Origin of the sequence: uncultured Arthrobacter sp. (genome assembly GCF_902805515.1) — a bacterium.
GTDB lineage: Bacteria > Actinomycetota > Actinomycetes > Actinomycetales > Micrococcaceae > Arthrobacter_D.
Window position 1 is genome coordinate 1 of record NZ_CADCTE010000067.1, and the last position, 48,834, is coordinate 48,834.

Annotated in this window: 52 protein-coding genes, 1 tRNA gene and 1 pseudogene; 30 read left to right on the plus strand and 24 right to left on the minus strand. The window is 69.1% G+C overall.

The annotated features are described in order from the left end of the window. Positions 1-20: 20 nt before the first annotated feature. The 6 genes from QZX79_RS05715 to QZX79_RS05740 all read right to left on the minus strand — a co-directional run bounded on the left by QZX79_RS05715 (position 21) and on the right by QZX79_RS05740 (position 6,754). Positions 21-575 carry a dihydrofolate reductase gene (locus QZX79_RS05715; RefSeq protein WP_294565873.1) on the minus strand — a complete coding sequence of 185 codons (555 nt, stop codon included), beginning with the start codon at positions 573-575 and terminating at the stop codon, positions 21-23. After that, entirely contained in the window at positions 572-1,396 is an 825-nt protein-coding gene (locus QZX79_RS05720; protein ID WP_294565875.1) for a thymidylate synthase, read from the minus strand. The genes QZX79_RS05715 and QZX79_RS05720 overlap by 4 nt, the downstream gene beginning before the upstream one ends. Before the next feature lie 72 nt (positions 1,397-1,468). Further along, entirely contained in the window at positions 1,469-2,440 is a 972-nt protein-coding gene (locus QZX79_RS05725) for an NUDIX hydrolase (protein WP_294565878.1), read from the minus strand. Further along, entirely contained in the window at positions 2,440-4,662 is a 2,223-nt protein-coding gene (locus tag QZX79_RS05730; protein WP_294565880.1) for an RNA degradosome polyphosphate kinase, read from the minus strand. Before QZX79_RS05730 ends, QZX79_RS05725 begins: the two co-directional genes overlap by 1 nt. 70 nt (positions 4,663-4,732) lie before the next feature. After that, positions 4,733-5,773, minus strand: a complete 1,041-nt coding sequence (mshD, locus tag QZX79_RS05735) for a mycothiol synthase (RefSeq protein ID WP_294565882.1) — start codon at positions 5,771-5,773, stop codon at positions 4,733-4,735. 270 nt (positions 5,774-6,043) lie between these two features. Further along, a complete protein-coding gene (locus QZX79_RS05740; protein WP_294565884.1) occupies positions 6,044-6,754 on the minus strand; it encodes a response regulator transcription factor in 711 nt (236 codons plus the stop codon). A gap of 210 nt (positions 6,755-6,964) precedes the next feature. Between QZX79_RS05740 and QZX79_RS05745 the strand changes: the two genes are divergently transcribed. From QZX79_RS05745 to QZX79_RS05760, 4 genes are all read left to right on the plus strand, one after another. Beyond that, complete coding sequence (locus QZX79_RS05745; protein WP_294565888.1) at positions 6,965-7,708, plus strand: hypothetical protein; 744 nt, start codon at positions 6,965-6,967, stop codon at positions 7,706-7,708. Between the two features lie 286 nt (positions 7,709-7,994). After that, positions 7,995-8,594, plus strand: coding sequence for an FABP family protein (locus QZX79_RS05750; protein WP_294565891.1), 600 nt, complete (start codon positions 7,995-7,997; stop codon positions 8,592-8,594). A gap of 63 nt (positions 8,595-8,657) precedes the next feature. Then, the gene (locus tag QZX79_RS05755) at positions 8,658-9,743 is read left to right on the plus strand and encodes a folate-binding protein YgfZ (protein WP_294565894.1); all 1,086 of its coding nucleotides are present in this window, start codon (positions 8,658-8,660) and stop codon (positions 9,741-9,743) included. After that, positions 9,740-10,144 carry an ankyrin repeat domain-containing protein gene (locus QZX79_RS05760; protein ID WP_294565897.1) on the plus strand — a complete coding sequence of 135 codons (405 nt, stop codon included), beginning with the start codon at positions 9,740-9,742 and terminating at the stop codon, positions 10,142-10,144. Before QZX79_RS05755 ends, QZX79_RS05760 begins: the two co-directional genes overlap by 4 nt. A gap of 22 nt (positions 10,145-10,166) precedes the next feature. Here QZX79_RS05760 and QZX79_RS05765 read toward each other — a convergent pair whose 3' ends face one another. Next, positions 10,167-10,880: a GNAT family N-acetyltransferase gene (locus QZX79_RS05765; RefSeq protein ID WP_294565900.1), complete on the minus strand. Its 714-nt coding sequence runs from the start codon at positions 10,878-10,880 to the stop codon at positions 10,167-10,169. Between the two features lie 62 nt (positions 10,881-10,942). Continuing rightward, the gene (locus QZX79_RS05770) at positions 10,943-11,968 is read right to left on the minus strand and encodes a 6-phosphofructokinase (RefSeq protein ID WP_120164666.1); all 1,026 of its coding nucleotides are present in this window, start codon (positions 11,966-11,968) and stop codon (positions 10,943-10,945) included. 227 nt (positions 11,969-12,195) lie between these two features. On the opposite strand from QZX79_RS05770, the gene QZX79_RS05775 reads away from it, so the two are divergent. Both QZX79_RS05775 and QZX79_RS05780 read left to right on the plus strand, forming a co-directional pair. Then, the gene (locus QZX79_RS05775; protein ID WP_294565905.1) at positions 12,196-13,062 is read left to right on the plus strand and encodes a UbiA family prenyltransferase; all 867 of its coding nucleotides are present in this window, start codon (positions 12,196-12,198) and stop codon (positions 13,060-13,062) included. Next, on the plus strand, positions 13,059-14,492 hold the full coding sequence (locus QZX79_RS05780; protein ID WP_294565908.1) for an NAD(P)/FAD-dependent oxidoreductase: 1,434 nt from the start codon (positions 13,059-13,061) through the stop codon (positions 14,490-14,492). The genes QZX79_RS05775 and QZX79_RS05780 overlap by 4 nt, the downstream gene beginning before the upstream one ends. Positions 14,493-14,504: 12 nt before the next feature. Here QZX79_RS05780 and QZX79_RS05785 read toward each other — a convergent pair whose 3' ends face one another. From QZX79_RS05785 to QZX79_RS05805, 5 genes are all read right to left on the minus strand, one after another. Continuing rightward, a complete protein-coding gene (locus tag QZX79_RS05785; RefSeq protein WP_294565910.1) occupies positions 14,505-15,287 on the minus strand; it encodes a carotenoid biosynthesis protein in 783 nt (260 codons plus the stop codon). Positions 15,288-15,395: 108 nt separating this feature from the next. Further along, positions 15,396-15,518 carry a ribosomal protein bL36 gene (locus tag QZX79_RS05790; RefSeq protein WP_120164674.1) on the minus strand — a complete coding sequence of 41 codons (123 nt, stop codon included), beginning with the start codon at positions 15,516-15,518 and terminating at the stop codon, positions 15,396-15,398. A 61-nt stretch (positions 15,519-15,579) separates the two neighbouring features. After that, on the minus strand, positions 15,580-15,885 hold the full coding sequence (locus QZX79_RS05795; protein WP_294565914.1) for a DUF4193 domain-containing protein: 306 nt from the start codon (positions 15,883-15,885) through the stop codon (positions 15,580-15,582). Between the two features lie 75 nt (positions 15,886-15,960). Beyond that, positions 15,961-16,533, minus strand: a complete 573-nt coding sequence (locus tag QZX79_RS05800; RefSeq protein ID WP_294565915.1) for a GNAT family N-acetyltransferase — start codon at positions 16,531-16,533, stop codon at positions 15,961-15,963. Further along, a complete protein-coding gene (locus tag QZX79_RS05805; RefSeq protein ID WP_294565917.1) occupies positions 16,530-17,138 on the minus strand; it encodes a TetR/AcrR family transcriptional regulator in 609 nt (202 codons plus the stop codon). Before QZX79_RS05805 ends, QZX79_RS05800 begins: the two co-directional genes overlap by 4 nt. A gap of 75 nt (positions 17,139-17,213) precedes the next feature. Between QZX79_RS05805 and QZX79_RS05810 the strand changes: the two genes are divergently transcribed. Further along, positions 17,214-17,921, plus strand: a complete 708-nt coding sequence (locus tag QZX79_RS05810) for an SDR family NAD(P)-dependent oxidoreductase (protein WP_294565919.1) — start codon at positions 17,214-17,216, stop codon at positions 17,919-17,921. A gap of 81 nt (positions 17,922-18,002) precedes the next feature. After that, positions 18,003-18,410, plus strand: coding sequence for an SgcJ/EcaC family oxidoreductase (locus QZX79_RS05815; protein ID WP_294565929.1), 408 nt, complete (start codon positions 18,003-18,005; stop codon positions 18,408-18,410). Positions 18,411-18,425: 15 nt separating this feature from the next. Here QZX79_RS05815 and QZX79_RS05820 read toward each other — a convergent pair whose 3' ends face one another. Further along, positions 18,426-19,484 (minus strand): nitronate monooxygenase family protein, encoded by a 1,059-nt coding sequence (locus tag QZX79_RS05820; protein WP_294565933.1) that lies wholly within the window; start codon positions 19,482-19,484, stop codon positions 18,426-18,428. A 123-nt stretch (positions 19,485-19,607) separates the two neighbouring features. Here QZX79_RS05820 and QZX79_RS05825 point away from each other — a divergent pair, with 123 nt between their 5' ends. From QZX79_RS05825 to QZX79_RS05840, 4 genes are all read left to right on the plus strand, one after another. Then, on the plus strand, positions 19,608-20,603 hold the full coding sequence (locus tag QZX79_RS05825; protein WP_294565935.1) for an MBL fold metallo-hydrolase: 996 nt from the start codon (positions 19,608-19,610) through the stop codon (positions 20,601-20,603). 519 nt (positions 20,604-21,122) lie between these two features. After that, positions 21,123-21,569 (plus strand): VOC family protein, encoded by a 447-nt coding sequence (locus QZX79_RS05830; protein WP_120164689.1) that lies wholly within the window; start codon positions 21,123-21,125, stop codon positions 21,567-21,569. A gap of 156 nt (positions 21,570-21,725) precedes the next feature. Then, positions 21,726-23,162: an NAD(P)/FAD-dependent oxidoreductase gene (locus tag QZX79_RS05835; protein WP_294565938.1), complete on the plus strand. Its 1,437-nt coding sequence runs from the start codon at positions 21,726-21,728 to the stop codon at positions 23,160-23,162. Positions 23,163-23,344: 182 nt separating this feature from the next. After that, complete coding sequence (locus QZX79_RS05840) at positions 23,345-23,653, plus strand: DUF3040 domain-containing protein (RefSeq protein ID WP_294565941.1); 309 nt, start codon at positions 23,345-23,347, stop codon at positions 23,651-23,653. Between the two features lie 41 nt (positions 23,654-23,694). On the opposite strand, the gene QZX79_RS05845 is transcribed toward QZX79_RS05840, so the two are convergent. Then, a complete protein-coding gene (locus QZX79_RS05845; protein WP_366484732.1) occupies positions 23,695-24,732 on the minus strand; it encodes a nitronate monooxygenase in 1,038 nt (345 codons plus the stop codon). Positions 24,733-24,940: 208 nt separating this feature from the next. Here QZX79_RS05845 and QZX79_RS05850 point away from each other — a divergent pair, with 208 nt between their 5' ends. Beyond that, entirely contained in the window at positions 24,941-26,179 is a 1,239-nt protein-coding gene (locus tag QZX79_RS05850) for an MFS transporter (protein WP_294565944.1), read from the plus strand. Between the two features lie 148 nt (positions 26,180-26,327). On the opposite strand, the gene QZX79_RS05855 is transcribed toward QZX79_RS05850, so the two are convergent. Continuing rightward, positions 26,328-27,377, minus strand: a complete 1,050-nt coding sequence (locus QZX79_RS05855; protein ID WP_294565947.1) for a redoxin domain-containing protein — start codon at positions 27,375-27,377, stop codon at positions 26,328-26,330. A gap of 359 nt (positions 27,378-27,736) precedes the next feature. On the opposite strand from QZX79_RS05855, the gene QZX79_RS05860 reads away from it, so the two are divergent. Together QZX79_RS05860 and QZX79_RS05865 are read left to right on the plus strand one after the other, a co-directional pair. Further along, positions 27,737-28,843 (plus strand): calcium:proton antiporter, encoded by a 1,107-nt coding sequence (locus tag QZX79_RS05860; protein WP_294566005.1) that lies wholly within the window; start codon positions 27,737-27,739, stop codon positions 28,841-28,843. Positions 28,844-28,921: 78 nt separating this feature from the next. Continuing rightward, the gene (locus QZX79_RS05865; RefSeq protein WP_294565949.1) at positions 28,922-29,647 is read left to right on the plus strand and encodes an SDR family oxidoreductase; all 726 of its coding nucleotides are present in this window, start codon (positions 28,922-28,924) and stop codon (positions 29,645-29,647) included. A 91-nt stretch (positions 29,648-29,738) separates the two neighbouring features. Here the strand turns inward: QZX79_RS05865 and QZX79_RS05870 are convergent, their stop codons facing one another. The 5 genes from QZX79_RS05870 to QZX79_RS05890 all read right to left on the minus strand — a co-directional run bounded on the left by QZX79_RS05870 (position 29,739) and on the right by QZX79_RS05890 (position 33,210). Further along, the gene (locus QZX79_RS05870; RefSeq protein ID WP_294565952.1) at positions 29,739-30,347 is read right to left on the minus strand and encodes a GNAT family N-acetyltransferase; all 609 of its coding nucleotides are present in this window, start codon (positions 30,345-30,347) and stop codon (positions 29,739-29,741) included. Beyond that, entirely contained in the window at positions 30,344-31,015 is a 672-nt protein-coding gene (locus tag QZX79_RS05875) for a hypothetical protein (protein WP_294565955.1), read from the minus strand. Before QZX79_RS05875 ends, QZX79_RS05870 begins: the two co-directional genes overlap by 4 nt. Before the next feature lie 90 nt (positions 31,016-31,105). Then, positions 31,106-31,357, minus strand: a complete 252-nt coding sequence (locus QZX79_RS05880; protein ID WP_294565958.1) for a PspC domain-containing protein — start codon at positions 31,355-31,357, stop codon at positions 31,106-31,108. A gap of 27 nt (positions 31,358-31,384) precedes the next feature. Beyond that, complete coding sequence (locus tag QZX79_RS05885) at positions 31,385-31,654, minus strand: hypothetical protein (protein ID WP_120164702.1); 270 nt, start codon at positions 31,652-31,654, stop codon at positions 31,385-31,387. Continuing rightward, positions 31,651-33,210 (minus strand): PspC domain-containing protein, encoded by a 1,560-nt coding sequence (locus tag QZX79_RS05890; protein WP_294565963.1) that lies wholly within the window; start codon positions 33,208-33,210, stop codon positions 31,651-31,653. Before QZX79_RS05890 ends, QZX79_RS05885 begins: the two co-directional genes overlap by 4 nt. 125 nt (positions 33,211-33,335) lie before the next feature. On the opposite strand from QZX79_RS05890, the gene QZX79_RS18555 reads away from it, so the two are divergent. From QZX79_RS18555 to QZX79_RS05900, 3 genes are all read left to right on the plus strand, one after another. Next, entirely contained in the window at positions 33,336-33,515 is a 180-nt protein-coding gene (locus QZX79_RS18555) for a PspC domain-containing protein (RefSeq protein WP_366484736.1), read from the plus strand. 159 nt (positions 33,516-33,674) lie between these two features. After that, positions 33,675-34,616, plus strand: a complete 942-nt coding sequence (locus QZX79_RS05895) for an ATP-binding protein (RefSeq protein ID WP_366484737.1) — start codon at positions 33,675-33,677, stop codon at positions 34,614-34,616. 4 nt (positions 34,617-34,620) lie between these two features. Further along, the gene (locus tag QZX79_RS05900; RefSeq protein WP_294565966.1) at positions 34,621-35,283 is read left to right on the plus strand and encodes a response regulator transcription factor; all 663 of its coding nucleotides are present in this window, start codon (positions 34,621-34,623) and stop codon (positions 35,281-35,283) included. Between the two features lie 48 nt (positions 35,284-35,331). On the opposite strand, the gene QZX79_RS05905 is transcribed toward QZX79_RS05900, so the two are convergent. Then, entirely contained in the window at positions 35,332-36,558 is a 1,227-nt protein-coding gene (locus QZX79_RS05905) for a pyridoxal phosphate-dependent aminotransferase (RefSeq protein WP_294565969.1), read from the minus strand. A 236-nt stretch (positions 36,559-36,794) separates the two neighbouring features. On the opposite strand from QZX79_RS05905, the gene QZX79_RS05910 reads away from it, so the two are divergent. From QZX79_RS05910 to rplL, 8 genes are all read left to right on the plus strand, one after another. Further along, positions 36,795-36,867: transfer RNA gene (locus tag QZX79_RS05910), tRNA-Trp, on the plus strand. 153 nt (positions 36,868-37,020) lie between these two features. Beyond that, a complete protein-coding gene (secE, locus tag QZX79_RS05915) occupies positions 37,021-37,284 on the plus strand; it encodes a preprotein translocase subunit SecE (protein ID WP_294565972.1) in 264 nt (87 codons plus the stop codon). A gap of 72 nt (positions 37,285-37,356) precedes the next feature. Then, positions 37,357-38,211, plus strand: a complete 855-nt coding sequence (gene nusG / locus QZX79_RS05920; protein WP_294565974.1) for a transcription termination/antitermination protein NusG — start codon at positions 37,357-37,359, stop codon at positions 38,209-38,211. A 133-nt stretch (positions 38,212-38,344) separates the two neighbouring features. Beyond that, the gene (gene rplK, locus QZX79_RS05925) at positions 38,345-38,776 is read left to right on the plus strand and encodes a 50S ribosomal protein L11 (protein ID WP_120164714.1); all 432 of its coding nucleotides are present in this window, start codon (positions 38,345-38,347) and stop codon (positions 38,774-38,776) included. Between the two features lie 142 nt (positions 38,777-38,918). Beyond that, complete coding sequence (gene rplA / locus QZX79_RS05930) at positions 38,919-39,626, plus strand: 50S ribosomal protein L1 (protein WP_294565979.1); 708 nt, start codon at positions 38,919-38,921, stop codon at positions 39,624-39,626. Between the two features lie 434 nt (positions 39,627-40,060). Continuing rightward, on the plus strand, positions 40,061-41,185 hold the full coding sequence (locus tag QZX79_RS05935) for a GNAT family N-acetyltransferase (protein ID WP_294565982.1): 1,125 nt from the start codon (positions 40,061-40,063) through the stop codon (positions 41,183-41,185). A 269-nt stretch (positions 41,186-41,454) separates the two neighbouring features. Beyond that, positions 41,455-42,039: a 50S ribosomal protein L10 gene (gene rplJ / locus QZX79_RS05940; protein WP_120164719.1), complete on the plus strand. Its 585-nt coding sequence runs from the start codon at positions 41,455-41,457 to the stop codon at positions 42,037-42,039. 57 nt (positions 42,040-42,096) lie between these two features. Further along, the gene (gene rplL / locus QZX79_RS05945) at positions 42,097-42,477 is read left to right on the plus strand and encodes a 50S ribosomal protein L7/L12 (RefSeq protein ID WP_159617675.1); all 381 of its coding nucleotides are present in this window, start codon (positions 42,097-42,099) and stop codon (positions 42,475-42,477) included. Positions 42,478-42,586: 109 nt separating this feature from the next. On the opposite strand, the gene QZX79_RS05950 is transcribed toward rplL, so the two are convergent. Together QZX79_RS05950 and idi are read right to left on the minus strand one after the other, a co-directional pair. Next, entirely contained in the window at positions 42,587-43,789 is a 1,203-nt protein-coding gene (locus tag QZX79_RS05950; protein WP_294565987.1) for an acetyl-CoA C-acetyltransferase, read from the minus strand. 71 nt (positions 43,790-43,860) lie between these two features. After that, positions 43,861-44,430, minus strand: coding sequence for an isopentenyl-diphosphate Delta-isomerase (gene idi, locus QZX79_RS05955; RefSeq protein WP_294565990.1), 570 nt, complete (start codon positions 44,428-44,430; stop codon positions 43,861-43,863). Between the two features lie 107 nt (positions 44,431-44,537). Here idi and QZX79_RS05960 point away from each other — a divergent pair, with 107 nt between their 5' ends. From QZX79_RS05960 to QZX79_RS05975, 4 genes and pseudogenes are all read left to right on the plus strand, one after another. After that, entirely contained in the window at positions 44,538-45,620 is a 1,083-nt protein-coding gene (locus tag QZX79_RS05960; protein ID WP_294565993.1) for a polyprenyl synthetase family protein, read from the plus strand. Between the two features lie 2 nt (positions 45,621-45,622). After that, positions 45,623-46,522 carry a phytoene/squalene synthase family protein gene (locus QZX79_RS05965; RefSeq protein WP_294565996.1) on the plus strand — a complete coding sequence of 300 codons (900 nt, stop codon included), beginning with the start codon at positions 45,623-45,625 and terminating at the stop codon, positions 46,520-46,522. Further along, on the plus strand, positions 46,519-48,177 hold the full coding sequence (gene crtI / locus QZX79_RS05970; protein WP_294565999.1) for a phytoene desaturase family protein: 1,659 nt from the start codon (positions 46,519-46,521) through the stop codon (positions 48,175-48,177). Before QZX79_RS05965 ends, crtI begins: the two co-directional genes overlap by 4 nt. A gap of 332 nt (positions 48,178-48,509) precedes the next feature. Further along, positions 48,510-48,834 (plus strand): annotated as a pseudogene (locus QZX79_RS05975) (hypothetical protein); the annotation flags it as partial.

Genomic DNA, 48,834 nt, shown 5'->3' on the forward strand with positions numbered 1-48,834 from the left:
TGCCGGTTACGGCCGGCGGCTTAGGCCTGTGCCGCCCGCGCCCAGAGGCTGAGCCGGTACCGTGTGCCGTTCCTGCTGGTCAGCCACCCGCCGGCGGGGCTGACGCCCTTCAGATCCCATTCCGGGCCGAGGACCGGGGCCTGCGTGTCGCCGTCGGTCGAGGATTCGATGACGGTGACCACCGCGGCGTTCGCCACGGCGACGGCCGAGGCGTAGAGCCTGGCGCCGCCGATGATCCAGATCTGCTCGGCGCCGGGTGCGCGCCGGGCCTCCGCCAGGGCGTCTTCCAGGGACCTGGCGACGACGGCGCCCTCGAACGGGCCGGAGGAGCTCACGACGATGTTCGTGCGCCCCGGCAGCGGCCGGTACTGCTCCGGGAAGGATTCCCAGGTGCGCCGTCCCATGATGACGGGGTGGCCCGCGGTCGTCGCCTTGAAGTGCGCGAGGTCCTCGGGGACGTCCCACGGCATGCCGCCGTCCTTGCCGAAGACGCCGTCCTCCGTCTGGGCCCAGATCATGCCGATGACCGGTTCCCCGTTCACGGCTCCCGACACCGTGACGCTGTCGAAGCTCATACGGCGATCGGTGCCTTGATCGTGGGGTGGTGCTTGTAGTCGAGCACTTCGAAGTCCTCCAGCGTGTAGTCGGAAATGCTTTCCGGCGTGCGGCGAATCCGCAGCCGGGGGTAGGCGTAGGGCTCCCGGGAGAGCTGCTCGGAGACCTGCTCCACGTGGTTGTCATAGATGTGCACGTCGCCGCCGGTCCAGATGAACTCGCCGGGCTCCAGCCCCGCCTGCTGCGCAACCATGAGCGTCAGCAGCGCATAGGAGGCGATGTTGAAGGGTACCCCCAGGAAGGTGTCGGCCGAGCGCTGGTACAGCTGGCAGGAAAGCCGGCCGGGGCCCTCCTCCGAGGGCTCCACATAGAACTGGAACAGGGCGTGGCACGGCGGCAGCGCCATATTGGAGATCTCCGAGACGTTCCACGCGGAGACGATGTGGCGCCGTGAGTCGGGGTTGGCCTTCAGGCCTTCGATGAGCCGGGCTATCTGGTCGATCGAGCCGCCGTCCGGCGTGGGCCAGGAACGCCACTGGACGCCGTAGACCGGTCCCAGCTCGCCGTCGGCGTCGGCCCACTCGTCCCAGATCGTCACACCCTGCTCCTGCAGCCAGCGGACGTTTGACTCCCCGCGCAGGAACCAGAGCAGCTCGAGGGCGACGGACTTGAAGTGCACGCGCTTGGTGGTGATCAGGGGAAACGAGTCGCGCAGGTCGAAGCGGAGCTGGCGCCCGAAGACACTTCGGGTCCCGGTACCGGTGCGGTCCGGTTTGGGGGTGCCGTTGGCCATCACATCGCGCAGCAGGTCTTCGTACGGGGTCATCAGGGGTGTGCTCACGGTTCCAGTCTATCGAGGAGGCGCCGGGCACCCGACGGCCGGTTGCGTGCAGGGCGGCGCCCGGCCCCCGGGTCAGTCATCGTATGCACGGTACTGCTCCACGGAGACGATCCGCCCGTGGTTGACGGCGCTGACCTGGCAGATGATGGCCTCGCCCGGCGCCAGGTAAGGGTCGTCGGTCGGGAGCAGGGCCGGGAGGTGCGCGGGCATGTGGGAGCGCAGGATGTCGAGCACGAGGGGCAGGACCGGGCGGTGGGTGCAGACGGCGACCGGCTGGCGTTTGTCGAAGATCTTCTCCACGGCGCTGCGTGCGCGCCCGGGCTTGCGGGCTGCATTGTGTTCGGTGAGGGCATCCACGAGCTTCAGCTTCGCCTCGGCCCGGGTGACGTAGGGGGAGACGGTCTGCACGCACCGCACCCAGGGGCTGCTGATCACCCGCTGGGGCCGCCAGGCCTGCAGGAGCCTGCTCACGGCCACGGCCTGCCGCCGGCCGGTGGCGGCCAGCGGCCTTTCGCCCTCCGCGCGGCTCCACGAGGAGCGGGGCTTCGCCTTGGCGTGGCGGACGACGATCAGCGGCCAGGTGCCCAGGTCCCGGCGGGCGTGGGCCGCTTCGAGGGCGTCAAGCGGTTCGACGTCGGACGGGTTGGTGAGCAGGTCCCGTGCCTTGTCGGGGGTGGACCACAGGTACGCGTCGACTTCCTTGCCGTCCGGGACGGGCTTCAGCTTCTCCACCTTCGCGGCCCAGTAATGGACCACCTTCCTGCCCGACGCGACGTCGTAGTAGATCGAGGGGAGCGGGATGCCAAGCTGGACCCTGAGCCCGATCTCCTCGTGGGTCTCGCGCACGGCGCACTCGGGGGTCGTCTCGCCGTCGTCGAGCTTGCCCTTGGGCCAGGACCAGTCGTCGTACTGCGGGCGGTGGATCAGCAGCACCTCGAGGCGCCCTTTTTCGGTGCGCCAGCACAGCGTGCCCGCGGCGGTCACCGCGATGTCCGCGGTGCCCGCGGGGACGCTCGGGGCGGGGCTTTGGAGGTTGGCGGACATCAGCGGCGGACGGCGGCGCGCTGACGGGCACGCGAGGCAAGGAGCCAGGACTGGATGTCGCCGAGGTCCTCGCCGTCTTCGTTCTTGTGGTGGCGGGTCCAGCCGCCTTCCTCGTCAAGGTGCCAGCTGGCGGTCCGCGGGTCCATATAGCGGTCAAGGAGCGTCATGAGGTACTCGATGTCATCCGGGGCGCTCAGCTGCACGAGGGTTTCCACCCGGCGGTCGAGGTTGCGGTGCATCATGTCGGCCGAACCCATGAACACCGCCGGATCGCCGCCGTTGGCGAACGCGAAGACGCGCGAGTGCTCAAGGAAGCGGCCCAGCACGGAGCGCACCGTGACGTTCTCGCTCAGGCCCGGCACCCCGGGCCGCACCGAGCAGATGCCGCGGACGATGACGTCGACCTTCACCCCGGCCTGGGAGGCCCGGTAGAGGGCGTCGATGATGGCCTCGTCGACCATTGAGTTGACCTTGATCACCACGCGGGCCGCCCGGCCCGCGTTCTTGTTGGCGATCTCCCGCTCGATCCTGTCGATCAGGCCCGAACGCACCGACCGCGGAGCGACGAGGAGGCGCTTGAACGTCGACTTGGGGGCGTACCCGGAGAGCTGGTTGAACAGCCGGGAGAGGTCCTCACCCACCTGGTCGTTGGAGGTGAGCAGGCCAAGGTCCTCGTAGTAGCGGGCGGTGCGGGGGTGGTAGTTGCCGGTGCCGATATGGCAGTAACGGCGCAGCCCGTCGATCTCCTGCCGAACCACCAGCGAGAGCTTGCAGTGGGTCTTCAGGCCCACGATGCCGTACACGACGTGCACGCCGGCCTGCTCGAGCTTCCGCGCCCAGGAGATATTGGCCTGCTCGTCGAAGCGCGCCTTGATCTCCACCAGGGCGAGCACCTGCTTGCCGGCCTCGGCGGCGTCGATCAGGGCGTCGACGATCGGGGAGTCCCCGGAGGTGCGGTAGAGGGTCTGCTTGATCGCCTGCACCTTCGGGTCGGCGGCCGCCTGCTCGAGGAAGGCCTGCACCGAGGTGGAGAAGGAGTCGTACGGGTGGTGCAGCAGGATGTCCCGGCGTCGCATCGCGGCAAACACGTTGGCCGCCTTCGAGGTCTCGCTCTCGTTGAGGTGCCGGCTCGTGTGGGGTACGTGCTTGGGGTAGTGGAGCTCCCCGCGGTCGATCTTGCCGATGACGCTGAGCCCGCGCAGGTCAAGCGGCGCGGGGAGGGTGAAGACCTCGTCCTCCTCGATGCCCAGCTCGCGCGAGAGCAGCGCCCGGATGCTGGGGTTGATGTCGGTGGCCACCTCGAGGCGGACGGGCGGGCCGAACCGGCGGCGCAGCAGCTCCTTCTCGAGGGCCTGGAGCAGGTTCTCCGCGTCGTCTTCCTCGACCTCGAGGTCCTCGTTGCGGGTCACCCGGAACGTGTGGTGTTCGAGCACCTCCATGCCGGGGAACAGCTGGTCGAGGTGGACGGCGATGACGTCCTCAAGCGCGATGAAGCGGGCGGTGCGTCCCGAGATGCTGCCCGCGCGGGGCCCGTCGACGGAGATCAGCCGGGGCAGCTGGTCCGGGACCTTGACGCGGGCGAACAGCTCCTTCTCGCTGATGGGGTTGCGCACCACGACGGCGAGATTGAGGGAGAGCCCGGAGATGTAGGGGAAGGGGTGCGCCGGGTCGACCGCCAGCGGCGTGAGGATCGGGAACACCTTCTCGGTGAACAGCTTGTGCAGTTCGAGCCGGGCGGGCTCGTCGAGTTCCTCCCAGGTGGTGAGGTGGATGTTCTCCCTCGCCAGGGCGGGGCGGATCTGCTCGGCGAAGACGGCGGCATGGCGCTGCTGGAGGCGGTAGCCGTCCCCCATGATCTTCTCGAGCTGCTCGATGGGGCTCAGCCCGGCAGCCGAGGGGACAGCGAGGCCGGTGGCGATGCGCCGCTTGAGCCCGGCCACGCGGACCATGAAGAACTCATCGAGGTTCGAGGCGAAGATCGAAAGGAACCCGACCCGCTCCAGCAGGTAGAGATCGGGGTCCTCGGCGAGCTCGAGGACACGCGCATTGAAGTCGAGCCAGCTGATTTCGCGGTCAAGGAACCGGTCGGGCCGGATGTCTCCGGTCGGCAGCAGGCTGGGCGCGAAGTCGGGGATGTCGATGCGGTCCTGGGTTGCCCGGGCAGGGGCGGTTTCCGAGGAACCGTAACGGGATGGGACTCGGGCGGCTGTTTCAGATGCCATGGTGTCTCCTGCGGCGTTCAATGGTGTCTCGGGGCGCGCGTAGAAGCGGGCACTGTGCTGGAATCCAACCTTACAAGCTGGGCGGATCTTCTCCACCTGCATACATGACATCCACGTCCCAGCGCGTGAAGCCCAGCCGGCGGTAGAGTGCCACCGCCGCGGTGTTGTCGGCGTCGACATAGAGCATGATGGCCTGCAGCCCGCGCCGGTGCAGGTACTCGATGCCGGCCACGGTGAGGGCCTTGCCCAGGCCGCGGCCCTGCGCCTCCGGGGTCACCCCGACGACGTACACCTCACCGAGCGGCGGGTGGGCGCCCGCGCCGGCGTGGACCTTGGTCCAGTGGAAGCCGAGCAGTCGGGAGGTCTCGGTGTCCTCGGCCAGGAAGAAGCCCTCGGGGTCGAACCAGTCCTCGGCCATGCGGGCCTGCAGGTCGGCGAGGGTCGTGGACCCCTGCTCGGGGTGGTGGGCGAACGCGGACCGGTTGGCATCGAGCCACAGCTGTTCGTCCTGTCCGGGGACGAAGGTCCGAAGCCGGACCTTGTCGGGCAGGGCGGGGGAGGGCGCAAGTTCGGCGGCCGCGGCCCGGGTCTGGCGCATGCGCCACAGCTCCCGGACGGGCCGGAAGCCGTGCCGGGCGGCGAGGGCGGCCGCGGCGGCATGGTTGCCGTGCGACCAGGCGCGGAGCCCGGGAATGTCCTCGGCGGCGACCGCAGCCGCCAGGGCGGATCCGGCCCCCTCGGCGCGGGCGTCAGGCGCCACGACGAGTTCGAGGACGGCGGCCTCCTGGCCTGCGTCCGGCACGCCGTTCGCCGGCAGGCTGACGACGGCGACGCCGGCCAGCTCCCCGGCGTCCCCGGCATCTCCGGCATCTCCGGCATCACCGGCATCACCGCCGGAACCGGTCCCCGGCCGCGCGGTGAAAAGCAGGACCCGCGCCGCGTCGGGCGCGGAGGAACGCAGGTTCACCAGGGTCTGCTCGGACAGGGGAGGGTTGCCGTCGGCCTCGGCCGCACGAGCGGCGAGTTCGCGGATTTCCGCCAGCAGGGGGGCCTGCGGGGTGCCGGAGGTCCGGGTGATCGTCCAGGGGGAAAGCTGCGCATCGGCCGTCATGGGCCCAGCCTAGTGCCCCGGCGCCCGCCGGGACCGGCCGCCGGCCAAGGTTCAGGCCGCCGGTTTGGCGGGACGCCTTGGTCTGGGGTAGCGTGGGAAACCGTTCAGGGGGGATGCACCACTGGGGTGCCCGCGATACGTTCGACCCGTATGTCCTCCACTTTGGGCCCCGCCCACGAAAAACCCCCATCCGCAGGGATGGGGGTTTTCGCGTTAAGGCCCTGCCCCGCCGGTGGGCGCCGGCGCCGGACCGGTCACGCGTCGGTGGAGTCACGCATCCTGGACGACGTCGGCCCCGGTCTCCTCGGGCATCCGCGTCAGCGTGAACCGGTAGCCGACGTTGCGCACCGTGGCGATGAGCTGTTCGTGGTCGGTGCCGAGCTTCGCCCGCAGCCGCCGCACGTGCACATCGACAGTGCGGGTGCCCCCGTAGTAGTCGTAGCCCCACACCTCATGCAGCAGCTGGTCCCGGGTGAAGACCCGTCCGGGATGCTGGGCCAGGTATTTGAGCAGCTCGAACTCCTTGTAGGTGAGGTTCAGTGGCACCCCGCCGACCCGGGCGGTGTAGCTCGCCTCGTCGATCACCACGCCCGAGGCCCGGATCTCGGAGCTGGTTTCCTCCCCGGCTGCCTGGGCCCGGGCGATGACCAGCCGCAGCCGTGCCTCGACCTCGGCGGGACCGGCCGACTCCAGCAGGACGTCATCGGCCAGCCAGGCGGCGGTCACGGCCGTCATGCCGCCCTCGGTCAGCACGAGCATCAACGGCGCGCTGAGCCCGGTGGCCTTCAGGAGCTGGGTGAGGGAGCGCGCCCCTACGAGGTCACGCCGGGCGTCGACCAGGACGACGTCGCAGGGTTCGGTCTCCAGCAGGGCGGTGGGTTCGGCGGGGAGGATATGCACCTTGTGGCTGAGCAGTTCAAGGGCCGGGAGGATATCCACTGAGGACCCCGCACTGTTGGTAAGCAGCAGGATGTGCGGCATGTGTCCTCCACGGGTCGGGACGCGCATCATCGGGCGGGCGGACCGGAGCTGAACCGGAGAACCGGAAGCCGCCGGCGGTACAGATTTGGACAAGTATAACCGCACGGCGGGCGCCGCGCCCGAGGCGGCAGTCCGGCCCTGCTTCCGCCCTCTGCAGACCGCGGGCCCGGAGTTTCCCAGACCTTGGAGGCATAGGGCAGTATTGCTCGGGTGAGATTCTGGATAGTGGCCGCGGCAGCCGCCGCCTCGGTGGCGGGCCTGGTCGGCGCATCCTTCGTCTCACCGCTGGCCGTCGCCGCCGTCACCGCGCTCCTGTGCGCCGTTGCCGCCATCGGCTGGCCCCATCTGCTGGGCGTCCCCGCCCGCAAGAGCCAGTCCACGGCCATCGGACTCAGCGCGATCGGCGCGACCGCCGCCGCCGCCTTCACCCCGGGCCCGGGTTTCATGGTCTGGTTCCCCGGCGCGGTCGCCCTTGGCGTGAGTGCCGTTTTCCTGATCCAGCTGCTCCGGGGGACCGGTCAGAGCCACCGCCTCGAATCGACCCTCGGGGCCAGCTCGGGCGTCTTCGCCGTCGCCCTCGGCTCCGGGTGGGCCGCCGCCGACCGGCTGCCGGTCAACGCCGCCGGGACGTCGATGATGCTCGTGACCGGGATCAGCGTCCTGGCCGGCCTTGCGGGCCTGCTGCCGCGGTGGCCCGACCGGGTGGCCGCTCCGCTGGGACTGGTCCTCGCCGCTGCCGCCGGATGGGCCGGCGCGCTCCTGCTTCCCGGCGTCGCCGTCCTGCCCGCCGTCCTCGTCGGCCTCGTCAGCGGCGCGGTGCTCGTGAGCGGCCGGCGCCTGCTCACCTCCCGGGAGGCACCGCTGAACGCCGCGGCGGCGCTCTCCGCCGGGATCACCCCGGTCCTTGCCATCGGTGCCTTCGTCTATTTCCTGGACACCCTGCTGCTCTCCTGAACGCGCCGGCTCCGGGGACAGGGCCCGTCGGTGCCGCCCGCTCCGCCGGCCGCGTCGCCGGTTCCTCCAGCGGTTCATTGGTCCACCCGTGCCCGCCCGGAGGCACGCCCGCGATGATGTACTGCGGGCCGGAAGGGCGCGTTAGGATGGAAATATGTCGATCCTCGCACTGGAAATCTTTTTCATCTGCCTGCTCGTTGTCGCCGGCCTCGCCATGGCGGGCTTCGCCGCGCTCGTGGTCGCCCGCCTGTACAAGGGCCAGAAGTAGCGGTTAGGCAACCCGGCAATGTCAATCGAACTTCCCACCGACCTCACCCCTGAGCTGGTTCCGCTCTCCTGGCTGCTTGGCACCTGGGAAGGGACCGGGCGCCTCGGTGAGGGCGACGCGGACTCGGAGCACTTCGGGCAGCGGATGACGTTCGAACAGCACGGGCTGCCGTACCTGCAGTACACCGCCGAGAGCTGGCTCACCGATGAGCAGGGCTCCCGGCTGCGGCCGCTGTCGGTCGAAACCGGGTTCTGGGCGCTTGACCGCAAGCTCAACGACGCCGACGTCGGGCCGGGGCTCTCCCCGGCGGACATCGTGCCGGCGCTGAAGACCGCCGACGAGGTGGAGCACTTCCGCAACGAAGCGGGCGGGTTCGACATCACCGCCACCATCGTCCACCCCGGCAGCATCGCCGAGCTCTACTACGGCACCATCAAGGGTCCGCAGATCCAGCTTTCAACCGACGTGGTGATGCGGGGGCAGCACTCCAAGGAGTACGCGGCCGCCACCCGTCTGTTCGGGCTGGTCGGCGGCGACCTGTACTGGCGCTGGGATGTCGCCGCGTCCGGAAACGCGCTGCAGGCCCACGCCTCGGCGATCCTCAAAAAGCTTTCCTGACCCCGGTCCGGTGCCGTCCGGCCGGGCGGGGGAATAGCACCGCCTGAAAGGCGTTACATCCACATGACCTACACCAGCCCGCTCCTCAGCCTGCCCGGAGCCGTCCCGGGCGGTGCCCCCGACGAGGCCGTCGCCGCCCACTACGGGGATCCCTTCCGCGAGCAGCGCCTCCTCGCCGGCGGTCAGGCCGTCGTCGACCTCTCCCACCGGGGCGTCGTGACCGTCACCGGACCCGACCGGTTGAGCTGGCTCAATACGCTCTCCTCCCAGCTCCTGCTCAAGCTGCAGCCCGGGGAGGCCTCCGAGACCCTGCTGCTGAGCGTCCAGGGGCGCATCGACTACAGTGCGCGCATCGTCGATGACGGCGCCACCGCCTGGCTGATCGTCGAGGGCGCCGAGGCGCCCGGGCTCACCGAGTGGCTCCAGCGGATGAAGTTCATGCTGCGCGTGGAGATCGCCGACGTCTCGGCGGACTGGGCCGTGGTGGGCTCGGTGGCTCGAATCGACGCCTTCGAAGGGCGCACCGTCTGGGCCGACCCCTGGCCGGGCATCGGGGCCGGAGGGTTCGCCTACTCCGCCGTGGAATCCCACCCGGGCCTGGAACGGCCCTGGTTCGAATACCTGATCCCGCAGGCCTCGCTCCTCGAGGCGGTCACCGGGCTCGAGGGCTACACGCCGGCCGGAATGATGGCGGCGGAGGCGCTGCGCATCGCCGCCTGGCGCCCGCGCGTCGGGTTCGAGACCGACGACAAGACGATCCCGCACGAACTGGACCTGATGCGCACCGCCGTGCACCTGGCCAAGGGCTGCTACAAGGGCCAGGAAACCGTGGCGCGGGTTCACAACCTCGGGCATCCGCCGCGCCGGCTGGTCTTCCTCCACCTCGACGGCAGCCAGCACACGCTTCCCGCGCGCGGCAGCGGCATCGTCGCCGAGGGCCGCACGGTCGGGCGGATCACCTCCGTGGCGCACCACTGGGAGATGGGCCCCATCGCCCTCGCGGTGGTGAAGCGCTCGGTCGACCCGTCCGCCCGGCTCCTGGTGCAGGACGCCGACGAGCAGTACGCCGCCGCCCAGGAGGTCATTGTTCCCCCCGATGCCGGCCAGGTCGTGGGCCGGGCCACCGGCTTCCTGAAGGGCCCGCGGTGACCGGCCGGGACGCCGGCGGAGATACCGGCGCCGAGGCGGCGTTCGCCCTCGCCGGCCGGCTCTTCGACGCGGCGCGCCACGGCGACGCCGCCACCCTGGTCCGCTACCTCGACGCCGGGGTTCCGCCGGACCTGACCAATTCGGCGGGGGACTCCCTGCTGATGCTCGCCTCCTACAACGGCCACCCGGCCATCGTGAGAGACCTCGTGGGGCGCGGAGCCGACGTCAACAAGGCCAATGACCGCGGCCAGACCCCGCTGGCCGGTGCGGTGTTCAAGGGCCACACCTCGACCGCCCAGCTGCTCTATGAGGCGGGGGCAGACCCCGACGCGGGCACCCCGAGTGCGCGCGACGCCGCGACGATGTTCGAGCGGACGGACCTGACAGAGCTGTTCGGCTGACCGCCGCGCCCGGGTCGGCAGCTCAGCCGAGGGCCACGCTGGTCTGCGTGCCGCCGTAGGCGAATCCGGCGCGGCGCGCGGCCCGCTGGGAGGCAGTGTTGTCGACGCGGGCGCGCCACTGTGGCACATATCCGGCGGCCATGGCTTCCTCGACGGCGACGGCGGCGATCCGGCCGGCCAGGCCCCGGCCGCGGTGCTGGGGGGCGGTCAGCACCCGAAGGTGGGCGAGGATTCCCGCCCACGGCTCGTAGCCCGCTCCCGCCAGCGGGGCCGGGTCCTCGGGGCTCCGGTCGTCGACGAGGATGAACCGGTGGTCGAGGCTGCCCAGCCCCGCCTCGGACACGTCGTCCGGCGGGCACATCCGCTCCAGCCCGTCGACGAACTCCTGGTCGCTCGACACCGCGGTGCTTCGAAGGGCCTCAAGGTTGGGCAGGGTGTCGCTGAAGTACAGCTGGGCCTCGCCCAGGGACCTGCCTCCGTGTTTCCGGCTCAGCTCCACCAGGGTGCTCTGCTGCCGCAGCTGGGCACCCGGAAGGCGACGGGCGGCCTCAACCGCCCACTCCGGGCCCACCAGCGCCTCCTTGCCAAAAAGGGTCACGAAGGTGAGCCGGCCCGAGGCCTCATCGACGCTCACGATCCGTTCGGCGGGATCACCGGCCAACGCCGCGTCCTCGAGCCGGAGCAGCCTCGACCAGGCCAGCTGGATGATGGCCGCCGTTCCCGGATCAAATTCCATGACGGCAAACTAACACGGGCGGACGACGCCGCCGGCCCCCTGCGGCGCCGATGGGAGGAAGATCACCCGAACAGGATGGCGGCCTCGTCGTAGCGGTGCTGCGGAACCCGCTTGAGCTTGCCGAGGGCGTCCTCGAACCCGACGTGGGCGATCTCGGTTCCGTGGAGGGAGACCATGGTGCCCCAGAGGCCGTCCGCCACGGAATCGACGGCGGCCATGCCCAGGCGGGTCGCGAGGACTCGGTCGAAGGAGGAGGGAACCCCGCCGCGCTGGATGTGCCCCAGGATCGTGGCCCGGGTCTCGATGCCGGTGCGGGCTTCGATCTCCGGTGCCAGCTGGTCGGCGATGCCGCCCAGGCGGGGGCGGCCGAAGGTATCGAGGCCGCGCTCCGAGTGGGGCTGTTCCATGTGGGAGGGCACGAAGCCTTCGGCAACCACGACCAGCGGCGCCCGGCCGCGTGCGTTGGCCTCGCTGACCCACCGGGCGATCTGTTCGATGCTTGTCTGCTGTTCGGGGATGAGGATGGCGTGGGCCCCGGAGGCCATGCCGGCGTGCAGGGCGATCCAGCCCACATGGCGGCCCATGACCTCGGCGATCATGCACCGGCTGTGGGATTCCCCGGTGGTGCGCAGCCGGTCGATGGCCTCGGTGGCGATCTGCACCGCGGTGTCAAAGCCGAACGTGTAGTCGGTGGCGTCGAGGTCGTTGTCGACGGTCTTGGGGACACCGACAATCTTGAGTCCGGCGTCGGTGAGGCGCTTGGCGGCGGCGAGCGTGCCCTCGCCGCCGATGGCGACCATGGCGTCGATGCCCAGGCGGTCCATCGTGGCCTTGATCGCGTCCGCCCCGCCCTTGCCGTCGAAGGGATTTGTGCGTGAGGTGCCCAGGATGGTGCCGCCCTGCTTGGAGATGCCCCGGACGGCGTGGCGCTGCAGTTCCACGGCGTCCCCCTCGACGACGCCGCGCCAGCCGTCGCGGAAGCCGACGAACTCCTGGCCGTGTACCTTGATTCCCTTGAGGACCGCCCCCCGGATCACAGCGTTCAGGCCGGGGCAGTCGCCGCCACTCGTGAGCATTCCGATTTTCATAGGGGTGTGTTCCTTCAGCTGGGTTGACGGTTCATCGCAGAGCGCGCCGTCGAGCTCAACTATGATTCTAGACACACGGGAACGGACACCGGCACTCTTCGGCTGTGGTGGGCCCGTAGTGTTGGGAAAGCGCCAGGGGCCGCGCGGCCGCACGCGCGGCCGCACGCGCGGCCGGGCGAGGTCCGGCCCGGCGGTTTCAGCCCGAATTCGAGCCAAGGAGGACCCGCGTGCCCCGATCAGGGTTGCTCGCCGCACCGTCCAGGATGGTTGCCATCTCGCGGCCCGTGCTGTGGATCAACACGCTGGGCACCGGCGCGGTGGGCATGTGGCTCGCCGGCGAGCTGTGGGATCCGGGGGCGCTGGCGCTGCTGATCTGGCTGACCCTGCCCTTCAATCTGCTGATCTACGGCGTCAATGACATCTTCGACCAGGACACCGATGCGCTGAACCCACGGAAGGGATCGCTCGAGGGTGCGCGCATCCGGGCCGCGGAGGTCCGCTCCATCTGGACCTGGGTGGCCGCCACGAACCTCCCGTTCCTCGCCTGGTTCCTGGCGACCCTGCCGTGGCCGGCCCTGGCCTGGATCGGCCTGTACGCGGCGGTGTTCATCGCCTATTCCGCCCCGCCGCTCCGCTTCAAGGCCCGCCCGTACCTCGATTCGCTCAGCAACGCCGCCTACGCCTTTCCCCTGGTCTTCGTCCCGCTCGCGCTCGGCGCCGCGCCCCTCTGGCCCGCCGCCGCCGGCCTGATGGCCTGGAGCGCCGCCAAGCACACCTTCGACGCCGTCCAGGACATCGAGGAGGACCGTGCGGCCGGGATTACGACGACGGCGGTGCGGCTGGGCCCGCGCGGCGTCGTCGGCTGGAGCGGGTTCTGGTGGGCACTCTCCACGGTCTGCTTCGCCCTGGTGAGCCTGCCCGTGGCCCTCGTGAGCGGCGGGATCGCCGGCTGGCTGCTCGTCTCGCTCCTGCGCTCGCCGTCTCCGGCAACCGGGCACCGGCTCTACCGGTACTCGATCGCCTTCCCGTACCTCGCGGGCACCGTGGCAGGGGTGCAGCTCACGGGGTCGCTGCTGCTGGGAATCTACCGATGAGCCGGATCGTCGTCGTGGGCGGAGGCATCGGATCCCTGGCTGCCGCAGCCCTCCTCGGCGCCGCCGGGCACGCGGTGACCGTGCTGGAGGGCGGGGACACCCTGGGCGGAAAGAGCCGGCGCGTCGAGGTTGCCGGGCAGCGCATGGACACCGGACCCTCCCTGTTCACCTTCCCGGGAGTCTGGGAAGAACTGCTCCGCCGTATCGACGCCCTCGCCGGCAGGACGCCCGGCAGCGCCGCCGGCACCGCCGGGCTCGAACTCGTTCGGCTCACCGAAGTGGGAACGTACTCCTTCCGGGGCGAGGCCTGCAGCCTTCCGGTGCCGCCCGGCCACCCCTGGCATGCCGCCTGGGAACGGTTCGCTGCGCTGCACGGGGGCCTCGGGCCGGAGGTCACCACGCTGCTGACCACCCCTCCGCTCGAACGCGCCGCGTATCCCGCGCTCACGCGGCTCGCGCGGCTCTACGGGGCCCGCCTCACCACCCGCAGCTATTTGGACAGCCTGCCCTGGCTCCCGGAGGGGCTCCGGGAGGTCATCGCAATCCACACCCTGAACGCCGGGGTCAGTCCCACCCGGACGCCCGCGCTGTACGCGAGCATGCCTGCGGTCATGGCCCAGGACGGTGTGTGGGTTCCCCGGGGCGGGGTGTATGAGCTGGTGCTGGCGCTGGAGCGGCTGGCGGCGGACGCCGGGGTGGAGATCTCCACGGGGGAGCCGGTGGAGAGGATCCGGAGGGGCAGCGTGCGCACGGCCCGGGGGACCTACCCGGCGGACGCCGTCGTCGCCGGCGTCGATGCGCAGCGGGTGGCCGGGCTGCTTACCGGCCGGACGCCGCGGACGCCGCGGAGGCTTTCCTGCTCGGCCGTGGGACTGTACGCGGTGCTGGACCGGCCGCTGCCCGAGGGGACCCCCAGGCACAGCGTGATCCTGCCCGATTCCCCGGGGGAGCTTTACGGCGCGCTGGAGGCCGGGGCGGAACCAGGGCAGACCATGGCCTTTGCGAACTACTATCCGGCGGGCGAGGTGTACCCGAATGCGGCCCCGACGCTTGCCCTGCTGCTGACCAGCCCGGCGAACGGCCGGGCCTACGCCCTGGACGACCGTTTCATCGCCGGGGAGGTCGACCGGGTCTCGCAGGCCCTCGGACTGCCGGAGCCGCTGGCCGGCTATCTGGGCGAACACGTCGTCCTCGACCCGGCGTATTTCAGCGAGGCCGGGTCGGCCGGCGGCGCGCTCTACGGGGCCGTCCACCCCGCGTGGCTCAGCGGGCCGTTCCACCTTCCGGCCCAGTGGAGCCCCCGCAGGCCCTGGCTGTGGCGGGTGGGTGCCTCGGTGCATCCCGGCGGTGGGCTGCCGGCGGTCCTGGGCGGGGCGATGATGTCCTCGGAACGGCTGCTGCGCTCGCTTCCACGGCGCCGGCGGCCCTGACCGCCCCGCCGATCAGGCGTGCCGGGCGGCCGGAGCAGGCGTGGGGACGGCGGCGAGCGCAATGCGGCGCCGCACCACGAAGGCGAGGAGTGCCGCCGCCAGCAGGGCGGGGAAAATCAGTGCGGAGAAGATCGAGACCCCGAGCCAGAAACTGAGCGAGAGCAGCAGGCTGTCAAGCAGCCCGGGTAGGACGGGGCGGCGGGTGAGGCGTCGTCCACCCAGCAGGGTCAGGAGCGCCGCGGCGCACAGCCCGGACAGCAGCCAGCCGGCGTAGTTGCTCAGCGGTACCCCGTAGTAGGGTCCGCCATCGGCCCAGATCCAGAACCGCAGTGAGACAGCGCCCGGGTCAAGGACTCCGTCGACCAGGACCAGCAGCACCGCCGAGGCGGCGATGGTCCGCAGGACCGTCCACCGTCCCGCGAAGACCGCGACGGTTCCGATCACCAGCGGAACATAGGACAGCGGCAGCAGGAACGGCACCAGGCCGAAGGCCTTCGGCCCGAGGGGATCGCCGTAGGAGAAGTCGCCGTAGGGGAAACCGGTGGCCACGCCGACGCCCTCGATCAGGTAGCCGAAGACCGACACCGCCGCCAGCGCGGCCGCGGCCCGGGCCGGCCCCAGCTGGCGGACCAGGGCGATGAACGCGGGAAGCGCGATGAGGAGGTTGAAGAAGTAGGAGGCGGTCTCGGCCCCCGGGGCGTCTGGGAACCGGACGACGAAATACCCGGACACCAGCAGGAACAGGCAGGCGGCGAGCAGGGGCGGAAAGCGGCGGGTTCTGGCGGGGTGCGGCACCTGCCCATCTTTGCAGGTCGGCCCGCCGTGGCGGCGCCGTTGCGTGGGCGTGCCATTAACGGCAACGGCCGGCACGCTGTGCGCGTGCCGGCCGTTGAAGGTGCCTGATCAGCCCTGGCGGGCCTTGATCCGGGGGTTCTTCTTATTGATGACCATGGTGCGTCCACGGCGGCGGACAATCTGGCCGCCGGGGATGGCCTTCAGGGCCCTGAGCGAATTGCGTACCTTCATGATGTACTCCCTGCTGCTGACTATGCGGATGGTATGGGGGGGCCGGGGTGCCGGGGCCGGCTCAGCTCTCGCACTCGGAGCAGTACATTGCTCCGTTGTGCTGGCGGGCCAGCTGGCTCCGGTGACGGACCAGGAAGCAGTTCATACAGGTGAACTCGTCGTCCTGCTGGGGGACGACCTGGATCTGCAGTTCCTCGTGGGAGAGGTCCGCGCCCGGCAGCTCAAAGCCGTCAGCCAGGTCGCTTTCCTCAACGTCGATGACCGCCGTCTGCGAGTTGCCGCTGTGCTTGGCCTTGATCGCCTCGAGCGACTCGTTGACGGGCTGGTCCTCTTGGGCGACGCGTGGGGCGTCGTAATCGGTTGCCATAAAGTGCTTCTTCTCCTTCACACGAGACCAGGATTGACCTAACTCGTGCTGTCGATAACAGGCCGAGGCCTGCGTCTATTCCCGGGCGGCGGCGGCACCGGAGGGCTCGAGGATACGCTGGTAGAGCCGGTGGTCCTGCCACCGTCCGGCGATCCTGAGGTACGCCCGGGCTACTCCGATCTCCTCGAACCCCGCCCGGTCCAGGACCCGCTGGGAGGCGCTGTTGTGCGGCAGGGTCGCCGCCTGCAGGCGGTGCAGTCCGAGGACATCCTGCGCTGCCTCCACCGCGAAGGCGACGGCGGCCGAGCCGATCCCGCGCCCGGTCAACTCCGAATCCACCCAGTACCCCAGGTGACCGTTGAGGAAGGGGCCGCGCACGATTCCGGTGATGGTGACAGTCCCGACGACCTGCCCGTTCCGGCACAGGACCCACGGCACCTCCGAGCCGGCCTCGACGAGGGCGGCTTTCGCTCCGATGACCTCCCGCTGACCCGCGGGGGTGAAGAACCGGTCGGAGCGGGCGGGCTCCCAGGGCGCGAGGTGGTCCCGGTTGCGGCTGTACGCGGCGGCAAGGCGCTCGGCGTCCGAGCTGCGCAGCGGGGCCACCTCGACGCCGCCGGTCAGGCGGGCGGCCTCCGGAGGCCTCACGTGGCGGGAGCGGGCTGAAGTCCGAGGAGGGAGAGGCTGTTCTGCCACAGGGCATCGAGCTGGCCGGGATCGTTGAACAACTTGGCGAAGAGAACCATCCCTTCGATCTGCGCGACGATCGATTTGGCCGTGCCGCGGGGGTCGACTCCTGCGAATTCCCCGGCAGCGGCGCCCTCCCGGACAGCGGCCTCGATGAGGTCGATCTGTTCCTCGAAGATCTGCTGCAGCCGTTCCCGGACCGGATTATCCTGCGCACTGACCTCGAGGGCGAGGTTGCCGAAAAGGCACCCCGTGACCGAGCCTGTTCCCTTCAGCGCCGTCGTCTGTACCTCCGCCGTGGCGAGGAAGAGCTTCCGCAGGCGGTCGAGCGCGGGCTCCGAGGAGGTGAGGATGCCCGACCACTGGGCGCCCTGTTTGATCCAGTGCGCATTGATCACCTCGAGGGCGAGCGCCTGCTTGGACGGGAAAAAGTAGTAGAAGCTCCCCTTCGGTACGCCGGCAGCGGAGCAGATCTCGGCCACGCCGATCGAAGCATAGGCGCGCTGCTGGAAGAGCGCCGTGCTGGCCTCGAGGATTCTCTCGCGTGCGTCTGATTTTCGTCCCATGTTGCAATTATAAGACCAGTCGGCTATAACTGTGCAATCGGTAGTTGACCGATCGTCTACAGGAAGCTGCACACTATGGAATCTCGCAAAGTCGCCGTCGTCACCGGGGGATCACAGGGTATCGGAGAAGGGCTCGCCGCAGCCCTGCGCACCATCGGCTATGCCGTCGTCGCAAACTCCCGGTCCATTGCCCCCGCCGACGAGCCCGACTTCGTCACCGTCGCCGGTGACATCTCGGATCCCGCCGTCGCGGAAAAGGTCGTCGCCACCGCAGTCGAGAAGTTTGGCCGCGTCGACACACTCGTGAACAACGCCGGCATCTTCGTCGGCAAGCCCTTCACCGAGTACACCAAGGAAGATTACGACCGGGTGGTGCAGGTGAACCTCGGCGGGTTCTTCTATGTGACCCAGCAGGCGATTTCCCGGATGCTCGAGCAGGGCTCCGGACACGTCGTGAATGTGACCACAACACTCGTCGAGTACGCGAACTCGGGCCTTCCCTCCGCCCTGGCCAACCTCACCAAGGGCGGCGTCTCCTCGGTCACCAAGTCGCTCGCCGTCGAATATGCGGGCCGCGGAATCCGCGTCAACGCCGTCTCCCCGGGGCACATCAAGACCCCCCTGCACGCGGGACACAGCCACGACGAGCTCGCGGGCCAGCACCCGATCGGCCGGATGGGCACCGTCGAGGACATCGCCAAGGGCGTCCTCTACCTGGAGCAGGCACCGTTCGTCACCGGCGAGGTCCTCCACGTCGACGGCGGCCAGAGCGCCGGCAGCTAGCTTTCCCGGAGCGGGCCGAACTCCCGCTCCTTCACCGACAGGGACACCGCAGGTGTCCGCACTTCAACTGAAGGACAAGACATGGAACCGTCTGGAATCGAAGCACCTGAAGGGAATGTTCCGGACACCGGCACATCCGGTATCGTCAATGCGGTCTTCACCGGCTGGGCGAGCGGAATCCGGGACCACCGGCCCGAGGAGGTGGCCTCCCTGTTCACCGAGGACGCCCTCTTTCAGGGCCTCGACAGGAGTCACGGCATCGGCCGTCCTGCCGTCATCGCCTACTACGACAAGCAGCCGGCCGGGCTGCAGGCCGACTTCCGGATCCTCAAGCACCGCCGGCTGTCCGTCGACGTCGTCGTGGCCTACGCCGACGTCGACTTCTCGTTTCTTGATGGCCGGGTCATTCCGGTCCACCTGACGGTGGTGCTGCAGCGATCCGGCGGAAGCTGGCTCATCAGCCACTACCACGTCTCGAAGATCCAGTAGGATCCGGCCCCGCCGTCAGTCGTACGCTCCGGCAAACGAGGCGAAGATTTCGGCGGCGGGACCCAGCCGGGCCAGGGGCGCGGACTGCCCGGCCCAGAAACTGGCGAGATCGGCCCGCCCCTTCTCCTCTGCGGCCCTGCGGAACGGCGAGGTCATCGCACCGAGGGCTGGGTACGGAATCCGGGTGTCCCACCCGGCCGCCTCCCGGGTTACCCGGTTGACCAGACCCCGGGCCAGGCGCCCGGTGAAGGCGCCGGTCAGGACCGTGCTGCGGCCTGCCGGTCCGGTGACCGCCTCCTTGTGGACCGCAGAGGCGGCCGACTCGTCCGACACGAGGAACGCCGTTCCAACCTGCACACCCTCAGCCCCCAGTTCGTGTGCCGCCCGGACCTGGGCGGGCGTGGCGATTCCGCCGGCGGCAACGACCGGCGTATCGACGGCCGCCGCCACCTGGGGCACCAGCGAGAACGTCCCGACCAGGGATTCCTCCGCCGGGGCAAGGAAGGCACCGCGGTGCCCGCCGGCGTCGCTGCCCGAGGCGACGATCACATCCACGCCGGCCTCCTCGAGGGCGGCCGCCTCGTCGACCGTCGTTGCCGTTCCCACCAGGCGGATTCCGGCGCGCCGCGCGCGGTCCACAGTGTCGGCCGCCGGCGCACCGAACACAAAACTGATGACCGGTGGTGCCGCGGCCAGGAGTGCGTCCAACTGGGCATCGAAATCAATCGGCGCACCCACCGACGGCTCCGGCGGGTCGATGCCCAACTCCTCGAAATACGGGGCCAGCAACGCCGCCTGTGCCACCAGTTGGTCGACGCCGGCCGCTGATTCACCGCCCAGCGGTATCCAGAGGTTGACTGCGAAGGGCCGGGCCGTCGCGTCCTTGAGCCGGCCCACCAGCGCCGTGATCTCCTCGGGACGGAGGTGGTGGGCGCCAAAGGATCCAAGTCCGCCCGCCTCCGCGACGGTGGCGACAAGGGGTTCGGAGGAGAGGCCGCCGCCGAAGGGGCCCTGAATGATGGGGAAATTCAGGCCGAGCAGATCGGCCACCCGTGTCTGCCGCAGCAAGGTCATGCTTGCAGGCCTTTCATTTCGCGATGTTTCATTGTTTGCCTTCCCATCCTTGACATGATATTAGGCGCTCACCTATAACTGAAGCGCCATAGTAGACCGAACATCTAGAAAGGCGTTCCCCTCATGTCTGCAGACCCGGAAGCCCCCTGGAATCCGTTCAGTTTTACCGAGGCCGCAGCGTCGCTGCGGTTGGTCCCCACCGCACCCGTTCCCGAGATTGCCCGCGGGCCGAAGGTTCCGGATGAGGGATACTACGTCGAGGAGCTCGCCGACGGGATGTTCCTGTTGAGTGACGGCTCCTATCAGATGATGTTCGTCGTCACCGATGACGGAGTCATTGCCGTTGATGCTCCGCCGACCCTGGGTCATAACATTCTTCGGGCGATCAAGGGCGTCACGTCAAAGCCCATCACCCAGATTGTCTACAGCCACCAGCACGCCGACCATGTCGGGGCGATGTCGCTCTACCCCCAGGATGTTCCCCGGTATGCCCAGCGGATCACTGCGGAGCGCCTGCGGAGGCTGGGGGATCCGAACCGGCCCCTTCCCACGGTCGAGTTCGACGACGGCTACACCCTGCAGTCGGGGGATCACACCCTGCAGCTCGACTACAAGGGTCCAAACCATGCCGAGGGGAACATTTTCATCCACGAGCCCAAGCGTCAGGTGCTGATGCTCGTCGATATCATCTTCCCGGGGTGGGTTCCCTTCTCGAACCTTGCCGTGTCCGCCAATATCCCGGGGTATGTCACCGCCGTGGACCAGGCCCTTGGCTACTCCTTCGAGAAGCTGGTCGCCGGACACGTGACCCGTTCCGGCACCCGCAAGGACGTCGAGGTGCAGGCCGAGTACCTGAGGGACCTGCACAATACGACGGAGGCGGCGCTGTCCTCGGTCGATCTGGGCGAGATTATGGCCCCGGTTGATATGTCGAACGCCTGGGCGGTTTTCCGGGCCTACCTCGACGCGGTCGCGGCGAAGTCCGCCGACGAGCTGATTCCGCGCTGGGTGGACCGGTTGGGCGGAGCGGACGTTTTCACCCTGCCCAACGCCTGGGCCATGATGGAGGCCCTGCGCCTCGACTACGGAAGCCTCGGCCCGTTCGGTATCGCGGACTAGGAGTGCGTCCTCCCGCGCTGCGGCCGTAGGCGCCGGCCGGCCCTCCCGGGCGGGCCGGCCCGTCCCGGCGCGGGAGTCTTCCGTGTGTTCAACAGCAGTCCCTTCGGGCCGCCGCCGCTGCCGGACGCCCGCTGTTCCACCCTGCGGATTTCTGCCCACTCCTGTTCGACGTCCCGTCCCGGCGGCTGCGGAACAACCGTCGGAAGGGGTCCGGCCGCAGGGGAATTATTCTCTTCGCCTTTGAGTTGATACGCATACACGATCAACTACTCCTAATGTAGGAGTAGGAAAAAATCCTCCGGATGGGCAGCTCCCAGGCCCACCGTCGAGCAATACGAAATTCAATAGCCGGCCGTAATTGTTCTGCCGGCCCTCTGCGGAATAAGACTGACCATTTCCGCATTTCCGAGAGCCGGGATAGTGCAGGGGAGCCCGGCGCGGCGGTTCCAACCACCACCACTAACCACCACCACTAACCACCACCACTAACCACAACCACTAACCAGGAAGAGGATCGTCATGGAATTCAAACTTGAGGTAGTAGCCGTTCCCGTCACGGACGTGGACCGGGCCAAGGCCTTCTACGACTCACTGGGTTGGCGCTTCGACGCCGACTTCACCGTTGACGAGGACCTCCGGGTCGTCCAGTTCACCCCTCCGGGCTCGGGTGCCTCGATCATGATCGGCAAGGGCATCACCGCCGGCGCCCCCGGCTCCCTGCAGGGCCTGTACCTGATCGTCGATGACATCATCGCCGCCCGCGAGGACATCGCCGCCCGCGGCATCGAGATCTCCGAGGTCTGGCACGACGCCAAGGGCATCTGGCACCACGAAGGGGAGAAGGACCGCGTCGCCGGACCCGACCCCGAGCGCAAGACCTACGCCTCCTACGCCTCCTTCACCGACCCCGACGGCAACGGCTGGTTCCTCCAGGAGATCACCACCCGCCTGCCCGGCCGCATCTAAGTCCGGCCAATAGACCCCGCCGCGGCGTCCGGATCACCGGGCGCCGCGGCGGTTCCAACCCAGAGGATCGTGCCGGTGGAGCAACACCGGAACGTAGAAGACATCCACGCAGAAGAGATTCAAGGCAGAACCGAAATTTTGAGGGAAGACACGACAATGGAAAAGACTGAGTACGACCTGATCGTTCTGGGCGGAGGTGCAGTTGGCGAGAATGTGGCCGACCGTGCCGTCCAGGGCGGATTGACCGCAGTGGTCGTTGAGGCCGAGCTGGTCGGAGGCGAGTGCTCGTATTGGGCGTGCATGCCCTCGAAGGCGCTGCTGCGCTCAGCTCAGGTGCTGCGCGCGGCTCGGCACATGCCCGGCGCAGCGGAGGCGGTCACCGGCGAGCTGAACGTTGACGCGGTGCTGGCCCGGCGGAATGCCTTCACCAGCAACTGGGACGACGCCGGCCAGGTGGGCTGGCTCGAGGGCGCCGGAATCGACCTGGTGCGCGGCCATGGACGGATCAGCGGCACCAGGGAGGTCACTGTGACCGCCGCTGACGGTACCGTCACCGTGCTCACCGCACGCCATGCGGTGGCCGTGACCACCGGCTCCGACGCCGTGATTCCTCCGATCGAAGGCCTCGCCGAGGCCCGCCCCTGGACGTCCCGGGAGGCGACGAGCATCAAGTCCGTGCCCGAAAGCCTTGCCATCATCGGCGGCGGTGTCGTGGCAACGGAGATGGCCACCGCCTTCGCCGGCTTTGGCACGAAGGTCACCCTGATCGCCCGCAGCGGCCTGCTCACCGAGATGGAGCCCTTCGCGGGTGAAATGGTCGGCGCATCCCTGCGCGAGCTGGGTGCCACGGTGCTCACCGACACCAAGACCACGAAGGTTACGCGGGACGGGGATACCGTCACCATCGAAACCGCCGACGGCGGCACGATCACCGCCGGAGAGGTCATTGTGGCCACCGGGCGCAGCCCGCGCAGCTCCGACATCGGTCTGGAGACGGTGGGACTCGCTGCCGGTGCCTGGCTGGAAACGGATGACACGATGCAGGTTCCCGGCTATGACTGGCTCTACGCAGCCGGCGATGTGACCGGGCGGGTGCTGCTCACCCACCAGGGCAAGTACCAGGCGCGCGCGGCAGGTGACGTGATTGCGGCCCGGGCCACCGGTGCCGTAATCTCGGACGGCCCGTGGGGCACCCATGTGGCTACCGCCGATCACGAGGCGGTTCCGCAGGTGACCTTCACCGACCCCGAGGTCGCCTCGGTGGGCCTGACCGCTGCGGCCGCACGCCGCGCCGGTTATGAGATCCGGGTTGTGGATTACGAGCTCGGCTGGACTGCCGGCGCCTCGGTCCACGCCGATGGGTACACCGGCAAGGCCCGCATGATCGTCGATGAGAAGCGCAAGGTCGTCCTTGGGGTGACCTTCGTGGGACCCGACGTCGCGGAGCTGGTCCAGGCCGCGACCATGATCATCGTCGGCGAGGTCCCCCTTGACCGTCTCTGGCACGCTGTGCCCGCGTACCCGACGATCAGTGAGATCTGGCTGCGCCTGCTCGAAACCTACGGCCGTCCCCAGCCGGTCTCGGCCAAGTAACCGGCCCCGCCGGTTACCGCAGCTCCGTCAGGGGCGGCCCCCGTCCGGGCCGCCCCTGACGGCACACGCACACCGACCGCCCGCAGAGGGCGAACCATCACCCGCCCGCAGAGGGCGAACCACCACCCGCCCGCAGAGGGCGAACCACCCGGCGCCTGCGCCGGACAGTCAAGGAGATCCCGATGGCGCTTTCGGACCGCGAGCAGCAACTGTTCGACCAGCTGGAAAAACAGCTGAGTGACGATGACCCCCGGCTCGCCGCCGCGCTCGCTCCGGCCGCGGCTCCCACCGTGTCCACCCGCCGCATCGTTCTGGGCATACTCATTGACGTCGCAGGGTTCATCCTGGTCTTCATCGGGGTGATGCTTTCGGGCCTCGCCGCCAGCATCTCTGTCGGCGTCTTCGGCTTCGCCGTCATGGTCGTGGGCCTGTATGTTGCGCTGAGCGCGGCGGAACCACGGCCAAGCGGCAGCCAGTGGCTGCTTGACTGACTTCCACCGGCCTCCGGGCCGCAGGCCGGTGCCGGCCCGGCTCAGGTGCTGAGCCGGTCCACGATAGACGCCGCGGAGCCGGCAACGCAGCGGTTGAAGCCGGTGCCGGCCCACAGGTTGATGCGGTGGGGGTCGTTCGCCGCCGCCGCGGCCGCCCGCAGCGGACTCGTCAGGTGATGGATTTCGGGATACCCGAAGGGCGCCACCGGGTCGTACCGCTTCATGAAGTCATTGGAAAGGCCCCGGGCATACCGGCCCGAGAAGGCCCTTGTCACCGCGGTGGCTTGAAACGCGGGTGAGGCCAGCGCCGCCCGGTGCGCCGCCCGCGTTCCCGCTTCCTCGGCCCGCAGGAAGGCGGTGCCGGCCTGCACGGCCACGGCACCCCGGAACAGGGCCTCCTGAACATCGGCCCGGGTGGCGATCCCGCCCGCGGCGATCAGGGGGATTCCCAACCCGGCCAGGTCCTCCAGGAGCGCGTACAGGGGCGTTGGATCGCCCGGCGCGGTGGCGTCGAAGGTTCCGCGGTGGCCGCCGGCTTCGGGCCCCTGAACGGAAAGGGAATCCGCCCCTGCCGCTGCGGCCTTCTCCGCTTCGGGCCGTGAGGTGACGGTGACCGTTACGGCCACTCCGCGGTCTCGGAGTGCTTCGATGATGCCGGGCTCCGGCACGTCGAAGGTGAAGGACGCCACGGCCGGGGCGAGCTCGAGGAGGACGCCGATCTTGTTCTCCCAGTCATCGTCGTCGTATCGCGGCTCGCCCGGGTCCACCCCGAGGTGTTCCGCTTCGGGGGCGAGGGCCTGCGCGTACTCGGCCAGCTGGTCGGGACGGGCGGCCGAGGGCTGGGGGACGAAGAGATTGACGCCGAACGGGGCGTCGGTCGCTTCCCTCACCGCGGCGATCTCGGCGCGCAGGGCACCGGCCGTCTTGTAACCCGCGGCGAGGAATCCAAGTCCACCGGCTCCGCTCACCGCGGCGGCCAGCCGCGGCGTGGACGGGCCGCCGGCCATGGGCGCCTGAATCACCGGCCGGGGAATGCGCGTGATAGCAAAACGGTTAGCTCTATACGTGGAGGCGTTCACAGTGCCGGCCCCTTTCGTGCGGAAGTGCGGTGGTTGGACGGCGGAGCCCGCAGACGCGGACCCTCCGGTTCGCTTCCAGTAATTCACATCTCGTCAAAGTCGACCGCACGTCCAGCTTTTCAGGCCGGGGTCCGTCGACCACGAGCTGCAGGGCCGGCGGGCGGCGGCCAACAAACCTCGCGGTCAGCCGCGCCACCAGGAGACTCACTTGTCCACCACCCAATCACCCATCGACAGCTCAGCACCTGCTGCTCGTTCCCGCTTCACCCTTCCCGCCCCGGTAGCCTTCGTGGGAAGCGCGATCGCCTTCACCAGTCTGTACCTTGCGGCGGGAGCGCCGACACCCCTGCTGCCGCTCTACCAGGAGCAATGGAACTTCCCGGCGGTCGTCCTGACGGCGGCGTTCGCCGCCTACGCCGGAGGTTTCCTCGCGGCCCTCCTGACCGTCGGCTCCCTCTCCGACCACATCGGCCGCAGGCCCGTGCTCATCGGAGCTCTCCTGGTGCAGCTCGTCTCGACCATAATGTTCGTTCTCGCGCCCGACGCCGGCTGGGTGATCGCTGCGCGCGTTGTCCAGGGCATCGCCACGGGCGCCGCGACCAGCGCCTTCTCGGCCTCGCTCGCCGAGCTCGCCCCGATCAAGCACAAGAAACTCGGTTCCATCCTTGGCAGTGTCGGCGTGACCGGCGGCCTCGCCCTGGGCGCCTTGCTTGCCGGGTTCGCCATCGAGTTCACCCCTTTCCCGAACGGCCTGATCTTTACGGTCCTCGCCGTCATCGCGGTTCTGGGGATCGTCGTCGTCGCCCTGACCGCAGAGAGTGCGACGCGCCGCCCCGGAGCGTGGCGTTCCCTGATCCCGCGCGCGGCCATCGCTGCCGCTGCCCGGAAGGAATTCGCCGCCGCCGCCCCCGTCATCGCCGCGACCTGGATGCTCGCCGGGCTCTCCCTCGGGCTCGCGCCGACGCTCGTGCGGAACGTCTTCGAGGTTGACAGCGCACTGCTCAACGGCCTGGTCGGCTTCGTTGCAGCGGGCGCCTCGGCGGTCTCGGGCATCGTGTTCTCCCGCCTGGCCCCGCGCGCCGGAATAAAGCTCGGGATCTACGCCTCGGCCGTCGCTGCCATCGGCAACGTAACGAGCGTGCTCACCGGGACCCTCGTTCTGATGGTCGTCAGCTTCGTGATCGGGGGTATCGGCTTCGGCAGCGCCTTCTCGGCTTCCCTGCGTCTCATCGTGCCGCTGACCGACCCGCAGCACCGCGCGGGAACCATCGCGTCCGTCTTCGTCGTCGCCTACATCGCCTTCGGCCTGCCGGTCGTCCTCGTCGGCCTGCTCGCCGCGCCCCTGGGTCTGCCGACGACGGTAGTCGGATACGGAGCCGTGATCCTGCTCCTCGGGCTGATCGGCCTGATCGCCCAGTTCCGCGTCACCCGCAGCGCCAGGGCCTAGCTTCGGCCCGCCCGTAACTGGCTCCTGCCGGGACGCATTGGCCGCCCCGCCCATCTCGGGCAGGAGCTCAACGCGCTCAGAACGCGCCATCCGGTACCAGCCGGGTGGCGCGTTCTGCATGTGCCGGGTGTTGCATCTGCCGGGTCCCCTACCCGAAGGTGAAGCAGTACACCCCGGTTCCCGGGTCGAGGAATTCGATCTCGGCGGTGCCCTCGATCCCGGGACCGCTGCGCCGAAGGAGCTGGTACAGGCCCGGCCCGGTGATCGTGCCGTAGCCGGCCTCATCGAGGTCGAGGCCGGAATCGGGGCCGGGTTCCCGGCCGTCCAGCAGGACCCGCAGGCGCACGGCCGACCCCAATGCGGCCGGAGCCGCAACCAGGTGGAGGTCGCGGGCGTGGAAGCGGCAGAGCAGTCGCCCTCCCGGCGCCTCGGACACCGTCGCCTCAGCGCCGGCCGTCCAGTCGCCAACCAGGGCCCACTGCCCACGCCGCAGCCGGGAGGGCGCGGAATAGGCGTGCAGGCGGTCGGCCGCCAGGCCGCCCGGGGACGCGAATCCGGAGGTCCGCTGGTATCCGAGGTAGGTTTCGGCCGACCGGAGGGTGTTCCAGTCCGCGGCGGCTTCAATTCCCGCGCCGGTGACCGGCCCCACCGCCGGACCCGGATCGGCGGACCCCGCCTCGGCCAGCAGCCGCCGGAGCGCCGCCTCGGTCTCCTCGTAGTCGCCCTCACCGAAGCTGGTGTGGCGGAGGCGGCCACGCGCGTCCACGAGGTACACCGCCGGCCAGTAATGGTTGTCGAAGGAGCGCCAGACCCGGAAGGAGTTGTCGACAGCGACCGGATAGCCGATGGACAGGGCCTCCATCGCGGGACGGACATTCCCGACGTCGTGCTCAAAGGAGAATTCGGGTGAATGCACCCCGATCACCACCAGGCCGTGGCGCCGGTAGGCCTCCTCCCAGGCGCGCACGTACGGCAGGGCCCGGAGCCAGTTGATGCACGTGTAGGTCCAGAAGTTGACCAGGACCACCCGGCCGCGGAGGGCAGCCCCGGTCAAGGGGGGCGAGTTGAGCCATTCCGTGGCGCCGGCGAAGGAAAACGACTCCTCGTCCGGCAGCCGGCCCCCGGGCTGGACGGCCGGGCTTTCGGCCGGACCGACGTCGTTCGACAAGTTTTCTGGGAAGTCGTCTTCGGAAGTCATGATGGAGTTCCTTCGCTCGGTGCGGGCCCCAGGGGACCATTATGAGCACTCCGGACCACTTACCGCACCCGTTCAGCACGCCATTCAGCACCCCGTTCAACCCCCGTTCGCACCCCGGACGCCGCGCGGGGCCCGCCCGCCCCGCGTTGCGCCGGGGGACCGCAACCGGGGAAGGTGGAGGGGACACTTCCGATCGGAACAGTAGAGGTCGGAGCAGTGGTGGCGTAAACAGCGTGGATCGTAACAGTGTGGGTCGGAACAGGAGAGAGCGGCATGGATCGTAACAGTGGGTGCACCGGAGTGGTGAGGCACGGGGTCATGACAGGCCGGTCGACCGACGGGAGCCTGCTGTGCCTTCGCTGATCGGTCGCCTGCGCTCCTCCTGGACCGTCGCCGTGCCGGCGGTCGCGCTGCTCGTGCTCGTCCTGACCTGGCAGCGGAACCTGGGGGCACTGGCCGTGACCGTGGTCGCCGTGGTGCTGGTAGGGGCCATCCTGGCCGCGGTGCACCACGCCGAGGTGATAGCCCACCGGGTGGGGGAGCCCTTCGGATCGCTCGTCCTCGCCGTGGCGGTGACGGTGATCGAGGTGGCGCTGATCGTCACGCTCATGATCTCCGGCGGACCCGAGACCGCCTCGCTGGCCCGCGACACGGTCTTCGCCGCGGTGATGATCACCGCCAACGGGATTGTGGGACTGGCGCTGCTCGTGGGCGCAGTGCGCTTCGGGACTGTCCGGTTCAATACCGAGGGGACGGGCGCCGCCCTTGCCGTGATTGCCATGCTCGCCACCATGACCCTGGTGCTGCCCAGCTTCACCTCCGCCCGCTCCGGGCCGGAATTCTCGCCGGCGCAGCTGGCCTTTGCCGGGGTCGCCTCCCTTGCCCTGTATGCCGCCTTCGTCTCCACCCAGACAGTGCGCCACCGCGACTTCTTCCTGCCGGTGCCCCCGCATCCCGGCAGGCGGACCGCGGCCGCCGATGACGCCGAGGAACACGCAGCGCCCCCCACCACCCGTGCCGCGCTCGTCAGCCTCGGCCTGCTGGCTGCCGCCCTGGTCGCCGTGGTCGGGCTGGCGAAGACCGTCTCGCCCACCATCGAGGCCGGGGTGAAGGCGGCAGGCGTTCCCGAGTCGTTCGTCGGTGTGATCATCGCGCTGCTGGTGCTCACCCCGGAGGGCATCGCTGCCACCCGGGCGGCACTGCGTGACCGCATCCAGACCAGCCTCAATCTCGGTTACGGCTCGGCGATTGCGAGCATCGGCCTGACGATTCCCGCGATCGCCCTGTCCACGCTCTGGCTCGAGGGGCCCCTCATCCTGGGTCTCGGCTCCACTCAGATCGTGCTGCTGACCCTGACGGTCGTCGTCAGCGTGCTCACGGTGGCGCCGGGGCGTGCGACCCGGCTTCAGGGAACAGTTCATCTCATCCTGTTGGCGGCGTTCATCTTCCTCGCTATCAATCCGTGAGCCGCGGGAAGTGGTGCTAGTCCTTTTCTAGGACTGTATGGTAGTCTGTAAGGACTTTTCCCCCACCGAAGGTTTTCCATGCGTATCCAGGGCTCAACCGTTCTTGTCACCGGGGCCAACCGTGGCCTCGGCCGTCTCTTCGTCGAGGAGCTCCTCGAGCGCGGAGCGGTGAAGGTCTACGCGGCCTCCCGTTCCGGCATCGAGGTCAGCCAGCCGGGTGTCGTGCCCGTGGCCCTCGACATCACCGACCCCGCCGCCGTCGCCGCGGCCGCGGCCGCCGCGCAGGACGTCAACATCCTGATCAACAACGCGGGCATCCTCACCCCGACCAGCCTCCTCGAGGGCTCCGCGGCCGCGGTGCGCCAGGAGCTGGAAACCAACTTCTTCGGCACCCTCGAGATGACGCGGGCGTTCGCGCCGGTCATTGCCGCGAACGGCGGTGGAGCAATCCACAACGTGCTCTCCGTGTTGTCCTGGGCGCATTTCCCCGACGTCGGAGCGTACAGCGCCGCGAAGGCCGCCTCATGGGCGATGACCAACGCAGCCAGGCAGGAGCTCGCTCCCCAGGGCATCGCCGTCTCCGCGCTGCATGTGGGCTGGATGGACACCGACATGGGCGCGCACGTCCCGGCCGAGCAGAAGTCCGACCCGGCCGAGGTGGTCTCCGCGGCGCTTGACGCCGTCGAGGACGGCGAGCCGGAGGTGCTCTTCGGCGAGCTGACCCACAATGTGCGCGAGGCGCTCGCCGGCGACCTCTCGCAGCTCTACCCCGACATCACCGTCCGGGAACTCAAGGCCAGCTAGCCGGCGGCTCCGTCCCGGACGGAGTTTCCCTTGACCGAAGCAGCGGGTCCTCCGGCCATGGAGGCCCCGCTGCTTCAGTTACAGGGCCGCCTCAGCCGCCCAAGCGCTCCCAATCGGGGCGCAGCACCGACATGAGGACGGCGTCGATGTACTCGCCATCGAACTTGAACGCCTCCCGCAGGGTTCCCTCCACGACGAAGCCCGCCTTCTCATAGGCCCGGCGGGCGCGGGGGTTGAACGCGAAGACCTCGAGGGAGATCCGGTGGAGCCCGGTGGCGGCGAAGGCATGGCCGATGAGAAGGCGGGTCGCCTCGGAGCCAATGCCGCGGTCCCGCCCCGCCGGCCCAAGCAGGATGCGGAAATTGCAGGCGTCGTCGTCGGGCTGCCACTCATTGAGCACCGCTTCACCGACGCAGCCCCCGGTCCGGGAATCGAGGACGGCAAGGTCCAGCCGGTCCCGCTGGTGGACCCGGGTCTGGTACCAGGTGCGCGTCCGCTCATCCAGCTCCTGCGTTCCGGCCTCCGCCTCGGCCGTGGAGTGGACGCTTCCGGTGAGCCGCAGCACCTCGGGATCGGCAAGGATGGGCCCCATCGCCTCGATGTCCCGGGAGGTGAAGGGACGAAGCGTGCACAGGGTTCCCCTGAGGGTGGGCTGCTCGGAAAAGAGGACCGGCGGAGACATGGTCGAAGTGTAGGTCATCCGGCGGATCCCGGACCGCCGTTCAGCATCCTTGCCACCTTCGCCTCCAGGGACGCGACCGCCGTGTCCGGCAGCACGATCAGTCCGTCGAGTTCCCGCCGCGCCCGCCGGTACGCGGTCTGCCGCTCGGCCGGGCTGGCAGCGTTGTCGAGCGCCAGGGCGATGAATTTCCGGGCCCGGGCCAGCCGCTGGCGTTCCGGTCCGGTGAAGGCCGAGTCCTTGAGCCGGCGTGCCTCCGCCTCGGCGACCTGGAAGGCGACGTCGTAGTCATTGACCGCAGAGCGGTACTCGGCGAATTCGGCGGCGCTCAGGGTCTCCGGTGCGGCCGGGCGGAGGGCGTCGGCTGCGCGCTTGGCGCGGAGGAAGGCGACGGTCAGGGGTTCACGCACGTCGGTCATCAGGGGATAGTCGATCAGCTTCCCCACGTCGAGTTCGTAGTCCAGCCACTTCCGGTTGACGGCATCGTGGGCGGCGGTCACCGCTTCCACCTCGCCGATCCTCGCCTGCCGGACCTGCTCGCCCTGGTGCTTCAGGGTGTAAAGCTCCACCTTGCGCTGGTGCCTGCGCTCATTGGCCCGGGACCAGGACCGTCCCCAGGCAGCGAACACCCCGCTCAGCGGAAAGATGAGCCACCAGTAGCTGCCGGCGAATTCGAAGAGGGGCTCCACGGCATCATCGTAGTTCCGGTGCCCGCCGTGCGCACCGCACCGGGCAGCGGAAGACCCGGTGCGGAGGTGCCGCACCGGGTCTTCCGTTGATCACCGGCGGGTGGTGCGGTTCAGCAGCTGCTCCAGGGCGATCGTCCCGTCGGTCTTGGGCAGCAGGAGCCACAGCACCCCGTACATCGGCAGGCTCACCACCGGAAGCAGGAAGCTCAGGAGCATTGCGATCCGCACGTAGGACACCGGCCAGTTGAACTGCGCCGCGATCCCCGAGGCGACGCCCCCGAGGATGCCGCCGGGCGCGCGTTTGACGGGGGAGGAGCGGAGGATCCGGAACAGGGTGTCCATGGTGAGCCTTTCGGTTGGAGGGCGGAGTCAGAGGCCTGCGGTCTCAGTATGGCCGTTGTCGCCGTCGGGGTCTTCGCCTGCCGCGGATGACCGGCGCGTCATCGATGAGATGCCACCCACCACGAGGGCGATCCCCGCGCCGATGAGGAGCCCCAGGAGCACGATCCCCAGGTCGAACCGGATGCCGGTGAGCAGCGAGACAAGGATCAGGGCCGCGACCGCCAGGATCACCGCTCCCCAGACGACGGTTCCCGTACGCACCCGGCGGGGTGCTGCTGACTTTTCGGAGGTACTCATTGGTCGAATCCATTCTCGTTTTGTGAAACGCTGACCTGGCTGACGGCGCCGCCGACCTCAAGGATGATCGACGGGCCGTCGGCTGTTTCGTTCAGCTGGGTGGTTCCGGGCTGCCAGAACCCTTCGGAGACCGAGGCGTCGACGCCCTCGCCCGTGCGCACCGAGCCGAGGGCGACCTCGGAACGGACCTCGACGGGCACGTCGCTCGGGACCAGGACGTCCACACCGCTGGCAAGCACCCGCACCGGGACGACGACGTCAGCTCTCAGGTTGTCGAGGCTGCGCAGGTCAAGCGTGCTGCGCCCGGCGACCACCGTGTAGCCCTCCTCCGCGGCCCGTACCGAGGAAGCCGACAGCGGGGTGTCACGACCGACCACCGAGGCGCCGTCATCGAAGTTGGCGGCTGCCACCGCCGACCCGATCAGGGCGGCGAAGACCATGGCGCCGGCAGCGAAACCGACGAACCCCGAGGACCGCCCGATCAGGCCCAGGGTCACCACGGCGAGGCCCAGGACGGCGGCGCCGGAGGCGAGGGCCACGGGAAGCGCAGTCCGGCCAAGGTCGATCAGGGCCGCGTAGTCGAGGGCGAGGATGATGCCGACGGCGAGCACGGCCGCACCCAGGCTGAGCGCTACTCCGCTGCCGGTGGGGCCGGGGGTGCGGGGGCGCGGCGGCGGTACCGGGCGCAGGGCGTAGCCCGGAGGCAGCGATCCCGGGGGAACGGACCCGCCGGAGAGGTAGTCGGACGGCGTGTACCCGGTGGACGGGGAGTACCCGGCTCCGGGGAAGTCGGCCGGCAGCGGGTCGGCGGGGCGCGGAGGGACGGCGCCGGCGACCAGAGGCTCCGTCGAAGGGTACTGAGAGCCGGTGGGCGGAGGTCCCGCCTGGTAGCTCGTGGACGGAAACTGCTGGGCCGTTCCCGGTGCGCCGTACGCTCCCATCATCCCGGGTGCGCCGGCCGGCCTGCCTGCGGCTGCCGGGTTGTTCCTGCTGCGCGCGGTCAGGGCCCAGTACACGGCATAGACGGCGGCGCCGACCCAGATCAGGGTCCAGAGCACCCCCCAGCCGCCGCCCTCATCGCCGAGGAACGGCAGGTTCGGCCGCCAGAGCCCGGCGATGACCAGGAGCAGCGCCCCGGTCATTCCGGAGGTCCAGCTGCCGCGTCCGGCCGACTCGACGTGGATCCGTCCATCCGGTTCGGGCAGGAGCGCCCACGCCAGGCCGTACAGCAGGACGCCGATGCCGCCGAAGATCGCCAGCACGACGACGATGCCCCGGACCAGGGCCACATCGAGCCCTGTGCGGTAGGCGATGCCTCCCGCCACCCCGCCGATCCAGCGGTCGGAGGTGCGGGTGATCTGCAGCGAGCGCATCCGGTCGAAGAAGCCGTTCGACGGCGCGGGGCGGGGCGGCGGGGCCGCCGTGGAGCCGGACCGGCTGGACCAGCCTCCACCCGGCCCCGTGGAGAAACCGGCCGGATCGGGGACGCGGCCCGGAGGGGCGTCGCCGGCGGGGCGTTCGGGAGGCAGCGGTTCAAGGGGCGGTTCGGAAGTCATAGTCCGATCCTTCCAGTGCGCCGCTGCGCCAGCTATCGGGGGCTGCCCTGAATTCATCCCTGAGGGAACCCCTGATTGTGCGCCCGGGGCATCCCCGAAGCCCATCGGCGTGCTTGGATTGAGCTATGAAACCGCCACTGCTGCGTTCGCCCGACGGCCTGGTCGCCGGCGTGTGCGGTGGACTCGCCCTCCACCTCGGCGTGCGGCTGCGCGTCGTGCGGGTCCTCATGGTCCTGCTGGCCCTGGCCGGCGGTGCGGGGGTCTTCCTCTACGCCTGGCTGTGGATCTTCGTGCCCATGGCCTAGGACCGGCTCGCCGCCCCGCCGTCCCCGGCAGCCCCGCATCCACCGTCCGAACCCTCGGAGCCCGCCAACGCCGCTCCGCCGGTGGCCGGTGCGTTCCTGCGTCCGGCCCGGCGGACCGGCGGGCGCCTCCGCCCCGGACGGAAGGAGCTGCTCCTGGGCGTGGCCCTGCTGCTCCTGGCCGGAGTCTTCATCGCGCAGGAGCTCGGCTTCGCCGTGAGCCTGAGGCAGGTCCTCCCCGTCGCCGCGGCCGGGGTGGGCGCCGTGCTGGCGTGGAGCCAGCTCGATGACGCACGGCGTGAGGGCCTGAGGAACAAGGCGGGAGCCGACCGCGCCGCCGGGCTGGCCCGGCTCCTGCTGGGCCTGGTGCTGGTGATGGTCGGCGTCCTGGTCATGGTCTCCGGGGCGATCTCCTGGGACCTGACCTGGGCCACCCTCCTGGCCACGGGGGCGGTCCTGGCCGGGGTGGCGCTGGTGCTCGCCCCCTGGGCGCTGCGGTTCTGGAAGGACTTCGAGGATGAGAGGGCCGGGCGGGTCCGGGAGGCTGCGCGCGCCGAAATCGCCGCCCACCTCCACGATTCGGTGCTGCAGACCCTCGCCCTGATCCAGAACCGTGCCGGCTCCGAACAGGACGTCGTGCGCCTGGCCCGGGCGCAGGAGCGTGAACTGCGGCACTGGCTCTACGCCGATCCGGCCGGCCACTCCGGCAACCTCACCGACCGTCTCCGGGTTCTGGCGGGGGAGGTCGAGGACAGCTACGGGCATCCCGTCGAGGTGGTCGCCGTCGGAGACGCGCCCCTGACCGCCGGGCAGGAGGCGCTCGCCCAGGCGGCGCGCGAAGCGATCGTCAACGCGGCCAAGCATGCCGGGGGCACCGTCTCGGTCTACCTGGAGGCGGGTCCCTCCGGATCCGAGGCCTTCATCCGCGACCGGGGGCCCGGGTTCGACCCGCTCGCGGTGCCGGCCGACCGTCTCGGAATCCGCGAGTCCATCACCACGCGGATGCAGCGGCACGGGGGCGCCGCCACCATCCGCAGCGGTCCCGACGGGACCGAAGTCCATCTCAAGATGCCCGAGCAGGAGAACCGCAGCCATGACGGATGAGCCCATGCCGAACAATCCGCCTCCAACGGTGTCCGTCGTCGTCGTCGACGACCACGCCATTTTCCGCTCCGGTCTCCGCTCGGACCTCGACAGCCGGATCCGGGTGGTGGGTGAGGCGGCCACCGTCGAGGAGGCGGTCGCCGTGGTCCGGGCCCGCCGGCCGGACGTCGTCCTGCTTGACGTCCACCTACCCGGCGGCCGGGGCGGGGGAGGGGCCGAAGTGATCGCCGGCTGCGGCGACCTGGGCGGCTCGACGCGCTTCCTGGCCCTGAGCGTCTCCGATTCCGCCGAGGACGTCGTGGCGGTCATCCGCGCCGGGGCCCGGGGGTACGTCACGAAGACCATTTCCGGTGCGGGGATCTCCGACGCCGTCTTCCGGATCGCCTCGGGGGACGCGGTGTTCTCCCCGCGGCTGGCCGGCTTCGTCCTTGACGCCTTCGGCACCGCCGCCGTCGCCTCCACCGGCACCGAGCTGGACCGGCTGTCCGCCCGCGAGCTCGAGGTGATGCGGCTGATCGCCCGCGGCTACAGCTACAAGGAGGTGGCGAAGGAGCTGTTCATCTCGGTCAAGACCGTCGAGACCCACGTGTCGGCGGTGCTGCGCAAGCTCCAGCTCTCCTCGCGCCACGAACTGACCCGGTGGGCCGCCGAACGGCGGCTGCTCTGAGCGGGGCCCACTCCGCGGCCCCTGCTCTGAGCGGGGCCCCTCCGCGGCCTACTTCGCGCCGGCGAGGAACTCCTGCAGCCGCGCCACTCCGGTAGCCAGGTCCTCGTCGCCGAGGGCGTACGAGAGCCGGAGGAAGCCGCTCGGGCCGAAGGCCTCACCCGGGACCACGGCCACCTCGACCTGCTCCAGGATGAGGGTGGCCAGCTCGGCGGAGGTCCGTGGGGCGGTTCCGGCCAGGCTGCGCCCCAGCAGGCCGCGCACGTCGGCGTAGGCGTAGAACGCGCCGTGGGGCGTGGGGCACTCGACGCCGTCGATGGCGTTCAGCCCCGCCACCATGGCCCGGCGGCGCCGGTCGAAGGCGGTCTTCATCTCCTCGACCGCGGTGAGCGGGCCGGAGACGGCGGCCAGGGCGGCCATCTGCGACACGTTCGCCACATTCGACGTCGCATGCGACTGGAGGTTCGTCGCCGCCTTGACGAGGTCCTGCGGGCCGACCATCCAGCCCACGCGCCAGCCCGTCATGGCATAGGTCTTCGCCACGCCATTGACGATCACCACCCGGTCACCCAGCGCGGGCGCCGCCGCGGCGATCGAGGTGAAGGGAACGCCGTCGTACGTCAGGTGCTCGTAGATCTCATCGGTGACCACCCACAGCCCCTGGTCCGCCGCCCAGTTCCCGATCTCCTGCACCGCCTCCGCCGGATACACGGCGCCGGTGGGGTTCGACGGCGACACGAACAGGAGCACCTTCGTCCGCGGTGTCAGGGCCGCCTCGAGCTGTTCGACGGTGACCAGGTAGCCCTGCTCGGGCCCTGCGAAAACCTCGACGGGAACACCGCCGGCCAGGCGGATGGCCTCCGGGTACGTGGTCCAGAACGGGGTGGGGACCAGCACCTCGTCGCCGGGATCGAGCAGTGAGGCGAAGGCCTCGTAGACGGCCTGCTTGCCGCCGTTGGTCACGAGCACCTGGGCGGGGTCGATGGCGTAGCCGGAGTCACGCTGCGTCTTCGCCGCAATGGCCTGCTTCAGCTCCGGCAGGCCCCCGGCGGGGGAGTAGCGGTGGAAGCGCGGCTGGCGGGCGGCCTCCACGGCCGCCTCGACAATGTAGTCCGGGGTGGGGAAATCGGGCTCGCCGACGCCGAAACCGATCACCGGCCGGCCCGCGGCCTTCAGGGCCTTGGCCTTGGCATCGACGGCAAGCGTCGCAGATTCGGCGATCGAGGCGATCCTGCGGGAGACGCGCGGCAGGGAGTGACGGGTGGAAAGCTCGGTCATCGGGTCCCGTTTTCTCGTGAAGAAGTATGGCAGTCCCAGCTTAGGCTCTCGGCCCGATCCTGCGCCGATCCGTGACGCCCGGGCCCTCCGGCCCCCGCCCCCAGGTCGCCGGTTCGACTCTCCGGCGGGTATTGCGTAGACTTGATCCTCGGTGTTGGATCACTCCAATGGTTCGTGCCCGCGAAACGTCCCCCAGGGACAGCAGCGGAGCGGATCGGACGGTGGTCCGGTTCCATAGGGTAGTGGCGCAATTGGTAGCGCAGCGGTCTCCAAAACCGCAGGTTGCAGGTTCGAGTCCTGTCTGCCCTGCGCGTAACCGTCGAGCAGGACGCGGCGGTGCGGCAGTAGAACATCACGAAGTTTCCGGTACAGGCACAGGACCTGCTCGGCATGACTTATGAGTAGTCGGAGCCGCGTGAACGCGGCCCGGCTGGAAACCCACACAGATTGATGAGGTTGAAGGTGACCGATACGGCCGCGAGCAGCTCCAAGGGTAGCCCCGCCAGCAAGGAGAACCCCAAGCGCGGGTTCTTCGGGCGGATCACTCTCTTTGTGCGGCAGGTCATCGCCGAACTGAGGAAGGTCGTCACTCCGACCCGCCAGGAACTGGTGAGGTTCACCATCACGGTGCTGGCATTCGTGATCCTGATGATCCTCATCGTCACGGGTCTCGACTACGTCTTCGGAACCGGGGCGGTCTGGGTGTTCGGGGACAGCGACAGCTGAACCGACCAGCCGCAGGTGACGTTATAGCCCAAGCAATACGAAGCTGAAGAAACCCAGAAAGCAGGCAGCTAGGTGTCCGAGCAAGAACTCGAACGGCAGATCACAATTGACGATGGTCTGGAGAACGAGGATCAGGCCGTCGAGGCGAGCGTCGCTGACGACTCCGCCGAGCTCGACGTGCCCGCGGAGACCGCCGCAGAGGATTCCGAGGCAGAAGGCTCGGAGGTCGAGGCCTCCGAGGTAGAAGACTCCGAGGTGGAGGCTTCCGGCGAGGCCGACGACGCGGAAGCTTCCGAGTCCGGCGAGGCCGAGGCGCCCGCCGAGGAGGACCCGGTTGAGGCGTTCAAGGCCAAGCTGCGCCGGCAGGAGGGTGACTGGTACGTCATCCACTCCTACGCCGGGTACGAGAACCGGGTGAAGGCCAACCTCGAAACCCGCATCCAGACCCTCGACATGGAGGATTTCATCTTCGAAATCCAGGTCCCCATGGAAGAGGTCGTGGAGATCAAGAACACCACCCGCAAGATCGTGAACCGGGTCCGCATCCCGGGCTACGTGCTGGTGCGCATGGACCTCACCGACGAGTCGTGGGGCGCCGTCCGGCACACCCCGGGCGTCACCGCCTTCGTCGGCAACGCCCACAACCCGGTGCCGCTGAGCCTGGCCGAAGTGTTCTCCATGCTCGAGCACACCGTCGTCCACACCGACGCCGCCTCCGGCAAGCCGATCAAGCAGCAGTCCACTCCGGTCACAGTCAACTTCGAGGTCGGCGAATCCGTCACCGTCAACGAAGGACCGTTCGAGACCCTGCCGGCCACCATTTCGGAGATCAAGCCCGAATCCCAGCAGCTGGTTGTGCTGGTGTCGATCTTCGAACGCGAAACCCCCGTCACGCTGTCCTTCAACCAGGTCACCAAGATCCAGTAGGACGGCGGCACCAAGCTTCGTTCTCCCCCGGCCCGCTTAGCCGGGGAGGACGGCCGGTCATCACGCCATGATGACCACCAACCCACGGGACGCTCCTGTCCCGGGGGACCTAATGCAAGAAAAGGACCCTTTCATGGCCCCGAAGAAAAAGGTCACCGGCCTCATCAAGCTGCAGATCAATGCAGGTGCCGCCAACCCGGCACCCCCCATTGGTCCTGCGCTTGGCCAGCACGGTGTCAACATCATGGAATTCTGCAAGGCATACAACGCGGCGACGGAGTCCCAGCGCGGGAACGTCATCCCCGTGGAGATCACTGTCTACGAAGACCGTTCATTCACCTTCATCACGAAGACCCCTCCGGCAGCCGAACTGATCAAGAAGGCAGCCGGCGTCCAGAAGGGTTCCGGAACGCCGCACACCGTCAAGGTTGCCAAGCTGACCCAGGCCCAGGTCGAGGAGATCGCCACCACGAAGATGGAAGATCTCAACGCCAACGATGTTCAGGCCGCGGCCAAGATCATCGCCGGCACCGCCCGCTCGATGGGCATCACGGTCGAGGGCTAACAGCTCCTCCACCCGGCCGACGCGGCACCCGCCGCCGAAGCCACCACTAACCAAAATCGAAACCGAGCGCCCGGCGCACGGTGGGAGTGTGGCAGGGCCCAGCGCGGTCCGCAGACCACAACTGCATAAGGAGAAAAAGCAGATGGCACAGCGCAGCAAAGCATATAAGGGAGCTGCCGCCAAGATCGAGGCGGACAAGCAGTACGCCCCCCTCGAGGCGGTTGTCCTCGCGAAGGACACCAACCCTTCCAAGTTCGACGCGACCGTTGAGGTTGCTTTCCGCCTCGGCGTCGACCCCCGCAAGGCCGACCAGATGGTCCGCGGCACCGTCAACCTGCCCCACGGCACCGGTAAGACCGCCCGCGTCCTCGTCTTCGCGACCGGCGAGAAGGCCGAAGCGGCCATCGCCGCCGGCGCCGACTTCGTTGGCTCCGACGACATGATCGAGAAGGTTTCCGGCGGCTGGGTGGACTTCGACGCCGCCGTTGCCACCCCGGACCTGATGGGTAAGGTCGGCCGCCTCGGCAAGATCCTCGGCCCGCGTAACCTCATGCCGAACCCGAAGACCGGTACCGTCACGGCCGATGTGGCCAAGGCCGTCACCGACATCAAGGGTGGAAAGATCGACTTCCGCGTCGACAAGCACTCGAACCTCCACTTCATCATCGGCAAGGTCTCCTTCGATGTTCAGAAGCTGGCGGAGAACTACGCCGCAGCCCTCGAAGAGGTTCTGCGCCTGAAGCCTTCGGCTTCGAAGGGCCGCTACATCCAGAAGGCCACCGTCTCCACGACCTTCGGCCCCGGCATCTCTGTCGACCCGAGCGTCACGAAGGTCCTCGCCGACGCGTAAGCGTCCCGCAGAACCTGACCACCCAGCGGGGGTGGCCGCAGCAACTGCTGCGGCCACCCCCGCTGCGTTTTCCGGCAAGCGGTGCCCACCGACCATCCCCGGTCGGTGGGCAGGAGTGTCCGGTAGGCCGGTTCTGGTTGGTTCTGCCCTCTGATGGCACCCGGTCGGTGGGCAGGAGTGTCCCGGAGGCCGGTTCTGGTTGGTTCTGCCCACTGACGGAGGTTGGTCGGTGGGCATATCCGGACATGCCCACTCATCACGCTCGGTCGGTGGGCAGCAGTGTCCGGTGGGCCGGTTCTGATTGGTTCTGCCCACTGATGGCACCCGGTCGGTGGGCAGGAGTGTCCGGTCGGCCGGTTCCGGTGAGTTCTGCCCATTAATAGCCCCCTGTCAGTGGGCGGAAGCAGGCCGGAGTCCGCGGCCTACAATCGAGCATGAGCACCGATTCCCTGGAGATCGGCCCGGTTCCCGTTCCGCCCGACCTCTCCTCGCCGGACGCTGCGGACTTCCTGGACGTCGTCGAACTGGGCAACCTCGTCCAGCGCGGCGTATGGGGCAGCGACGACTTTCGCAGGGACGGCAGGCAGGAACACGCCGCCTCCCAGTCCAACCCCTATGAAGAGCGGCACATCCTGGTGGCGCGGCGGGGCGGACGCATCGTGGGCCGGGCCATCATCGACCTGCCGCTGACCGACAACCTCTCGGCCTGCTACCTCGATCTGTCGGTGCACCCCGAGGCACGCAGCGAAGGAGTCGGGGGCGCCCTCTACGCCGCGGCGGAGCGGTATGTCGGCAGCCGGGGACGGTCCACCGTCATGGGCTGGAGCGAGGTGTCGCTGATCGCCGCCGGCCGCGGGCCGGGGGCGCCCGGCGAAGGAGAGGACCTCGTCCCCGCCAACGGCGCCGGAAGCTTCCCTGCGGCGGACCCCGGCGCCCGGATGGCCCTCAGTCGGGGGTTCGACCTCGCACAGGTGGACCGCTGCAGCGTGCTCGACCTCGGCAGCGGGAGCGATGCCGCCGCGGATGCCTTCGCCGCCGCGGAGGCTGCCGCGGGACCGGACTACGAGGTGCTCCGCTGGGAGGGGCGCTGCCCCGATGACCGCCTCGACCAGTACGCCCGGCTCCGTCAGGCGATGAGCACCGATGCGCCCCTCGGGGATCTGGACCTCGACGAGGAGGCCTGGGACGGGGCGCGGGTGCGTGAGGCGGAGAACCGGTTGGAGCGCGGGGGCGGCCGCAGTCTCGTCGCGGCCGTGCTGCACCGGCCGACCGGCGAGCTGGCAGGCCATACCGTCCTGGAGCGGTATGAGGCGGCTCCAGCCGTCGCGAACCAGGAGGACACCCTGGTGCTCCGGGCGCACCGCGGCCACCGGCTGGGCATGCTGCTGAAGGCTGCGAACCTGCTGGCCCTGCGGTCCGCCTGGCCCGGCGTGGAACGGATCTACACCTGGAATGCGGAGGAGAATTCCTTCATGCTGGCGGTCAACGTCGAGCTGGGCTTCGTTCCGGCGGGGTGGGTGGCCGGCTGGCAGAAGCGGCTTGACCCTTCCCTCGGGTAGCGGATTTGGAGCCCGCCGCCGCTTCACGTACCCTTGAACTACCAAAGACCGTCGGTCGATGTGCCTCCACCCTTTTCACCAGCAGTAATGCTGCGCGGAAAGGTAAGGAAGTGGATCTGAAAGTTCCCGTCAAGGGCGGCCAACGCAGGTGAACGAAGCTCTCCTCCGCACAGCACCACGTGCCGCGTCCCGAGAAAGCCCCGTGCATCTGCGCGGGGCGTTTTTTATTGGGGCTGAAAAACCGGCTTTTATTCCCCGGAAGGAGGGTTATGGCAACGCCAACAAAGGTAGATGCAGTGGGAGAAATCACCAACGATTTCAAGGATTCCACCGCCGCTGTCCTAACCGAATACCGCGGGCTCACGGTCGCACAGCTCAAGGAACTGCGCCGTTCACTCGGTGCGGACACCAAGTTCGCTGTCGTCAAGAACACCTTGACGGGCATTGCAGCCAAGGAAGCCGGCATCGACGCGTTCGAAGGCCAGCTCGCCGGACCTACTGCAATCGCCTTCATCAAGGGTGACGCAATTGCTGCCGCTAAGAGCCTCACGGATTTCGCCAAGGCCAACCCGAAGCTCATCATCAAGACTGGAATCTTCGAGGGCAAGGCCCTTGACGCCTCCGAGGTCGTTGCCCTGGCAGCCCTCGAGTCGCGCGAACTCCAGCTCTCCAGGGTTGCCGGTGTGCTCAAGGCACCAATGGCAGCCCTCGCCCGCACCATCGATGCCCTGCGCATCAAGCTCGACGAGGGCAATGGTGCTGCATCCGCAGACGCCGATGCTCCCGCCGCCGACGAGACCGCTGCTCCGGCAGAGGCTCCGGCCGAAGAAGCTGCGGCACCCGAAGAGAAGTAGTTCTCTTCACCCAATCATCTCGGTGCAGTGCACCACTCACGGAAGGACGCTTTAGCCATGGCGAAGCTTACCAACGAAGAGCTCATTGAAGCCTTCAAGGAACTGTCGATCATCGAACTCTCCGACTTCGTAAAGCTGTTTGAGGAGACCTTCGAGGTCACCGCTGCTGCTGTTGCAGTCGCAGGCCCCGCCGGCGGCGGCGCAGGCGAAGCAGCCGAGGAAGAGAAGGACTCCTTCGACGTTGTCCTCGAAGCTGCCGGCGACAAGAAGATCGCTGTCATCAAGGAGGTCCGCGCGCTGACCTCACTGGGTCTGAAGGAAGCCAAGGACGTTGTCGACAGCGCTCCGAAGGCTGTTCTCGAAGGCGCAACGAAGGAAGCTGCGGAGAAGGCAAAGGAAGCTCTGGAAGCTGCCGGCGCCACCGTTTCCCTCAAGTAGTCGATCCGGCAGCCGGGGGTTCGTCCCCTCTGCCCGACAGGAAAGGCCCCGACCTCAGGTCGGGGCCTTTCCCGTTTAAGCCTGTCCAACGTGTGCCGCAGCGAGGTCCCTAGTCGAGCCAGAGCAGGAGCGCCTCGCCCTGCCCGCCGCCGCCGCACAGCGACACGGCGGCCCTGCCTGAGCCACGGCGGTGCAGTTCGAAGGCCGCGTGCAGCGCGAGCCGGGCCCCCGAGGCGCCGATGGGATGTCCGAGCGCGATGGCTCCGCCGTGGAGGTTGCACTTCTCGGCCGGGTAGTCGAGGTCCTTGAGGGACTGGACGGCCACCGAGCCGAAGGCCTCGTTGATCTCGATGAAGTCGAGTTCCGAGGCCGTCCACCCGGCCCGCTTGAGCGCGTGGGTGATGGCGTTGGAGGGCTGGGAATGCAGCGAATTGTCCGGGCCGGCGACCTGCCCGGGCTGCCCGGTGACGGCGAGGATCTTCAGGCCGAGCCGTTCGGCGGTGGCGCGGGAGGTCAGCACCAGCGCGGAGGCGCCGTCGGACAGGGGCGAGGAGTTGCCCGCCGTGATGGTGCCCTCCTTGTCGAACGCCGGACGGAGCCCGGCCAGGGTGTCCACGGTGGTGGTCGGGCGGACCCCTTCGTCGGTGGTGAGGACGATGTCGTCGCCCCGGCGCTGCGGCACGGTGACCGGCACGATTTCCTCGGCGAAGATGCCCGACTCGATGGCCGCCGCAGCCCGCTGGTGGGACGCCGCCGCCACCTCGTCCTGGGCGGTCCGGTCGATACCGAGTTTGCGGTTTCCCCGCTCGGTGGAGGCGCCCATCGAGTCGTTGTCGAAGGCGTCCGTGAGTCCGTCGTGGGCCACCGAGTCGAGGGCGGCGATGTTCCCGTAGGTCCAGCCCTGGCGGGAGCCCGGCAGCAGGTGCGGGCCGCGGGACATCGATTCCTGGCCGCCTGCGACGACGACGGAGGCCTCGCCGCTGCGGATCAGGCGGGCGGCGTCGATCACCGCGGTGAGACCCGACAGGCACACCTTGTTCACGGTGACGGCCGGAACATCCCAGCCGATGCCCGCGCGGAGCGAGGCCTGGCGCGCGGGGTTCTGGCCGCAGCCGGCCTGCACCACGTGGCCCATGATCACTGTGTCGACGGACTCGGGCGGCACTCCGGCGTTGGCCAGGGCGCCCGCGACGGCGAAGCCGCCGAGCTCAACGGCGCTGAAGGCCGACAGCTGGCCGTTCAGCTTGCCGGACGGGGTACGTGCGCCGCCGACGATGACTACGTCGTCGGGCGCGTTGGTTGGAAGTGCCATGGCGGGGAGTGCTCGCTTTCGTCATTGAAATCCTGAAGAACTCCCCTTAAGGCTACCGCTCCCCGCCCATTTCAGCTAACGGTTATTAACTGGTTCCCGGAGGGGTAGAGCAGCGGAAGCTGGAGCGTGAGCCAGGGGCTGAAGGCCCAGGGTGTGGCCTCCACGGCGTTGACCAGGCGGCCGGGCTCGACCCACTGAACGTCCATGACCTCCTCCGGCGACGGAGCGATCGGACCATCGATCACCGCGGTGAAGACGGGGCAGATTTCGTTTTCGACGATGCCCGAGGCGTCGACGGCCCGGTAGCGGAAATCGGGAAGCGCAGGCGTGATCGAGCGGACCGTCATGCCCAGCTCCTGGTGCGCGCGGCGCACCACCGCCTCCTCGGGCGTCTCGCCGGGCCCCGGGTGTCCGCAGAAGGAGTTGGTCCAGACGCCGGGCCAGGCCTTCTTGGTCAGCGCACGGCGCGTCACGAGGATCTGCCCGGCGTCGTTGAAGACATGGGTGGAGAAGGCGAAGTGAAGGGGAGTGGCCTCGGTGTGGACACTCGCCTTGTCCTGGGTGCCGATGGGCGAGCCGTCCTCGTCCAGCAGTACCACCAGTTCGGGGTCGGCGGTGTGCTCTTCACCATGTCGCGCCATTGTCCTCATCCCGATCGTCTCCCGCAAGGATTCCGAGAGGTTTTCCCACGGCGGAGTGCTGCCCGGCCGTGCGGTGGTCCGCCTGGTTAGTTGAAGGCGGCTTGTCCGTGTTTACTTTACCTATGAACATCGACGATCTGTTGGTCGAGCCGGACGGGCTCGGGCAGGTCGAGGACGTGCTCCGGCGTTTCTTTGAGAGGTCCCGGCAGCGGGCCGCAGCGGTGGGCCCCGGGTACCTGGGGCTGTGGGAAACGCTTGAAGCGTGCACCGCCGGCGGAAAACGCTTCCGCCCGCGCCTGGTGCTCTCCGCCTACTCCCTGCTGGGTGGAACGGACCTGGCCAGCGCCGCCCTGGTCGGTGCGTCATTCGAACTACTGCATACGGCGTTCATCATCCATGACGACGTGATCGACCGCGACTTCGTGCGCCGGGGGGTCCCCAACGTGTCGGGCCGCTACCGTGCGATTGCGCGCGACGCCGGCATGGGCCCCGCCGCGGCCGACCACATCGGGTTCTCCGCCGGCGTCATTGCCGGGGACCTCGCACTCTCCAACGCCTACCGGCTCCTGGACCGGGTGCGCACGGGCCCGGCGACCCACCGCCGCCTCAACGAGATCCTCGACGAGGCCGTGTTCGCCTCGGCGGCGGGGGAGTACCTCGACATCGAAGCGATGCTCGCCCCGCGGATGCCACCGCTTGAGGACATCCTGAACATGGCCAGGCTGAAAACCTCCGTCTACTCCTTCGAAGGGCCCCTGCAGGCAGGGGCGGTGCTCGCCGGAGCTGAGGACCCCCTGGTGGACTGCCTGGGCGACTTCGGCCGTGACGCCGGCATCGCCTTCCAGATCGCCGACGACCTGCTCGGCGTCTTCGGCAGTGAATCCCGCACGGGCAAGACGAACTGGGGGGACCTGCGCGAAGGCAAGCGGACGGCTCTGATGGCCTTCGTCGCGGACCGCCCGGAGTGGGAGGAAATCTCCTCCCTCGTCGGGTCGCCGGCGATGTCCGCCGCGGACGCCGACTACGTCCGCCGGATTCTTGAAGACTCGGGGGCCCGCGAACACTCGGCGGGACTCGCCGTCCACTACGCCTCCCGCGCCCGGCGCCACCTCGACTCCGACCTCGTGCCGCGCGGGCTGCGCGACGTACTTCAACCGGTGGCCTCAGCGGCCGTGGACAGGACACGGTGACCATGGCGAACACGACAGCGCTCGAGCGGTACAACGCGGCGGCCCTGAAGACCTCGGCCGAAGTGATCCGCTGCTACTCGACGTCGTTCGGCCTGGCCTGCCGGCTCCTCGACGGCCCCACCCGGGCGCGGATCGAAGCCGTCTACGCCCTGGTCCGGGTCGCCGACGAGGTCGTCGACGGGCCGGCCGCCGCCGCAGGTCTCGACGTCGGACAGGTCGAAGCGATGCTGGACGCGCTGGAACGGGAGACCGAAACCGCCCTCAACACCGGGTACAGCGCCAACCTCGTGGTCCACGCCTTCGCCGTCACCGCCCGGGCCACCGGCATCGGCACGGACCTCACCCGGCCCTTCTTCGCGTCAATGCGCGCCGACATCACCCAGCGCGAACACACCCCGGAGTCGTTCTCCCGGTACGTCTACGGCTCCGCGGAGGTGGTCGGGCTGATGTGCGTCAAGGCGTTCCTGGCCGGGCGCCCCACCGATCCGGCGCAGGAGGAGATCCTCGCGGACGGGGCGCGGCACCTCGGGGCGGCCTTCCAAAAGATCAACTTCCTGCGCGACCTCGCCGAGGACTTCTCCGCGCTGGGCCGCAGCTACTTCCCCGGCATCCGGCCGGGATCCTTCACCGAGCAGGACAAGCACCGCCTGCTCGACGACATCGACGAGGACCTCCGGATCTCCCTGGCGAGCCTGCCCGGACTTCCCCCTGCACCGCGCCGGGCGGTGGCCCTGGCCCAGGCCCTGTTCACCGAACTGGCCTTGAGGCTGCGGCGCACCCCGGCCGAGGAACTGCTCCGGGCCCGCATCCGGGTGCCCAACGCGGTCAAGCTGCGCATCCTCGCGCGGACCCTGGCCGGAAGCTCGGCGCCGGAAACCCAGCTGAAGGAGAAGACACCATGAGCGTCCAGGGAAACACCGTAACTCCCCGCGTCGGCGGCCGGCGGGTCGCGGTCATCGGCGGCGGAATCGGCGGGCTCGCCACCGCGGCGCTGCTGGCCGCCGAAGGGCACACCGTGACCCTGCTCGAGAAGCAGGACCGGGTGGGCGGCCGCGCCGGGTCCTGGGAAGCCGATGGGTTCCGCTTCGACACCGGACCGTCCTGGTACCTCATGCCCGAGGTGATCGACCACTTCTTCAAGCTGATGGGCACCTCCGCCGCCGAGCAGCTCGAGCTGATCCGGCTCGACCCCGGCTACCGGGTGATCTTCGAGGAGAACCGCGAGGCCGTCGACGTCCCGGCCGACCGCCCGGCCGTGGTGAAGCTCTTCGAGTCCCTTGAGCCCGGCGCGGGGGAGGCGCTGGAGAAGTACCTGGACTCGGCCGAGGACACCTACACGATCGCCAAGCGGCGCTTCCTGTACTCCACCTTCGAATCCTTCCTGCCGCTGCTTCGACCCGACGTCCTGGTCCGCCTGCCCAAACTGGTCCGGCTGCTGCTGCAGCCCCTCTCCGGGTTCGTGGCCGGCCGGTTCGCCGATCCGCGGCTGCGGCAGATCCTCGGCTACCCGGCGGTCTTCCTCGGCAGCTCACCGTTCGACGCCCCCAGCATGTACCACCTGATGAGCCACCTGGACCTCGACGACGGCGTGCTCTACCCGATGGGCGGGTTCACCTCCCTGATCGCGGCGATGACGAAGGTCGCCGAGGAGGCCGGCGTGGAGATCCGCACCGGTGCCGACGTCGTTTCCATCGACACCGCCTCCATCGACACCGTTCCAGTCGATACGGCAGCCGCGAACGCTGGTGCCTCCCGCCGCCGGGGCTCGCGCGGTCCCGGCGCCCGGGTCAGCGGGGTCAGCTACCGGTCCGGGGGGACCGTGCACCGGGTGGAGGCCGACGTCGTGGTCTCCGCCGCCGACCTCCACCACACCGAGACGGTCCTGCTGCCCGGGAACCGGCAGACCTACCCCGAGAAGTACTGGTCCCGGCGGGTTCCTGGTCCCAGCGCGTTGCTGCTCTACCTCGGCGTGAAGGGCTCCCTGCCGCAGCTCGAGCACCACACGCTGCTGTTCACCGCCGACTGGAAGGACAACTTCGGGCGGATCTTCGGCACCGAGACCTCCATCCCGTCCCCGGCCTCGCTCTACGTCTGCCGCCCCAGCGCCACCGACCCCTCGGCGGCCCCGGCGGGGGACGAGAACGTCTTCGTCCTGGTGCCCATCCCCGCGGACGTCGGCATCGGCGGCGGGGGAGTGGACCGCGGCGGGGACGCGCGGGTCGAGGAGCTCGCCGACGCGGTGATTGCGCAGATCGCCGAGTGGGCGCACATCCCGGACCTCGCCGAACGGATTGTGCTACGGCGCACCTACGGTCCGCGGGACTTCGCCTCCGACCTGAACGCCTGGCGGGGGACCTCCCTCGGCCCGGCCCACACGCTGCGGCAAAGCGCGTTCCTGCGCGGATCGAACCGCAGCCGGAAGGTGGAGGGGCTCTACTATGCGGGAAGCTCCACCGTGCCGGGCATCGGCATTCCAATGTGCCTGATCAGCGCCGAGCTCGTGGTGAAGCGGCTGCGCTCCGACACCTCGACCGGGCCGCTGCCGGAACCGGTCTGACGGCGGGCGGACAGCAAGCGGACCGGTTTGATGGGGGAGTGCATACCCGCCGCGGATCAGGGAGGCGACACTTAGGGCGTGGCGAGGTTGACGCGGCATTGGACATTGCGCTAGGAGTCCCGTAGTGTAGGGATTTGCGTCTTCCCTCTAAACCTCAGCCTTCATATAGCGGTGGGCTTTGTTCTGCTCTCGTCATTTAACGGGCCACTTGGTTCAGATGACGCGTGGAGACATCAGGTTAGCACTCGATCCCCGCACCAATCTGCGGCGGTGGTGCTGAGGGCGGATCGCTGACAAGCCTGAAGGTCTGTGGAAGGATCCCTCTTGGTCGCCTCGCCCTTCAGACCGACAGCTTTGACTGGCTGGTCGGCAACGAGCGCTGGAAGGCGCGCGTTGAGGAAGCACTGGAGAAGGGACTTCAGGGCGTAGCCACGACCTCTGGTCTGGCCGACATCTTCGAAGAGATCTCACCGATCGAGGACTTCCAGGGCACCATGTCCCTGAGCTTCTCCGAGCCGGAGTTCGCCGACCCGAAGTACACCATGGCCGAGTGCAAGGACCGTGACGCAACGTACTCGGCTCCGCTGTACGTCAAGGCCGAGTTCATGAACAACAACACGGGCGAGATCAAGCAGCAGACCGTGTTCATGGGCGACT

What these genes read in the sequence shown, in the direction of transcription:
- QZX79_RS05820 (WP_294565933.1), bottom strand. Translation starts at nt 19,484, where the DNA reads ATGACCTTGCTGCGGCAGACACGGGTGGCCGATCTGCTCGGCCTGAAT.
- QZX79_RS05765 (WP_294565900.1), bottom strand. Translation starts at nt 10,880, where the DNA reads ATGGAATTTGATCCGGGAACGGCGGCCATCATCCAGCTGGCCTGGTCG.
- QZX79_RS18555 (WP_366484736.1), top strand. Translation starts at nt 33,336, where the DNA reads ATGAAACCGCCACTGCTGCGTTCGCCCGACGGCCTGGTCGCCGGCGTG.
- QZX79_RS05790 (WP_120164674.1), bottom strand. Translation starts at nt 15,518, where the DNA reads ATGAAGGTACGCAATTCGCTCAGGGCCCTGAAGGCCATCCCCGGCGGC.
- QZX79_RS05950 (WP_294565987.1), bottom strand. Translation starts at nt 43,789, where the DNA reads ATGGCACTTCCAACCAACGCGCCCGACGACGTAGTCATCGTCGGCGGC.
- QZX79_RS05855 (WP_294565947.1), bottom strand. Translation starts at nt 27,377, where the DNA reads ATGACTTCCGAAGACGACTTCCCAGAAAACTTGTCGAACGACGTCGGT.
- QZX79_RS05890 (WP_294565963.1), bottom strand. Translation starts at nt 33,210, where the DNA reads ATGACTTCCGAACCGCCCCTTGAACCGCTGCCTCCCGAACGCCCCGCC.
- mshD (WP_294565882.1), bottom strand. Translation starts at nt 5,773, where the DNA reads ATGACGGCCGATGCGCAGCTTTCCCCCTGGACGATCACCCGGACCTCC.
- QZX79_RS05810 (WP_294565919.1), top strand. Translation starts at nt 17,214, where the DNA reads ATGGAATCTCGCAAAGTCGCCGTCGTCACCGGGGGATCACAGGGTATC.
- QZX79_RS05730 (WP_294565880.1), bottom strand. Translation starts at nt 4,662, where the DNA reads ATGGCATCTGAAACAGCCGCCCGAGTCCCATCCCGTTACGGTTCCTCG.
- QZX79_RS05865 (WP_294565949.1), top strand. Translation starts at nt 28,922, where the DNA reads ATGCGTATCCAGGGCTCAACCGTTCTTGTCACCGGGGCCAACCGTGGC.
- QZX79_RS05900 (WP_294565966.1), top strand. Translation starts at nt 34,621, where the DNA reads ATGCCGAACAATCCGCCTCCAACGGTGTCCGTCGTCGTCGTCGACGAC.
- QZX79_RS05935 (WP_294565982.1), top strand. Translation starts at nt 40,061, where the DNA reads ATGAGCACCGATTCCCTGGAGATCGGCCCGGTTCCCGTTCCGCCCGAC.
- QZX79_RS05755 (WP_294565894.1), top strand. Translation starts at nt 8,658, where the DNA reads ATGACCTACACCAGCCCGCTCCTCAGCCTGCCCGGAGCCGTCCCGGGC.
- QZX79_RS05870 (WP_294565952.1), bottom strand. Translation starts at nt 30,347, where the DNA reads ATGACCTACACTTCGACCATGTCTCCGCCGGTCCTCTTTTCCGAGCAG.
- rplA (WP_294565979.1), top strand. Translation starts at nt 38,919, where the DNA reads ATGGCACAGCGCAGCAAAGCATATAAGGGAGCTGCCGCCAAGATCGAG.
- QZX79_RS05830 (WP_120164689.1), top strand. Translation starts at nt 21,123, where the DNA reads ATGGAATTCAAACTTGAGGTAGTAGCCGTTCCCGTCACGGACGTGGAC.
- QZX79_RS05880 (WP_294565958.1), bottom strand. Translation starts at nt 31,357, where the DNA reads ATGGACACCCTGTTCCGGATCCTCCGCTCCTCCCCCGTCAAACGCGCG.
- rplK (WP_120164714.1), top strand. Translation starts at nt 38,345, where the DNA reads ATGGCCCCGAAGAAAAAGGTCACCGGCCTCATCAAGCTGCAGATCAAT.
- QZX79_RS05825 (WP_294565935.1), top strand. Translation starts at nt 19,608, where the DNA reads ATGTCTGCAGACCCGGAAGCCCCCTGGAATCCGTTCAGTTTTACCGAG.
- QZX79_RS05770 (WP_120164666.1), bottom strand. Translation starts at nt 11,968, where the DNA reads ATGAAAATCGGAATGCTCACGAGTGGCGGCGACTGCCCCGGCCTGAAC.
- QZX79_RS05780 (WP_294565908.1), top strand. Translation starts at nt 13,059, where the DNA reads ATGAGCCGGATCGTCGTCGTGGGCGGAGGCATCGGATCCCTGGCTGCC.
- rplJ (WP_120164719.1), top strand. Translation starts at nt 41,455, where the DNA reads ATGGCAACGCCAACAAAGGTAGATGCAGTGGGAGAAATCACCAACGAT.
- crtI (WP_294565999.1), top strand. Translation starts at nt 46,519, where the DNA reads ATGAGCGTCCAGGGAAACACCGTAACTCCCCGCGTCGGCGGCCGGCGG.
- QZX79_RS05805 (WP_294565917.1), bottom strand. Translation starts at nt 17,138, where the DNA reads ATGGGACGAAAATCAGACGCACGCGAGAGAATCCTCGAGGCCAGCACG.
- QZX79_RS05885 (WP_120164702.1), bottom strand. Translation starts at nt 31,654, where the DNA reads ATGAGTACCTCCGAAAAGTCAGCAGCACCCCGCCGGGTGCGTACGGGA.
- QZX79_RS05905 (WP_294565969.1), bottom strand. Translation starts at nt 36,558, where the DNA reads ATGACCGAGCTTTCCACCCGTCACTCCCTGCCGCGCGTCTCCCGCAGG.
- rplL (WP_159617675.1), top strand. Translation starts at nt 42,097, where the DNA reads ATGGCGAAGCTTACCAACGAAGAGCTCATTGAAGCCTTCAAGGAACTG.
- QZX79_RS05815 (WP_294565929.1), top strand. Translation starts at nt 18,003, where the DNA reads ATGGAACCGTCTGGAATCGAAGCACCTGAAGGGAATGTTCCGGACACC.
- QZX79_RS05715 (WP_294565873.1), bottom strand. Translation starts at nt 575, where the DNA reads ATGAGCTTCGACAGCGTCACGGTGTCGGGAGCCGTGAACGGGGAACCG.
- QZX79_RS05835 (WP_294565938.1), top strand. Translation starts at nt 21,726, where the DNA reads ATGGAAAAGACTGAGTACGACCTGATCGTTCTGGGCGGAGGTGCAGTT.
- QZX79_RS05795 (WP_294565914.1), bottom strand. Translation starts at nt 15,885, where the DNA reads ATGGCAACCGATTACGACGCCCCACGCGTCGCCCAAGAGGACCAGCCC.
- QZX79_RS05740 (WP_294565884.1), bottom strand. Translation starts at nt 6,754, where the DNA reads ATGCCGCACATCCTGCTGCTTACCAACAGTGCGGGGTCCTCAGTGGAT.
- QZX79_RS05965 (WP_294565996.1), top strand. Translation starts at nt 45,623, where the DNA reads ATGGCGAACACGACAGCGCTCGAGCGGTACAACGCGGCGGCCCTGAAG.
- idi (WP_294565990.1), bottom strand. Translation starts at nt 44,430, where the DNA reads ATGGCGCGACATGGTGAAGAGCACACCGCCGACCCCGAACTGGTGGTA.
- QZX79_RS05840 (WP_294565941.1), top strand. Translation starts at nt 23,345, where the DNA reads ATGGCGCTTTCGGACCGCGAGCAGCAACTGTTCGACCAGCTGGAAAAA.
- QZX79_RS05750 (WP_294565891.1), top strand. Translation starts at nt 7,995, where the DNA reads ATGTCAATCGAACTTCCCACCGACCTCACCCCTGAGCTGGTTCCGCTC.
- QZX79_RS05725 (WP_294565878.1), bottom strand. Translation starts at nt 2,440, where the DNA reads ATGTCCGCCAACCTCCAAAGCCCCGCCCCGAGCGTCCCCGCGGGCACC.